Origin of the sequence: Sulfitobacter aestuariivivens, from assembly GCF_014763045.1 — a bacterium.
Classification (GTDB): Bacteria; Pseudomonadota; Alphaproteobacteria; order Rhodobacterales; family Rhodobacteraceae; genus Sulfitobacter; species Sulfitobacter aestuariivivens.
This window is the reverse complement of sequence record NZ_JACTAG010000003.1, coordinates 280589-333628: the sequence shown is the minus strand read 5'-3', so window position 1 is coordinate 333628 and position 53040 is coordinate 280589. Positions and strand designations below refer to the sequence as shown.

Below are 53040 nucleotides of genomic sequence, written 5' to 3'. Positions count from 1 at the left end.
CCTCGTCCACATCCAGCACACCTGCCGTGCCGCCGTCCCCGCTCAGTGTCGGGCCAGACGTCAGCGCAACGGTATTGCCCGTCTGCGTCAGAACATCGTCAAAGTCAGGGTTCGTCAGCGACGTGTTGCCCGTGTTCGTGACGGTGACCGTATAGGTCAGAAGCTGCGGGATCGTATCCGTCGCAGAGATCGCGTCGATATCAACCGTCTTGGCAATCGTGAAGCTGGGGCTGGACGTGACAGCAACAGTTTCCGTATCAGTATCATTAACAGTCGCCCCACCAGAAGTAGTGCCCTGCGCGACTACTGTATTGAAGATCGGATCACCCGCATCAATCTGGGTTTGAGTCACGACGACATCCTGCTCAAAGATCCAGGTTTCCCCTTGCTCCAGTATATTGTTGGTGTTTGTGTCACCACTCACCAGGGTCGGATTGAAGTCGTCGAGGTTGTTGCCCGGGCTTGCGTTGTCATCGGTCAGCACAATATTTGACAGCGGCACGGTGCCATCTGTCGTCGCGTTCGTCACAGTGTATTGGTAGGTGATCACTTCACCGGCAGCGTTGATCGTGCCGTCACCGACCGTATCAATTGCCGCTGCGGTTTTGATGACGTCAATGGCCGGAACTGGGAACGGAACTTCTACCGTACCGCTTTCGATCCGGCACTTTTCCTTTGACGCGTCCGTAATTTGATCATCGTCATCGAAAAATGTGTTGCCGTTGGGCGCGTACCCAACAAGCAAGGAAACGCTGCCGACAGGTACATCACAGGTAAACGTAAAAGAGGTAGACCCAGGGATCGGAACGCCGGGGTTAAGATCGTCACAATCCGCCTGACCGTCCAGAACTGTACCGGTATCGGCGCAGCTCGATGTCAGCACGGTGGTCGGTGTCGCAAGTCCAAACCGGACATCGTAGCGCTGAGAGGCGCCATTGTTGTTGAATTCGTAATCGAACCGTACCGTGTATGTATCGGTATTGTCATTGGTCAGACATCCGTCTGTCACCACGGCGTCCACAAGTGACAATGTCAGATCGGCGTCATTACTGCAGCTTGGCAGCGGGTAATTCGTGGCTTGCGAATGAACCGGTCCGGCGGCGAGCAACAGGAAGAACAGCGTCGACAAGGTGAGAAGAGAAAGTGCCGCCAGATCCCTCAGCCTCTGAGCCATCATCATCTCGCTCAGCGCATGGGCGATCGCCCATGCTGAAGGGTTGGTTTTCGAGCTGCCATAATCAAAATTCGCAAGCCGCATAATACACACCTCTAATCACGCTCCGAGACTCAAAAGATCTCAGCAAAAATCCGCTCAACGACACGCAGTCGCTGCACGAGAACTCAAACTAAAGGGGGATTCCAACTTCACCAAGGAAATGCTGCAATTTTGCCTAAATTACTCAAAGTGCGCCACAATTCTGCCATAATTGAGATTGGATTGGAGACATAAGAGCAAGATATGGTGCATTGATTACGATTTGGCACTAATCGACTTTTCAGGCTTTTGGGCTGAGTCCATCGAATCGCCGCAATTGATTAAGAATCACTTAACCAATCTGTGGTTGAATCCGCCGGATTGCATGAGGTGTCATTCCAAGCTCAGCGTTCGATGATTTTGTAAGCTCTTGCAGGGGCAACGAAAAAGATCTGTCGACACCATCACCCGGGAAAACCTGCTCAGAAAGTATGGGCGAATTGCGTGCCAGTTTTGGCCGCCAAAACCAGACGTTCACACCCGAGAATTCTACGTTTGAAAAGGCAATTCTGAGGGCTTGCACGGGCCGTCAACTGTGCGCTGACTACCTGTGTCTAGAATTCGAAATCGGTGCGATCCAAATCGCCAATCGCGACGTCGAACAGAGTAATCGAGTTGCCCGCGCCAGTGTCGATCACCACGTTGCCACCGACCTGGCTGAGGTGGTTGTGGAAAAGATCGTAGAGATTGACGATCGCGCTGACGCCGGAAAGATCGACGGTCTCATACTGATTGAGTTCTTCAAAATCGGTGATCACGTCATCGCCGTGACCATCCTGAAACGCGAAGGTATCGGCGTTAAAACCGCCCCTGATAATGTCATTGCCAGCGCCGCCGATCAGACGGTCGAAACCTGCGCCGCCGTCCAGCCGATCCTGCCCTTCGCTGCCATCCAGAACATCGTTCCCGACACCACCAAACAGGCGGTCCGCGCCACCCTCGCCGTTCAGACTGTCGTTACCCTCGCATCCAAAAAGCGCATCAGTGCCCGCGCCGCCGCGCGCAAAATCATTGCCTGTGCCACCAAACAGGCGGTCATTGCCGTCCCCGCCGCGCAGTGTATCGTTGCCGGTGCCACCGAAAAGATTGTCGGCCTGGGTGCCGCCGTCCAGCAGGTCATTGCCCGCACCGCCGTCCAGAAAGTCAAAGCCTGCGTTGCCAAAGAGCTGATCATTGCCAGCCTCTCCCCAGAGACCGTCAAAGGTCATCCCGACGTTTCCACCGCCATAGAGCACATCGTCATCATCGCCGCCGTAAAGCCGATCCGCCGCGTTTTCGCCATGCAAGGTATCTTCGCCCGCGTCACCATAAAGCGCGTCAAAGCCTTCGCCGCCAAGCGCCAGATCATTGCCGGCACCGCCGTGGATTTCATCGGCGTGGTTCTGCCCCATCAATGTATCGGCGCCGCTCCCGGCATAGATTGTGTCAAATCCGTCGCCCCCGACAATCAAATCCGAACCCGACGCCCCGCGCAGCATCTCGTTGCTGTTGGTTCCGGACAATTGGATTGATGTCGGCGCGGGTGCGGCAGTTGGACCACTTCCGTCAAGGTGTGCACCATTGACGAGGTCGGCAAAGCTGTATGCCGCATCGGAGAACTGAAAGGTTTCAACACCGGCAAAAACATCCGTCTGGCCGCCAAGCGTGATCGCAATGCCAACAGCTGTCTGCGTGACCTGTGCGTTGCTTGACTGGCCTGCAAGCACAGCCGTATCCGAACCTTGACCGCCGCGCACAGTATCGTTGCCAAAGCCACCGATAAGGGTGTCGTTTCCAGCCTCACCGATCAGCACGTCGTTGCCCGCGAGGCCCCAGATTGTATTGGCCCCACCGTTGCCGGTTAGGACGTTGTCAGTGTGATTGCCTGCAAGATTAAGACCATCAAGTCCCAGCAAAACGCCGTTTGCCACGCCTGAATGCAGCGCTAAACTGCCCGAGGACTGTACGGTATTGAAATCGACAAGATCCAGCTTCACGTTCTCGCCGCCGAAACGAACCTGAACAAGCATGGACACGCCCGCACCCGTAATTGACACGTTTTGCCAACCCATCCCATTGAATTCCATCGCATAGCCGCCCGCACTTGCGGTGGTCGCAAATTGCGCGCCGATGGCAAAACGTATCCCGCCAACACCTTCGCCGACGGAATAGAAGTCGTCGTTGTCGCCATCATTATACGCAACGCCAGTCAGGAACGTGCGGCTGGCAGTGGTTGCAAAATTCTGCGTGACCATCACGGTCGAATAGCCAAGGTAGTCCCCTGCCTGAAGGCCAAGCCCAATCTCTGCAAAATTGTCGTTAAGCATGTTGTTCCGGTGACCCGTGCTGTCGAACAGCCCGCGGTGCAGATTGTAGGTCGCACTTGTTGCGTCAATGGTGCCGCTGGACGCACGGTAGCCAATATTCTCGCCCCACGCGTATCCACCGGCAAAGACATATCCCGCGTCTGCGATCCGGTCGCCTGCCCGAGATCCTCCGGCACCTTCATGGCTGAATGTGTCCGTCTGCAGCATCCACCCACTGTGCGCTTCGGCAGCGGCCTGCAACTGCGAAATACCCGCGAGCGCCGCAGCTGATCCCGAGGGCAGTCCCATTTGTGCAATCTCCTGCTCAGAGAACCCCAGACGCTGGGCTTCACCCAGTGGGTCCAATCGGGCTCGATTAACGAGCTCGATCATCAACTGCTCTTCTTCTGAGATCGACATACTGCCTCCGGCACGGATTTCTTACTGTGCCGAGAAGACCCTTAATATCTGGCGAAAGTAGGTGTGTAATATGACCTTTGGCGGACCAATTATGTCGAAATTCAGCCCCTGAATGCCGCGCATTTTATGTGAATTTTTTGTACCTGCGCAGGACGGGTCTCGGCCTTGGCGCAGGAAATCGGCAGACCAGAACAAAACCTGCAAGCGCGCGTGCCGCCCCTGCGCCGCCCTTGATCGATCAAGATTGGTGATCCTATAAGTGTCAGATGATAAAAAGCCGCATCACACTCAAACAACTCGAAGCGCTTGTTCAGGTTGTCGACCAAGGCACGTTTCGCAAGGCAGCCCTCGCCCTTGGGACGACTCAACCCAACGTCTCGGCACGTATCGCCTCGCTGGAGACAGTGCTGGACGTTGTTCTCATGCACCGCGATGCAGGGTCGGTTCGGCTGACGGCGACGGGCGCTGAGCTCGTCACGGCAGCACGCGCCGTGATCCGGTCAGGTGAGGCGTTTCTTGAAGTGGCGGATCGACGGGATCTGATGGAAGACCGACTGCGCCTTGGGGTCACCGAATTGGTCGCCTGCACATGGCTCCATGATTTCCTGCGCCGGTTCCGCGCTGTGTATCCGTCCGTGAAGGTCGCGCTGCAGGTCGACCTCGCCCACGAGATCGACCGGCAAATGGCCGTCGGTGCCCTCGATCTGGTCCTGCAATCGGGCGCCAAGCCAGATCAATCTGCAGCCTGCACACCCATTGGCACGGCGCCCTATGCCTGGTTGGCGATCCCCAAGACGGCTGAAACAATCGGACGATCGCCCCGGATGGCAACAGTCTTTGACCAATCGATCCTGACCCATGCCCGGCACACGCAGGCCGTTCAGGAACTTGAGGCATTTGCGGATGCGGGCGGGTTCGACAAGGGTCAGATCGTTAACTCCAGCAGCTTGGCATCCTGTTTGCCAATGGCCATGGATGGCATGGGGGTAGCCCTCTTGCCGAAACCTCTGGTGCAGGACGCCGTCGCTGCTGGCACCCTTGTTGAACTTTCCTGCGACTGGACGCCCAGCGCGCTGGAAACCTATTCACGTTTCGATCCCGACCGCTCCGCGCGCTTCGTCGCCAAGGCCAGCGCCCTTGCCGCACAAGCAGCAGCACGTTTTGACGATCAACAAAACTGATCACCCCAAGAAATTATATCAATTTCTCTCTGCCACCCGAAGGCGCTATCGTGCCCCGACACCTTCGCCCCAGTCCCGGGGTTGGCACGATATGGAGAGCGTTAAGACATGGCATCATCACCAGTACGTCTGGGTGTCGACATCGGCGGAACCTTTACCGACGTCGTGCTCGAACGCGCCGGGCAAAGCTTTTCAACCAAGGTGCTGACGACCTACACCGCACCAGAAGACGCGATCATCGATGGGTTGCATCAGGTCTGCGCCAAAGCGGGCGCAACCCCTGGTGACATTGGCCAGATTATCCACGGCACGACATTGGCCACCAATGCGTTGATCGAACGTCGCGGCGCGAAAACCGCACTGATCACCACAGAGGGGTTTCGCGACGTCATCGAAATGCGCACCGAAAGCCGCTTTGAACAATACGACCTGAACCTGCAATTGCCCGACCCCCTGCTACCGCGACAGATGCGCTTTACCGTGCCGGGACGCGTGAATGCCAAGGGCGAGGTCATGATCCCGCTTGAACGTGCGGATATCGAAGCCGTGGTCGATCAGATCACCGCTGCGGGGTTTGAAAGCGTGGCTGTTGGCCTCATCCATTCCTACCTGAACCCCGCCCACGAAGAGATGGTGCGCGATGTGCTGGCAGAGCGCCTGCCAGAGGCTGCGGTGTCCATCTCTTCCGAGGTCAGCCCACAGATGCGCGAATACGAACGCTTCAACACGGTCGTGGCCAATGCCTATATCAAGCCGCTGATGGCGTCCTACCTCGGCCGCCTTGAGAACCGTCTCAAGGCCGAAGGTGTCACATGTCGCATATTTCTAATGCATTCCGGGGGCGGCATCATATCGCTGCAAAATGCCGCAGACTTTCCGGTGCGGCTGGTTGAATCCGGGCCAGCCGGGGGTGCGGTCTTTGCCGCCCATATCGCGGCACGCTACGGCATCGACAAGGCGCTCAGCTTTGACATGGGCGGCACGACCGCCAAGATCTGTCTGATCAAGGACCAAAGCCCCAAAACCGCCCGCGTCTTTGAGGTCGCGCGCACCTACCGTTTCAAGAAGGGATCGGGCATGCCGATCTCCATTCCCGTCATCGATATGGTCGAAATCGGCGCTGGCGGGGGATCACTCGCGCATGTGGACAACATGCGCCAAATCCGCGTCGGCCCAGAAAGCGCCGGATCGGAACCGGGGCCCGCCTGTTACGGCCGGGGCGGCGAAAGGCCCGGCGTGACGGATGCGGACCTGGTTCTGGGCAAACTTGATCCGGAAAATTTTGCTGGCGGCTCTATCCGCTTGCATCCCGATCAGGCGACCACAGCACTATCAGCCCATATCGGCGACACCCTCGACATGGATGCGGTCGAGGCCGCATTCGGCGTCGCGGAAGTGGTCGATGAAAATATGGCCAATGCCGCACGGGTTCACGCTGTCGAAAACGGCGAAGACCTCAGCGACTATACCATGATTGCTTTTGGCGGCGCGGCCCCCCTTCATGCTGGGCGCCTGTGCGAAAAACTGGGCGTAACCCGGCTGATCGTGCCGCCGGGTGCCGGTGTCGGCTCTGCCATCGGGTTCCTGCGCGCGCCTTACAGCTTCGAAGCCAACCGGTCTGTCTACATGAAACTCAGCGACTTTGACGCCAACAGTATCGCCAATCTGCTGACAGATCTGGAAGCGGAGGCGACGGGTTTCGTTCGCACCTGCGATGCGCAGGCGGAAATCCTGTCAGAGTTCAAGGTGTACATGCGCTACACCGGCCAGGGCTGGGAAATCCCCATCTCTCTGACGGAAAGGCAGGCGAAAAATCCCGATGCCGCGATCTTTCAAGCGCGCTTCGAAGAAGACTACATCAAGCTCTTCGGGCGCGCCGTCGCTGGAATGGACATTGAAATCACCGTCTGGTCCGTCAATGCCACAACCCCGCCGGAACACGTAGCGCCGATTGCGGCCGCCACCACGGGCGGCAACGCGACAGCATATGGCCAAAGAGACGTGTTTGATCCGGCCTCTGGCGCTTATCTGTCGGCGCAGACCATTTCGCGTGACGCAATGCAAACCGGTGAGGTGGCTCAGGGCCCTGCCGCCGTGACAGAGGCAGAAACAACCATCATTATCCCTGCCAGCATGCAGGCCATCCGCCAGCCTGACGGATGCATCGATATCAGCGGAACACCTCACCGCACCGGCGCAAAAGGATAACGACATGGCAAAAGAACACTCCACCGTCGCCTATCAGGTCATGTGGAACCGCCTCATCTCGGTCGTTGAAGAACAGGCGCAAGCGCTGGTACGCACCGCTTTCTCCACCTCTGTCCGCGAGGCGGGCGATCTCTCTGCCGGGGTCTATGATCCTCAGGGCCGCATGCTGGCGCAGGCGATCACCGGCACGCCGGGCCACGTCAACGCCATGGCGGACGCGGTTGCGCACTTCATTCGCCGCATCGGGCGACAGAACATCCTGCAGGGTGACATCTATATCACCAATGACCCATGGGAAGGCACAGGCCACTTGCATGACATCACCATGGTCACACCGTCCTTCCACAAGGACGTGCTGGTGGGCTTTTTTGCCTGCACGGCACATATCGTCGATATCGGCGGGCGCGGCTTTGGCGCGGACGCCCACAGCGTCTACGAGGAAGGGCTTTATATTCCCATCATGAAGTTCGCGGATCAGGGGGAAGTCGATGCCACCCTGACACGGATCATTCGCGGAAACGTCCGTGAACCCGACCAGCTGATCGGCGACATCTATGCGTTGGCGACCTGCAATGAGATTGGTCATCGCCGCCTGACAGAGATGATGCACGAATTTGATCTCGACCATCTGGACGACATTGCCGCCTTTATCCTCGACAACTCCCGCCGCGCGACCCTCAAGGCCATCGCGGCCCTGCCCCGCAAAGAAGCACGCGGAGAGATGACCGTAGACGGATTTGACGTTCCCATCACGCTGAAGGTCAGCGTATCGGTGCACGAGGACCGGATCGTCACCGATTTCACCGGCACCTCAAGGCTCGACAAGAAAGGGATCAACTGCCCGCTGGTTTATACCAAGGCCTATGCCTGCTACGCGCTTAAGGTCGCGATTGCGCCTGACATCCCGAACAACGCCGCCTCGCTTGCCCCGTTCGAGGTCACGGCCCCGGAAAACACCATCGTCAACGCCCTGCATCCCGCGCCAGTCGCCCTGCGCCACATTGTCGGGCACTTCGTGCCGGATGCGGTCTTTGATGCCTTCGACAAAATCGTGCCGGGCCTCGTGCCGGCAGAGGGCGCAGGCTGCCTGTGCAACTTTCAGGTCTCGCTGCGTCCCCGCACCGATGCCCCGGCCCCCGCCGATGCGCGCCGGTCCGAGGTGCTCACCTTCAACTCCGGCGGATCTGGTGCGCGACCTGCGCATGACGGGCTCAACGCGACGGCCTTCCCATCGGGCGTGATGACCATGCCCATCGAGGCAACCGAACACGCAGGCCCCGTGATCATCTGGCGTAAGGAACTGCGTCCTGACAGCGGCGGCGCGGGCAAGACCCGCGGCGGGCTTGGGCAATACATGGAAGTCGGCGCGATGGAGGGGCACGAGTTTGACATTCAGGCCATGTTTGACCGGGGCGACCACCCTGCTCGGGGCAGACGCGGCGGCGGTATGGGCGCCCCCACAACCATTGCTCAGGATGACGGGACCCCGATGCGCGTCAAAGGCAAGCAATTCGTCCCGCACGGACGGCGCGTGGTGATGGCCTTCCCGGGTGGCGCGGGCTATGGCGACCCTGCAGAACGGGTCACAGCCCTGATCAAACGCGATCTGGCCCGGGGCTATATATCCGCACAGGCCGCCGCGCAGATCTACGGGCTGAGCGAACCAGAGATCAAAGAAGTACAATCCGCCGTTGCACGCGGAGAACCTGTCTGAGCCAAAAAGCAGAAAGCGCGGGCTCCAAAGGGCACCGTGCTAGCGCGCCGTGTTCTGGCTCAGATATTCATCCAGCGCCGCGATGCCTTCGTCCAGACCTTTGCGTCCGAATCCCAGCCGGAACCGATCCTTGGGCGTCTCGCCCAGATCGGAACGGTAGATCGTACTTGGCAAGAACAACACGCCGCTTTCCTCGACCAATGCCGCACAAAATGCCTCGACCCCATCCGCACCCTTGTAGCGCGGGAAGGCCATGCAGGACCCGTCGGGACGCTGCCACTCAAAAAGCTCAGCGTGTCGGGCAAAGAAAGCGTCCCATTTCGGCAAATTTTCATCCACAATCGCGCAATTGCGGGCAAGGATCGCGCCCCGCGCACGCAACGCGATCAGCGACAACTGTTCGCTCGGTGCCGCATTGCAAATCGACAGATAGTGTTTCAACCGCTCCATCCGTGACAGCAGTTCGGTGTCCTGGCAGGCAATCCACCCGATACGCAAACCCGGTAAACCGTAGGCTTTGGACATCACATTCAGGGACAGGCCGCGCTCGTATTCATCCGCCACGAACGGAAGATAGCTGGTGCCGCTGGGGCCGAGGCCACAGAAAATCTCGTCATGCAGAATATAGATGCCATGCTTGCGACACAGTGCAATCAACGCCTGATAGCGCTCCAATGGCAGGATGGCACCAGTGGGATTGTGCGGAAAGTTGATCGTGACAAGCCGCGTGTTGGGCCGGATCGCGTCTGCAACGCGGTCAATATCCAGCGACCAATTGTCATTTGCGTCCAGCGGCACGCCCGTTGCCTCGCAGATCGAAACCGGCAATGTCTCGTGCGATTGATAGTTCGGCGTGACAACGATGGCATGACTGTCACGATCCAACAGCACATGGTTCGCTGCAAAAATGCCTTCGCTGGCACCCGCGAAACATAACACGTTGCGCGCGTCCTGTCGCACGTAGGTGCGGGCAATCTCATCCCTCAGCTCAGGCGCGCCATAGGTCTCGGTGTATCCCAGCCACAAATCATCAAAGGCGGCGCGATCTTCCGGGCGCGCCAAGTCCAGCAATTCCCGCAGGGACAGCGACTGCGCGTCTGACGCGGTCATATGATATCGCGCCTTGAACTCCCATTTGGCGAAATGGGTTTCCAGTCGGAAGTCCGGGAAAGATGTCATGGGTCAGCCGCTCGCACACCTAATTGCCGTCATGAATAGCGTCATCCAAACCGAAACCGAAGGGCGAAACAGCGCACAGCCAGTGATCTGGCCTCAGTTGCGCACCCGGCCAAAGGTAGAAAGCCGGTTGATCTCGTCCATGCGGTCAAGGTTGACGACCGTCGAGAGCATCAATCGATCATGGCTCCAGTCACCGGGACTTTGGATTGCGACGGTCATCAGGACAATCGCCGACAACAGCGGTATCGCCAGCATCGCAAAGATCAGGCGCTGATGCGACGGGCGGCGCGCTTCAAGAATCGACTGAATGCGCTGTGCCAGAAACCCCCCGTTGCGCCCAAACAAAGAAGTCCGATCCGCCGTCACCAGCGTCACCTTAGGCACGGCAAGCACCATCGCACGATCCCGCCGCAAGGTGCGCTGGCACACAGACAGCAGGCTGTCACAATACGCACGGATCTGGATACGCCCCAAAGACAGCACCGCACTATCGCAATTCAGTTCGCGCAGATGTTCAACCCGCCGTTTCCAGCCACGGTACGCGGGGTTAAAGAAAAAGAAGGGCTTGAGCGCTTCCATCAGCACTTCCCATTCCAGATCTCCCTGGCGGATGTGCTGAAATTCATGCGCCAGTGCAACCTGCAGTTCTTCGTACCGCCCCAGTGACTGCGACGGAAGCACCACGTAATAATTGCGCCAGCCGCGCGTGGAAAACGGCACCAGCGTTCTGTCGGACACGCGAATCCGAATGCGTCCGATGCGCCGCCAGCTATAGCCGCTGGATACGATGCGCCAAAGGCAAAATACGGAATAGGCCAGCCTCAGAACGCCGACGCAAAAACCGACGAGGAACAGTGCAATAAAGGTCTGCGCCACGGCGCCCTGCCCGTTCAGCAAGTCCAGCAGAAAAGTATCACGCGCCAGCACCAGCCCCTCGAATTGAGATGAATTCATCTCAAATCCGCCGTTCAGATAGTACGACACCACCATATCCGAAAGATTGACGTTGACGCCTCTTGTCATCCCGGTGCCTTGCAACACCGCGAATGCCAGCGCCACGAATGGCGCGCAAAGGATCGCAACAAAGACCGCATTGAGAAGTTTCAATTGCGTGCCATAGGCATGCCCAAGGCCAAGACCGGTCATTGCGGCACGGACACCAAACCACAGTGCGTAGCCCAGCAAGAACAAGATATTGGCATTTATGAACGCGTCGAGCAGTGCTTCACCCGCTATCATTTTTCAACCTCCGATCAACCAATGCCCGGATTTGCCCCAATGCGTCTTCTGTGAGCGCGTCATCATCTACCAGCCGTGCCACCAGCGAGGCCGGTGTGCCGTCAAAGAGTTTCGCGGAAAGATCCTTGAGAGATCGGATCTGATAGGCATCCTTTGCCAGCGCCGGTACATAGACATGGCTCTTGCCCGCCTTTCGACTGGTGACAAAGCCCTTTTGCTCCAGAATACGCAGGATGGTCGCCCCCGACGTGTAGGCCAGATTGCGGTCTTCCGGCAGGCGCGCAAGCACGTCGCGCACGGTGCCCTCGCCCAGACCCCAGAGCTCGCTCATGAACTCCAGCTCCACTTCGGTCAGCAGTTCGCTTTTCTTTTTCTTCATTCCTGTCCTATCCCGGACTGTCTCGCAGACATGCCGCGCGGTGAGTAAAGCGCATGGGTTTCATATTCCAAAGCGGATTCTCACACTTTGCGGAAACAAAAGACGCCCCACACTATACTCAGCCCCAATGGCCACCACAGCGGCTGGCCCACAATACCGAGCCAGGCAAGGAAGATGTAGGTCGTGCCAAGCAGCGTGATAAACAGTCGATCTCCCAGCGTGGTCGTCAGCCCTAGGATGCCTTTGCGTTCGATCCCGTCGCGATATTTGAACCCCTCCAGCAAACCGATGACCGCAATGGCACCAAAGATGCCACAGAAAAGCGCAAAGGTCGCCGGGGTCCAGGCCATCCAGAATGCGGGCCAAAGCGGATCGGTCCAGCTGAATCCGGTCTCTTCTTCTTTCTTGGCGACATTGCTCCACTGTGCCACTGCAGGGCTCGCCAGCAGGACGGAAAGAATTGTCAGCAGTCTCAGCATCACACCCTCCCCAGAGCAAAGCCCTTGGCGATGTAGTTTCGGACGAAATAGATCACGATGGCACCAGGGATGATGGTGAGCGTCCCGGCTGCTGCCAACAGGCCAAGTTCATAGCCCGCTGACGATGCGGTCTTGGTCATTGTGGCCGCAATCGGCTTTGCTTCAACTGCCGTCAGCGTCTTGGCCAGCAACAATTCGACCCATGAGAACATGAAGCAGAAAAACGCCGCCACCCCGACGCCTGCCTTGATCGTGGGCAGGAAGATGGTGAGAAAAAAGCGCGGGAACGAATAGCCGTCGACATAGGCCGTTTCGTCCAGCTCTTTGGGCACTCCGCCCATGAACCCTTCAAGGATCCAGACCGCCAGCGGGATGTTAAAAAGACAGTGCGCCAACGCGACAGCAAGATGGGTATCAAACAGACCGACCGAGGAATAAAGCTGAAAGAATGGCAGCGCAAAAACCGCTGCCGGGGCCATGCGGTTCGTGAGCAGCCAGAAAAACAGCTGCTTGTCGCCCAGAAAGCGGTAGCGCGAAAAGGCATAGGCCGCTGGCAGCGCCACCGCCACAGAGATCACCGTATTGAGCGACACATAGATAATCGAGTTGATGTAGCCCCAGTACCACGTGGGATCGGTGAAGATGACGCGGTAATTCTCCAGCGTGAAGGTCTGGGGAAACAGGCTAAAGCCGCCCAGGATCTCCTGAGTTGTCTTGAACGACATCGCCACCAGCCAGTAGATCGGCAGCAGCAGAAAGGCGATGTAGAGGATCGGGATGAGGGAGCGTTTCTTCATTGCGCGTCATCCTTGGTCATCAGGGTATAGAAAAGCCAGCTCACCAGCAAAGTGATGGCAAAGTAGATCAGGCTCATCGCGGCTGCCGGGCCAAGGTCAAATTGTCCCAGCGCGATTTTCACCAGGTCAATCGACAATAGCGTGGTCGAGTTTCCGGGCCCTCCCCCCGTCAGCACGAAGGGTTCGGTGTAGATATTGAAGCTGTCCATGAACCGCAGCAGGACCGCGATGGTCAGCACCGTCTTCATCTTGGGCAGCTGGATGTAGCGGAACACTTTCCACGGGGACGCGCCGTCAATTTTGGCCGCCTGATAATAGGCATCGGGGATCGACACGAGGCCGGCGTAGCTGAGCAGGACAACCAGCGACGTCCAGTGCCAGACGTCCATCACAACGATCGTGATCCAGGCCGAAATCGGCTGCTGGGTCATATCGTAGTTCACCCCCAGCACATCGTTCATGAAGTATCCCAACAAGCCGATATTGGGCAGGGTAAAGATGTTCCACATCGACCCCACGACGTTCCACGGGATCAGCATCGGCAAGGCCATGGTGACAAGGCATACCGGCACCCACATGCCCTTGCGCGGCATGGCGAGCGCCACGATTATGCCAAGCGGGATCTCGATGATCAGGATCAGAAACGTGAACAGAAACTGGCGGCCAAGGGCTGCATGGAACCGGTCAGAGCGCAGGATTTGCTCGAACCAGTCTAGCCCCTGCCAGAAAAACACGTTATTTCCGAATGTTTCCTGCACAGAATAGTTGACCACTGTCATGATCGGCACCAGCGCATTGAATGCAACCAGCAGCAGGACGGGCAGCACGAAAAACCACGCGCGTTGGTTTTCTGTCTTCATGGGATGCTCCTTGCCGGGGTGGTCGAGGGGGCGCTGCCCCCGCCGCGCGGTGCGCGGCCCCCCGGGATATTTCTGGCCAGAAAATGCAGGGCGGATGGCTTCATGATGATACCTCTGAGCTGATCCAGCCATCACGGTAAAGACGCGTCTGGTCGGGGCGGAAGGCCAGATGCACTTCGGCGCCCTGTTCGACGTCTGCATCGTCGACAACGGCCCTGACCGGGGTGTCGCCCACGACCGTTTCAATCACCGCATGGCGGCCCACATCAGATACCTTGCGCACCCGTGCGGGTATGCCTGCCTCTGCCAAGGTGACGAATTCGGGCCGCACGCCCAGTTCTGTCTTGCCGCCCTCGCCCGTGACCGCGCCTTCGATCGCAACCGCTTCACCGTGAAAGCGAATGATCCCCTGATCTTGTTCCGCGGGCAGGATATTCATGCCCGGTGATCCGATGAAATGACCCACGAAGGTATGCTGTGGCCGCTCGAAGAGTTCGACCGGGGTGCCAATCTGCACAATCTCGCCGTCCTGCATGACCACGACCTGATCCGCAAAGGTCAACGCCTCGGTCTGGTCATGCGTGACATAGATCATCGTGGCGCGCACCCGCTGGTGCAGTTCCTTCAGCTTGGAGCGCAATTTCCATTTCAGATGCGGGTCAATCACCGTGAGTGGTTCGTCAAACATCACAACATTGACGTCGTCGCGTACCAGACCACGGCCCATGGATATCTTTTGCTTGTTGTCCGGCGTCAGGTGAGACGCGCGAATATCCAGCATCTCTTCGACTTCCAGCATGGTGGCGATCTCGGAGACACGCTCATTGATCCGGGTTTCGGCGACACCGCGATTGCGCAGTGGAAAAGCGAGATTATCGCGTACCGTCATCGTGTCGTAAATCACCGGAAACTGAAATACCTGCGCAATATTGCGCTGGTCTGGCGGCAGATCGGTGACGTCTTTGCCATCAAAAAGAATGCGGCCCTCGGACGGCTGCAAGAGCCCCGAAATGATATTGAGCAAAGTGGATTTGCCGCAACCCGATGGCCCCAGCAGGGCATAGGCCCCGCCGTCCTCCCAATCGAGGTCGATCTCCTTAAGCGCATAGTCTTCCGGGCCCGACGGGTTCGGCAGATAGGAATGGCGCAGATCTGAGAGGGTGATTTTCGCCATTACGCCACGAGCCTCCCGTCGGCATCGAAATAGAAAGCCTTTGAGGCGTCCATATAGAACGTGTGGTTCTGGCCGATTTCATAGGGGTGCACCCCGTGGGCCAGCGAAACCCAGCTGTCGGCACCCATCTGAAAATGCGCGCTGGATTCAGAACCGGACAGCTCTGTTACCTGTACCGTGCCTTCCATGGCAACGGTTTGCGGCGACACAGAAACCGGCGTGACGTGGTGCGGGCGGACGGCAACGGTGTAATCCCCGTCCGGCAAGGCCGCGGCGGCCCCTTCCAGGGCCCAGCGCACACCGGTCTTCATGCGCGCTTGAGTTCCGGCCTTGGTGATGGCGGCGGCATTGATGGGCGGGTCCGAGAAAACGCGCGCGGCAGCAAGTGTCGCAGGTTTGCGATAGATCTGGGCCGTCGGGCCAAACTGCGTCACATGCCCGTCGTGCATCAGGGCCGTCTCGCCCCCCAAAAGCAACGCCTCTTCCGGCTCGGAGGTGGCATAGACAACCACTGCCCCGCGCCCGGCAAAAAGTTCTGGCAACTGCTCGCGCAACTCCTCGCGCAGTTTGTAATCGAGGTTGGCCAGCGGTTCGTCCAGAAACACCGCGCGGCTTTCCTTGGCGATGGCGCGGGCGAGCGCGCAGCGCTGCTGCTGGCCGCCCGAAAGCTCTTGCGGACGACGGTTGAGCATCGGGCCAAGCTGCAGGATATCCGCAGCTTCCTGCACGCGCCCGTCGATTTCGGATTTGGCCATGCCTGCAACCCGCAACGGGGAGGCGATGTTGTCATAGACCGTCATATGCGGGTAGTTCACAAAGAACTGATGCACGAGCGAAATATTGCGCTTTTGCGTGGACAGGCGCGACACGTCCTCGCCATCAAACAGGATCGCCCCGGACGCCAGCGGATCCAGCCCAGCCATGAGCTTGATCAGGGATGTCTTGCCCGATCCGGTTTGCCCCAGCAGCACATTGAAGTGCCCCGGTCGCATCTTAAGCGATGTGGGCTTGATGTGCGTGATCCCGCGGACTTGCTTGCAGGCGTCGATCAATTCGATGGTCATGTATCTATCCTGTAGGCCAGGGTTCACCCCGGCTTTACCGCAGGTGCCGGGGTGAACCCCGGCCTACGGCAGATGGCCCCCGCGCGAACTGCGGGGGCCGTCCTTTGCTTACTGGTTCCAGCGCGCGACCAGATCGTCATAGTTGACGGTCTCGCCTTGCGGCTTTTCGTTGTCCAGCGGTGGCTTGGCGCCGCCATTGGCGAACCAATACTCGGCGTCGCGCTCTTCATTCAGGCGTGGGCCGCAACCGCCATATACGTTGGCGCTTTCGTCCGCTGCCTGCATGCGGGCCATGGTGATATCCATCTCCTCGGCCAACCGGTCCATCGCTTCCTGCGGAGTAAACGCACCGGAGTTCACGTCACCGATCTGCTGCCACCAGATCTGGGCCAGCTTGGGATAGTCCGGGACGTTGATCCCGGTAGGCGACCACGCGACGCGGTCAGGTGAGCGGTAGAATTCAACCAGCCCCCCCAGCTTGGGCGCGCGCTCGGTAAAGCTCTCGTGATTCACAGAGCTGTCGCGGGCAAATGTCAGACCCACGTGGGATTTCTTCACATCCACGGTCTTGGACGTCACGAACTGTGCATAAAGCCATGCAGCCTGCGCGCGATCAGACGGTGTGGATTTGAGGAACGTCCAGCTTCCCACATCCTGATAGCCAACCTTCTGGCCTTCTTCCCAGTAGGGGCCGTGCGGGCTGGGCGCCATCCGCCACAGCGGGTTGCCGTCGGCATCCACTGTGTTGTTGCCCGCGGACTGCGGGGCGACCATGTCAGCGGTAAAGGCAGTGTACCAGAAGATCTGCTGGGCCACGTTGCCTTGCGCCAAAGCGGGCAGCGACTGGTAGAAGTCATAGCTCGCCGCGCCCGGAGGCGCGTATTTGCGCAGCCATTCGTCCCATTTGCGGATCGCATAGACCGCTGCCGGGCCGTTTGCCGCGCCACCACGGGATACGGATGCGCCCACTGGGTTGCACGAGCCCGCTTCCATGCGGATGCCCCATTCGTCGATCGGAACGCCGTTTGGCTCACCCTTCGATCCGGCACCGGCCATCGACAGCCAGGCATCGGTCATGCGCCAGCCCAGATCGGGCGCGCGCTTGCCGTAGTCCATGTGGCCGTAGATATCGACGCCGTCGATCTGTTTGACGTCCTCGGAGAAAAACTCGGCAATATCTTCGTACGCCGACCAGTTAACCGGCACGCCCAGATCGTAGCCGTACTTGGCCTTGAACTGTTCCTGCAGGTCCGCGCGGTCGAACCAGTCCTTGCGGAACCAGTAGAGGTTCGCAAACTGCTGGTCAGGCAACTGGTAGAGGTTGCCATCGGGGCCAGTGGTAAACTGGATGCCCATGAAGTCGTCCAGATCCAGCGTCGGTGAGGTCGTCGCCGACCATTCACCCGCCATCTGTTCGGTCAGGTTATAGGCCTGCTGCAGCCGCGAGTGCGTACCAATGAGGTCCGAGTCGTTGACATAGCCATCATAGAGGTTCCGGTTAGTCTGCATCTGTGTCTGCACAGCCTGCACCACTTCGCCCTCACCCAGGATCTGATGGTTCACCTTGATTCCGGTGATTTCCTCAAACGCTTTTGTCAGCACTTCGGATTCGTAGCCGTGCGTCGGGATGCCTTCAGAAAGCACGTTGATTTCCATACCGGAATAGGGCTCGGCCGCCTGAATGAACCACTGCATCTCTGACAGTTGTTCGTCCTTGCTCAGTGTGGACGGCTGAAACTCCTGATCGATCCATTTCTGAGCTGCTGCCTCATCGGCAAAAGCAGACCCAGACCCCGCGATGACAGCCATAGCCGCAGTCGCGGAGAGCAGATACTTGCGCATCTTGTCTCCTCCCAAATTTTCAATTGAGCTGGTCCTCCCCAGCTGCGCCAACGCTAGTCTTGTGAGGGTCAACGTGTCAAACTAATTTTTTAGTAGACGCCGTTGACTACCCGCTTTCAAACATCAAGATTTTGAAATTACACGATTTTAATCCAAGAACTTCAACCATCCACCGCTCACCCGTTATGCAGCGTCGCGTGGTGGCGATCCACCATGCGCTGGACCATGGGGGCAAAGTGCCAGAAATCAGGCGTTCGCATACCCGCGACTTTGCCGGCATCATCCAGATAGCGCACCGCCACGATCTGTTCGAGATTGGGGTTGCGCTCAAATGCGGCGATTTCTTCAGAACCCATCGGCCCGCCTTGCAACTGCAGAGAATGAACCGACGCCTCAGACAGTGCCTCCAGATACTCAGGCCGCACCGCGCAAAGATAGCGTTTGGCCGCAACGTGATACCGCACACAATCCGTGATAATCGCAGGAAAGAACCGTTCCAGTACCGCAGCCCCGGCGTCTTCATGATAGCGGTCGTGGGTATCATCCATCGTGAACATGCCGAACTCCGAAGTGAAATGCCCCACGTCATGCAACAGCGCACCAACGATGATCTCTTCGGGATGCCCCTCGGCCTCGGCAAAGGTCGCCCCCTGCAGCATATGCTCCCCCATGGTGACAGGCTCGCCCAGATATTCCTCGCTACCACGCCGCTCAAAGATATCACCCAGAAAGGCAACGATGGTTTTTGCGCTCAGGTCCTCAATGGCGACTGTCATTGTGTGGCCTCCGCCAGACTGTCCCGGGTGGATCGCAACCCGTCCATGTCGGCGTAACACCCTTGCAACCACCGGGACCCCGCCCCTGAATACCCCTTGCGCGCGTGCAGAACCCGCGTGTTATCAACAACAAACGCCTCGCCGGGCTCAAGGCGAAAGGCCACTTCCATCGCCGGGTCATCGACAATCTCGCCAAAGCGCCGCAGGGCCGCGTACCAATCCGCCATATCCGCGAAGGGCACATCACGCGGCGGTGCCATTGACCTGTTGTTGAACCGAACGCCCCGCAAGGCCCCGTCCGGCGCAAGCTCGATCACCGGACGTTTTGACCGCAGGCAAACACCGGCCTCTCCCGCGTATTCAAATCGCGCACAATGACGGCTCAGCAAATCGAAGTACCGTGCGTTTTCCCCCCGCAGCCTTTGTGCCACGGCAAATCCATCAACCACCATGTTCTCGCCCCCCGCAGCAGAGCTTTCGAGACAATAAAGCACCTGAACAGTCGGGACCGGATCACGGTAGGGATTGTCGGTATGCGCCTGCAGTCCCAAGCCGGTGTAGGCCAGGTTTGTGGGATTGACCTGCGTGCGCACCTCAAAAAGACGCCCGTAGTTGGTTTCTCGGACAAACCCGAAAAGGGCGACCAGATCGAACAGCGCGCCTTGTTTCACCGGCATGCCGTCCACCTTGGCAAAGCCAAAGCAACACAGCGCATCCAGCCACCGCAAGCGTGCGGCGTCATCGGCACGCAGCCGATCATAATCCCCCACAGGAATATCGGCCACCAGGCCGTTGTCCCAGGTTTCAATATCGCCCGGAACCCACCCCGCGTTCTCGGTCTGCCCGGCTTGGTCATAGGCATTGTCGCGCATCCAGTCGGGATCGAACCGCACCGTCTTATTTTCGGGCGCAAAGGTCACCTCAACGGATCCGTTGACCATGCGCGCGTCAGCAATCGACGTGTCAGGTGGAATATCTCGCAACGCGATCAGCTTTTGGCCATTGCCCGGGGCGCGGGTCAGATCGTCCTGCGCATTGTCGCGCAGCCAGATCGCGTGAAATCTCAGGGTCCCGGATTGGTCCTGTAAAGTCACATAGTCACCGTCAGCAGAGCGGTCGATTTTTGGCATAGCGCGCACCTTCGCGAGTATTGTCCCGCATACCACCATGCGCATTTTCCAATGCGATTCAAATTGAGAATAAGGCCGGCAGCTATACCAGCAGCGGCAGGAATTTGTCCGGCTCCGGAATACCCGCAGACCGCAACCCAGCAAAGCGCGGCTTGTCTGTCCACAAGCCCGGTACAATCGCCCGAACGACGGGCACATCAAAGGCCACCCGTGTCAGATCAACAAAAGCAGTCGTCAGCCCCTGCCGGGCCAGACGCAAGGTCAGTTCAGACAGATCGCCCGGTATCGCGGTCGGGGTTGCGGCCCGCACTTGCGCAAGGGGCACCTTTGACACAGTGGCCGTCTCAACCCAGATCCGATGCAATGGGTCGCCCTGTCCTGCGCGCTGCTGCAGACCGATCTCGGTCTGGAACAGCTCAGTAATGGCCGAACGGGCGGCATCGGACGGGTTCGGATGGCACCCGAACCCCAGCCCCAGATCGCGCCCGTCCGCTGCATGAGACAACGCCGCGATGACCGGTACGCCGATATGGGTGGTCAGGTCCAGCAACAGCGTCTGGCGTGCCCGACCGGACAGATAGGCGCTCACATCCCCGGGGACAGCAAACTCCGCAACCGGCACCTCGGGGCGTGGCACCCGCCCGTACCACCAACGCCCGACCGCGTCCCGCTCGATCAATTCCAGCAAAGCTGCCCGCTTCGCCTCTTCGAGCGTCGCCGCCGATGCGCAGCCGGACGTGGTTGCGATGGCAATAGCGCCTGCGTCACCCTTCTCCCGTCGCCCGACAAGCACGTAATCCGCCGGCACATGGCATCGGGTCCCGTCGCAGGTTATTGCAACCATCCAGTCTATCGGTGCGGCGGTGTCGACGGCCCGGGACCGCCAATCCAGCGCACCATACGGACCTGCATTCCAGACATCTCTCGTGGCGATCTGTCCGTCCGAAAAGCCGTTCAGCGTAACAGGCGATACCGCACTGGCCCCCAACGCGTCCGGCGATGCCGTCACCAGCGGTTCATCGCCCCACACGCAGGCGCTGGCCAGCTCAACCGCCTCCCCCAACGCACTGGCCCGGCATTGCTCCGCCGTCAGCCCCCGGCCCGACGCCGCGCGTCCACTCTCAGGGCGCGCGGGAACCGGATAGTCTGGCCACCGTGCATAGGCATTGGCGTTCGGCACGCAAAACGCGAAACGTCCGGGACCCTCGGCAGGTGTGACGGACAGCAGGTCGAAACAGCGTGTCAATTCGGCGTAGTTCACCAATACCTTCCATGCTAAGGTTAATCTATCATGCATCAGGATACATAATTGCAATGGCAGGCACGCTAAAAGAACGCGGGCCGCGCGATGTAAGCGCCCCAGGTCACCCTCAGGCGATCCTGTTTGCCGATCTGGTATCCTACAGCCACCACATGGCCGAAGACGAAGCCGCGACACTGCGATTCATGCAAGACTGCTTTGCTCTTTTCGACATGCTCAGCGCCTCGCATCACGGGCGGGTGGTCAAGACGACCGGGGACGGCATCCTTGCTCTGTTTGATCGCAGTGAAAATGCCGTGGCTTTTGCGCTGGATGTCCAGCAACGCATTGACGAAGCCCATGATCAGTACGCGTTCCGCATCGGCATCAACACAGGCCGGGTAGAGCTGGCCCAGTCGGATGCCTTTGGCCATGCAGTCAATGTCGCGGCGCGCCTGCAGACGCTGGCACAGCCGGGCGGCGTCTGCATTTCGCGCGAGGTCATTCAAAAGCTCGACACACCCACCCGCGAAAAGTTTTCTCCGCTGGGCCCACAGCGCCTCTACAATCTTCCCGGTACATACGAGCCGTTTCAGTACGACGGCGGCACGACCCTTCCGGGCAAGGGGGCCGGTCGGCATGTCCTCTATCTGTCGGTTATCGGGGGGCTGGAAATTCACTCAGGCGGCGCGCGCAAGTCGATGCCACAGACCCAGGACGCGCGGGTTCTATTGGCGTACCTCGCGCTGGCACCCAGCCACTCCGAAGCAATTGGTCGCCTCAGCGCCCTGTTGCGACCCGAGGCAACGCCGGCTGCGGCGCGCAAAACGACCAAGGCAGCCCTTGAAGAGCTCAAGGAGTTTGTCGGCGAAGGCATGATCCTGCAGGATGATGTTGCCATCCTGAACCCGGATTTTGTCAAAACCGATGTCGGGCAGATTGTCCGCAATGCAGCCCAGGGCGCGCTTGATGATGTTCTGCTGTCGGGTGGCGACTGGGTGCAGCGCATCCTGTCGGGACTAGGCGAAGTAAACTCTGCCGTAACCTCCTGGCTGGCGCTGATGCGTAGTGATGTAACCGAACAACTGGTGTCGGTCCTGGAAACCGAGATGCAGCGCATCACCGATGAGGCCGATCCTGCCATGCGCGGCATCACCCGCGCGATCCTGAACATCGAACCCTGCCACGAGGGGGCGGCACGCCGGCTGATGATCGGCCTGCGCCATGCCGGCAACGTGGCCGAGGCCATGCGCGTCTACACGCGGCTCAAGGACAACCTGTCATCGCGGTTCGGCCTGCAACCCCTGCCCGAAACCACAGCGGCCGCGCGCGGCGAAGCGCGCCCGGCCCCCAGTGTACGTGACCCGCTGGCCCCCCTTCGCATTCAGGTCCGCGACTTTGAGGGCCAATCGGACGGGGCACAGGCCCGCCTTGGCTCTTTCCGCTCAGAGATTATCTCGGGCCTGTCGCGGTTTCGCAGCTGGTCTGTGGTGGAGGGCGATCAGGGCGACCTGTCGGATGCAACATCCGACTACCTGCTCAGCGCCAGCCAAACGTCTGAAACGGCCCCCGCGACGCTGACCCTCAGCGCCGCAGACACGGGCCGCATCGTATGGAGCGAAGACCTCGATATCGGTGCCGAGCAGATGCCCAGTTCACGCGCACAGGCCGTCAGCCGCATCGCCGCGATGTTCGAGATGTACATCTCGACCGACCGCGCAGGGGCGGACACGCGCGGCACCGATCACGCGATTGTCGATGACTGGCTCAAGGGCGAACGCTTGCTGACCCAATGGACCAAACGCGCCTTCGACATCGCGATTGCCAAGTTCGAAGACATCATCGGCCGTGCCCCGGAATTTGCCCCGGCCCACGCCAGCCTCGCAAGCGCGCTGAACGTCCTGCACGTTGTGCGCCCCGGCCTGCAACGCAACCGCGCCTCAGCCAAACGCGCGCTTGATGCAAGCGACATCGCGGTTGAGCTTGACCCGCTGGACGCGCGCAACCGACTGGCCCTCGCGTGGTCATCCGCACTCAAGGGCAATTTCGACCGCGCCGCACTCAATATGGACATGGCAGAACGCCTCAACCCACATAGCCCGCGCACCCTGGCATCCTGCGCAATGGGCTTCAGTTTTCTCGGCGAACATGAACGCGCCGCACACGTGCTGCAGCATTGCCTCGATTGCGCGCCCGTACTTCTGGATTATCAATGGTGCTACGCCGCCTCTGTCCTTTTTCTGGGCGGTGATGACGAAGGGGCCTTGCGCGCCGCCGCCCGATCAGACGACCGGATCATCGACAATCCCGGCTGGACAGCAGCCGCCCTGGCGCGCCTGGGCCGCACCAATGAGGCCCGCGCGTCCTTCGACCAACTGGTTGAAGACGTAAGCGCCGTCTGGGACGGAGACACTGCCCCCACCCCAGAAATGGTGCGCGACTGGTTCGTCAGCGCTTATCCGATCCGCTACAAGGCAGAGCGCACAGCGCTGGAGAAAGCGCTGAACGCCGCCATGTCCTGACCAGCGCCGGTCAGAGACACCGCCGGAACGTCAGGGACGACAGCAGATAGGGCACATCGTCCGCAACTGTCAGGTTATCGATATCACCCGTCATGTCCTGTAGATACTGATCCTTGAAGGTGGCAAAATCGCTGGGGATCACGACATTCATCTTCTTGTTCGCAGTATTGCCTGGGGGCGAATCGTCTTGTATCCGCAGTGTCAGCTTGCCACCCCCGCCGATGGCAACCACAGGGTCACCGACATTCCCCGGCGCAACCTCGTAATAGGTCAACTTGACAAATCCGGCCATGAACTGTGACAGAGCACGCTCTTCTTCGGTCAAATCGTCGTCTTCGAACTTATCGATAATGGCGATGCTATCCGGCTTATCGCCATCATATCGCAGCCAGATAGAGCAACCAGCGTCCCAGATGCCCTGAAGCGTCTGTTCTACGATCTGTTTCTCATTGGTGCCATTGACCTGAAAGTTGGCCAACATCAGCTTGCCTGCCTCGACCTGACCAGCCTGCCGTCTGCTTGCGTTGTCCCAGTCCCCAACCCTGGGAACCCCGTCATCTTTCGTAACCAATAGTGATGGCATTTCGCACTCCTTCTATGTTTGCGGAATCCAGTTCGCCTGCACGGCAGCGTGCAGGTCCCAAAGGCCGAAATTCCCCTCCGCATCGGGAAAGGCCGGCTCAAAGTCTGTGTTGAGGATACTGTAAGGGTCACTGCGGATGGCCCGGTGGATGGTTTCCATCGTCAGGCGGCTTGCCAGTGGTCCAAAGTGCTGGCCCGACGCATGCACATCCGCCTCGCGCAGCAAATAGAACCAAAGCGGGGTGTGGTCCCTGAGCGGCGCGGCGGCGTCGGACAACAGAAACTCACTCAACTCGGGCGACCGGGTCTGCGCCAGCCGGCTGGCCGGCAACCGCCGCGGCAATACAGCCTCGCCTGTGCCCTGCAATCGCTCAGCCGCAAGCTGCAACAGCGCCTGGCCACTATCCAGCCGCAGTCGGTTTCCACGCAACAAAGTGTGCTCTGCGATGCTGAAACTGTCGCCCGCCGCGTCCGGCGCCGACCGCACGCAGTCACCGATCGTGCCAGGCAGCGAAAACATGTCATGGGCCAGATTTTCATCAATTGCGCCGGCCAGACTGACCCGCATTCCATCAGAGGGCGCCAGCAGAAAATGCCAGCCAGCGCTCCAGTCCTCCGGCAGGGTTCTTGCACCATCTACCGCCACCAAGCGCGATGGCTCACTGTGGTGCGTGAATTGCAACAGGTCTTTCAACCCGGCCCCGCCACCGCCCTGCCGCCAATACGGATAGCGCTGCCCGACCATCGCGTGACCCAGCCGAAAGGCCGCCGCCGCAAATTCGATCGGCACAAGGCCCGTGTCCCGCCCCAGCACCGGATACGCGCCCGATCGCATGACGTCCCGGTAGACCGCCGGGCACATGACCCTTGGCAGGAAATCATGCAGCGTGACCCACTGAAGGTGCTGGCAAAGCTGTCGCTGCGCTTGTGCAGCATCGTTAAACCGCGCTGCCAGAACCTCGTGAAATTTGGTGATCAGCACCACCATCTGGGACAAGGTCAGGTTCTGATCGTTCCGCTTGTCGCCGCCCCTTGGCGTCCCGCAGGTGGACCGGCACAAGTCCCCTGCCCTGCCCGTACTTGTCGGTCCAAGCCGCAAACCTTCTGATCCGTCGCTGCTGTCTGCCGCAAAGAGTGACGCAAAATCCAGCCGCGCCGACCCGCAGGTTTCCCCGATCGTGTCAGACGCCTCCCACGTCAGATCATGCGCAATCAACTGGCCAAAGTAGGTGTGGCCCGCAGGGATGCCCTGCGCCCCAAATCGGTATCTGCCCCACCGTGCGGGCCAGACCGACATCTGCCGCGCAAGTTCGCGCAACAAATCTTCGTCGTGCAGCGGGGCGTTGGTCTCTTCCCCCACCCTGTCATAGGCCGAAAAGGACGACGGAACATAATGTGACGGGCTGCGCGCCTCAAACCGGAGCCTCTCTCCGGATCTCGTCGCGGTGTAGCTCGCACAGGGCCCATTGTGCGCCGATCCGTCAAAAAGCTCATAGACACGCGTCGTCTTCTCAGACGCATCTATGCGCCTGGCTTCGACAAGCCTTATGCCGCTGTTGTGCAGTATCTGAACTGTCCTCAGATAACAAATTTATAAGAATCAAATTATTAAGTAAGTGACCGCATCCTATCACGAAATCACAAGTTTTGATACCTGACAGATCAGCCGTGAAAGGCGGCCACCGTCTTGAGCGTGGTAAAACCATAAAGGGCTTCGAACCCTTTCTCGCGCCCATGCCCCGACAGGCCCGTGCCGCCAAAGGGCAACTCCACCCCGCCCCCGGCACCATAATTGTTCAGAAAAACCTGTCCGGCCCGCAGCCGCTTTGCCATGCGCAATTGCCGTGATCCGTCGCGGGTCCAGCAGGCCGCGACAAGGCCAAAGTCGGTGCCATTGGCGATCTCTACTGCATGGCCCTCGTCCCTGAAGGGGATGATCACCTGCACCGGGCCAAAGACCTCGTCCTGCGCAAGGGTATGCGCCGGATCGCTGCAGGCAAAAAGCGTCGGGGCAACATAAGCGCCGCCTTCCGGGGCGCCCGGATCGATCTGCCCCTGGGCCAGCATCTCCAGATCAGCGCCCTTTGACAGAAAACCCGTGACGATCTCTTTTTGTCGCGCTGAAACGAGCGGTCCCACATCAAGATCGTCCATCGCCGGACCTGCCCTCAGCGCGCGATACTTTTCGGCCATTTGGTCCACAACCTGCGAGTATAGCCCCTCATGAACCAAAATCCGCGATGACGCAGAGCAGGTCTGTCCTGCATTCTGAATGCCCGCATTCACCAGAAACGGCAGAGCCGCCTCAAGATCCGCGTCGTCAAACACCACCTGCGGAGATTTTCCCCCAAGCTCCAGCGTTACGGGCACAACATTGCGCGCCGCACTTGCCTGAATCAAACGCCCCGTCGCGACAGACCCCGTGAACGACACGTGCTGCACCCCCGGATGCGCGGACAATGCCGCACCCGCCTCAGCCCCGCGTCCCGGCACTACGTTCAACGCCCCGGCAGGCACCCCGGCCCGGCGCGCGAGTTCAGCAAAGGCCAGCGCGGTCAGACACGCCTCTTCTGCCGGCTTCAGCACGCAGGCATTGCCGGTACACAGCGCCGCCCCAACCGACCGCCCGATGATCTGCATCGGATAGTTCCACGGGATGATATGCCCCGTCACCCCATGCGGCTCGCGCAAGGTATAAACAGTGTAGCCGTCCAGATAGGGGATCGTCTCACCGTGCAGCTTGTCCGCCGCACCGGCGTAGAACTCCATATAGCGTGCAAGGGCGGTCACATCGGCGCGCGCCTGTTTTAATGGCTTGCCCACGTCACGCGCTTCGAGTTCTGCCATCTCGTCGGCATGGGCCGTGACAAGCTGCCCGATCCGCGCCAGAACGCGCCCCCGCTCAGCCGCAGTGCTGCGGCCCCAATCGCCCTGGATCGCGGCCTGTGCTGCTGCAACGGCGGCATCAATGTCATCGGCATCCCCTGCCGCAATGTTGCACAATGTCGTGCCATCGGACGGGTTGATCAGCGGTAAAGAATGACCGGCAGCGGGCGCTTGCCAATGCGCCCCGATCAAACAGGTTTCAGGATCAAGGCCAAGTGGTCGGATGGGCATCGGGGTTTTCTCTTCTCTCAAGCGGCTGTGCAATCGTGGACCAACCGGCACCCAAACGCCATGCCGAACCTCATGCGCGCACCGTCGCGCTGACAGTACCGTCCGCCACCCAGCCGTCAAAGATTGCAAGCACCGTGTCGGCAAAGGCCTGATCGTTGATGTGGCAGTCGATCTCGCTAAAGCGAAGCGGCGCGGTCATAACCTGCCGCATCTCGTCGCAAAAGGCATCGAACGCCTCCGGGTCATGGGCCGGACCGCCGGGCTTGTCCCACTCCTCGATCCCCTTGTTGGGCAGAATGACATGCGCGGGGGTGTCTGACTGCTTGAGCCGACTGGCGATCTCGCGCGCGGTCTCGCGACGCTCGTCGGCATTTAGGCCTGACGACTTGATCAGCCGGTTGTGCGGATGAAAAGGCCGGTCCTTGTAGCGCGCGGGAATGTCCTGCCAACCTGCAAAGTCGATCAAATCCAGACACCCGGGCGCCACGATCTGTGGAATGCCGGCGCGGCCTGCGTTCAGCATCCGGTCCGCCCCCCCATTGACGACCGATCCGGCCAGCAGATTGCCCAGTTCGGGCAAGGCAAGATCCATCACGCAGGCAAACCCACCCTCGCGGGCGATGCTTTCATACGCCATGCCGCCCATCCCGGTGGCATGAAAGATCGCCACGTCAAACCCGCGCTCTTCCAGCGCAGGTTTCAAAAGCTTCATGTAGGTCAGACAGCTTGAACCCAGCGATGTCATCCCCACCATCGGGCGGTCCCCTGTTGGGGGCTCCACCGCCCGCGCTGCCCCCAAAACTGCACCCGCGGCCTGCGACAGCGACGCCTTGCAGATCGAATTCAATCCGTAAAGGCCACCGGCCCACAGGATCATCTGGATATCCGCCGACAGCCGGTCAGGCGGAATGATGGGTGAAAATGACACCGTGGACACCACGTATTTGGGCACCCCCAGCGGCAGGGCCTGACAGATATCCAGCGCCGCATCCGTGCCCATCGACCCGCCCAGGATCACCACACCGTCAAATGCCCCCGCGCTGAACATCCGGGCGGCCAGTGTGCTGGCACCGTCCGCCATGATCTGCATGGCGACACTTTCCTCGCCCTGATCAATGGCCGCCCGAATGCTGCTGCCGCCCGCCTCTGCCACCTGATGCTTGGAGACATCGGTGGGTTCGTCGGGGTCACCCAGTACCGAGATATCCATTGTCAGCACCCCGCCGCCCTGCGCCCTGATGCGTTCAGCCATATAAGCCAATTCGTCATTCTTGGTGTCAAAGGTCCCCACAATGAGAATGGTCTTGTCGGTCATCTGTTTGTCTCCGCTCATTGCAGGCCCCACATCGGCGCGCTGATCTGCCAAAGCTGGCAGAGGACGTGACGACGTTCAATATTCTTCCGCCAATGCGGCACTCTCAGGGGGCTGCCCCCTGCGTGGCACGCTCCAACCGGGCAACAGCTTCTTTCAGCTTCGGGATCAACGCCACGCGCCGCGACGTTGTGAAATCGTTGCTCACCAGAGCAATGGAAATCGCGCCGCGCGGATCGCCGGCCCCAGAACCAAAGGGCATCGCCAGACTGGACACGCCCTCCTCAAAGGTGCCGACCGTGGCCGCGTACCCCTGTTGCCTGATCTCTGCCATCCGTTTTTGGATCGCGCTGAGGTCTGTTTGTGTGTGCGGCGTGACCTGACCGCGCGGGTTGGAAAGGATGCGCTTTTGCGTCGACGGTGTGGCATGGGCCAGGAACACCATCCCCGACGCCGTCGCATGATAATAAAGCATCTCGGTCGCGCGCATGTTGACCACATGTCCCCGGCTCGGCAACCGGTAGGCAAGCGGCGTCATGCCTTCCGCACCCGGCACGCTGACATGCACCGTCTCGCCAACCTCGGCGCATAGCCAATTCGCCACCTCAGCCGCCGCGGCCTGCAAAGGGACCGTCGCCTCGCGGATGCGGGCAAAGCGCAGAAACCCATGGCCAAGACGGTACTTGCGGGTGTCTTCGTTCTGCTCGACAAACCCATGTTCGCCCAAGGCCACCAGCAACCGCCGCGTGGCTGCCTTATCAAGCTGCGCCATCCGGGCCAGTTCGCTCAGCCCGATCTCTTGCTTTTCCACCGAAAACTGGCCCAGCACCCTGAACGCCTTATCGACCGTTTTCATGACGACACCCCCCAGACACGATGCCGCCTACTGTATCTTTCAAACCATCGGTAACAATAGTGAACCGATCCGCCCTCAGAGGGTCGCAACCGCATCGCCGGGCGCAATCCTGCCCCCCTTAATCACCTCGGCGTAAACCCCCATATCCGAATGACCATACTGATCGCGCAGCAATCGCGGCACATCCAGATCACGCAGGCCGGTTTCAAGGTTCACCTGCGTTGCCGGACACCTTTTGGTGCGCATGACCACCCTCAGCGTGGCCTCACCCAGGCTGATCTCTCGTCCCACCAGATCAAGCTCCCGCATCGGCGCGATGCCTGAAAACAACAGATTCGCCCGAAACCGCAACGGGTTGACATCCTGCCCGATCGCTTCTGAAAATGCCCTGACGCTGTCGATATTGATCAGTGATATCGCATTCATCATCTGCGGCGACACCACAGAGACATCCGTGAACCGGTGCGGCGCTGAGGCCTGCAAGGTCGGCTGATGCCCCGGCTCATACCCAAGAAACGCCGCCAGAAACGCTGCCGCCGCAGGCCCGCCGCTGTCCTCTTTGAGATCAAAGGTCCGATCCTGGCCTTGCCCCGTGATCCGAAGGGTCCCCTCCTGAGGATCATAATCGGTCGCCAGCCGCGCCAGGGCTGCATCACGCGCCAGCACGACGAACTGCGATTTCGGCACTGGTTTCGGGGCATCGGGATCAAAACTGCTGTCGTGCCGCGCAAACCCGAATACGCGATCCTCCGGAAATCCCGCACCGGGATGCAGCATGACCGTGCCCAGGCGCTGACCGCTCAGTCCTTTGACCGGGTAGTGATACAAAGCCTCAATCTGACCGGCCATTTTGCTCAATCTCCTGTCAACGTTTGCGAAAAGCACGATTTTCTCATGCTAGCGGCCTCTGTCTCAGATCAAAATGGGGCGTCTGGGCGCCCCTCCTGTCGCCTCTTTTGGCTGCAAACTTTTATTCGTTAGATATCAGCAGGATAATGGCATTTTCAGCAATTTTGAGGTACGCCCCTCAATTATTATGTAGACTTGAGGAGCGTACCTCAAATAGCGTCTCATTGTCTGAATGACGATTCGACCCAACCCGAAAGAGGTCGAATCCATACTGGGAGGAATACTTATGAAGACCTTTAAACTGGCATCCGTCAGTGCCCTCGGCCTTGCCGCTGCAACCAGCATGGCTGGCACCGCACAGGCCGAAGACCTGACCCTGTGCTGGGCGGCATGGGACCCTGCAAACGCCCTTGTGGAACTCAGCAAGGAATTCGAAGCCCAATCCGGCCACACCATGAATTTCGAATTTATCCCATGGCCCAACTTCGCCGACCGCATGCTCAACGAGCTGAACTCAGGCGGCAATCTTTGCGACCTGCTGATCGGCGACAGCCAGTGGATCGGCGGCGGCGCGGAAAACGGTCACTACGTCAAGCTGAATGACTTCTTTGACGCAGAAGGCATCTCAATGGACGATTTCGCACCCGCGACCGTCTACGCCTATTCCACCTGGCCCAAGGGCACACCAAATTACTACGCCCTGCCTGCGATGGGTGATGCCAATGGCTGGTTCTACCGCAAGGACTGGTTCACCGACCCCGACATCATGGCCGCCTTCAAAGAGGCGACAGGCCGCGATCTGGCAGAACCCAAGACCCAGAAGGAACTTCTGGAAACCGCACAGTTTTTCCAGGAACGCGAGATCGACGGCAAGACCGTCTATGGCGCATCGATCTTCACCGAGCGGGGCTCGGAAGGGATCACAATGGGCGTGACATCCGCGCTCTACCCTTGGGGCTTCAAGTACGAGAACACGCCGGGCAGCTATGACATGGAAGGGGCCGTAAACTCCCCCGAAGCCGTCGAAGCACTTGAATTCTACAAAGAGTTCTACCAGACAGCGACCCCGCCGGGCTACACCAACTCTTACATGGGTGAATCGCTTGATGCATTCAAATCCGGTCAGGTGGCCATGGCGATGAACTGGTTCGCCTTCTTCCCCGGCCTCTACGCGGACCCGGCCACGGGTGGTGACAAGATCGACTTCTTCGTGAACCCGCCCCAAAATCAGGCAGGCTCGACACTGGGCGGTCAGGGGATCTCGGTTGTGTCCTATTCCGACAAACAGGATGCGGCGCTGGAATACATCAAGTGGTTCGCCAATCCCGACGTGCAGGCCAAATGGTGGGAACTGGGCGGCTATTCGGCGCATAACTCCGTGCTGAATGACCCGGGCTTCAAAGACAGCGCACCGTTTGCCGGTGACTTCCTCGAAGCGATGGGCGCAGTGCAGGACTTTTGGCAGGAACCGGCCTATGCCGAACTGCTGCTGGCGATGCAGAAACGAGTGCACGACTATGTGGTTGCCGATCAAGGCACTGCACAGGAAGCACTGGACAAGCTGATCGAGGACTGGACCGAAGTCTTTGAGGACGAAGGCAAGCTCTAAGACAGCGTAAGGCGGGGTGAACCCCGCCCTACGATCCCCTTCAAGGTAGGGCGGGGTTCACCCCGCCTTGCCCCAGGAAAGTTGCGTCCGATGACAGACACCCCCGCAGCGCGCGCCGCTCAGGCCACCCCTCCGAATGTGGCCCGCAAGATCAAAGGTCTCAGCGACCGCGCCATCGCGTGGATTTTCGTCGGCCCCACGATCTTCCTGCTGCTGGCCATCAACATCTTTCCGCTGATCTGGACCATCCGCCTCAGCTTCACCAACTTCAAAGCCAACCGCATCAACCGCGAACCGGAATGGGTGGGCCTGCGCAACTACGAACGCATCCTGACAGACAGCGACATCTGGCTGAACATGCAGGCCACGGCGCATTTCCTGTTCTGGACGATCTTCTTTCAGGTCCTGATCGGCTTCACGCTGGCCTATCTGATCAACAAGAAATTCAAGGGCAACGATCTGTGGACCACCATCATCGTGCTGCCGATGATGCTGTCCCCGGCGGTGGTCGGCAACTTCTGGAAATTCCTCTACCAGCCACAAATCGGCCTCTTTAACTACATCGTCGCCTTCTTTACGGGCAAAGACCCCTCCAGCTTTGAAATGCTGGGCAGCGTCGATCTTGCCCCCTGGTCCATCGTCATCGTGGACACCTGGATGTGGACGCCCTTTGTGATGCTGATCTGCCTCGCCGGCCTGAGGTCGATCCCCGATTACATTTACGAGGCCGCCGAGGTCGATCGCGCCAGCAAGCTACGCCAGTTCTTCACCATCACGATCCCCATGGTCCTGCCCTTCCTGATGCTGGCGGTGCTCTTCCGCGGCATTGAGAACTTCAAGATGTTCGATCTGGTGGTGCAACTGACCGGCGGCGGCCCCGGCTCCACGACGGAACTCACCTCCATCAACCTCAAACGGGAAGCTTTTGAGAAATGGCGCACCGGCTACGCCTCGGCCTACGCCATCATCCTCTTCGTGACGGTCTTCGGCCTCGCCTCGATCTACGTCAAAGCGCTCAACAAGGTGAAGGAACGGTAATGACGCGCCCCTCTTCATCTTTCGAAAAAAACTCTCGGGGGCGCGCGCCCCGCGCGCGGGGGGCAGACAGCCCCCCTCACCGCCCGCCGCAGGCGAAAGGCCCGGTCTCATGAGCAGCTTCTCCGTCACCGAACCCTCCAACCGATCCAAATGGTTCGCGGGCACCCTTGTGATCCTTTACGCGCTGATCACCATGATCCCGCTGGCGTGGATCATGCTCACCGGCTTCAAATCCCCGTCCGACGCCATCTCCTACCCGCCAAAGGTGGTGTTCGAGCCAACCCTCGAAGGCTACGTCAATCTCTTCACCACCCGCACCCGGCAAACACAGGAATACCTCGACGCAAACCCGCCGGAAACCTGGTACGAAGAGATCGTCCGCGAATATGACATGGTCATCGCAGGCCCCTCCAAATTCGGCGAACGCTTTCTCAACTCGGTGATCATCGGATTTGGCTCCACCTTCCTCAGCATCTTTCTCGGCACGCTGGCCGCCTACGCCTTCAGTAGGTTCAAAATCCCGCTGGCGGACGACCTCCTCTTCTTCATCCTCAGTACAAGGATGATGCCCCCCATCGCGGTCGCGATCCCCATCTTCCTGATGTACCGCCAACTGGGCCTGTCAGACACACATCTGGGCATGATCCTGCTCTATACAGCCGTGAACATTTCCCTCGCCGTCTGGCTGCTGAAAGGCTTCATTGACGAAATCCCCCGTGAATACGAAGAGGCCGCGCTGATCGACGGCTACACAAGGTTTCAGGCCTTCTACAAAGTTGTCCTGCCGCAGGCCGCCACCGGCATCGCCTCCACCGCGATCTTCTGTCTGATCTTTGCCTGGAACGAATACGCCTTTGCGGTCCTGCTGACCTCCGGCACCGCGCAAACGGCCCCGCCCTTCATCCCGACCATCATCGGCGTGGGCGGCCTCGACTGGCCCGCCGTGGCGGCAGGCGCGACGATCTTCCTGCTGCCGGTGATGATCTTCACCATCCTGCTGCGCAAGCATCTGCTGCGCGGGATCACCTTCGGGGCAGTGCGCAAATGAGTTTTCTGCACCGACACGATACCGACGCAATACCGACGTTATACCGACGTTCCCCGGAGGCCTCAAAATGAGCAATTTTCTGACCGGCCTGATGCGCCTCAAACGCGGCCCCTGGGAGATGCTGGCAACCATCCTGATCGGCCTTGGCGTCTTCATGCTGATGCAGCCCTTCGCGATCTGGCTCTACACCTATTCCTTCATCACCACACTGGTGGGCACGGTGATGTTCATCATCGTCTCCCACTTCAAGGACTGACACCCGTGCTCACCTCAACCAATGCCATCCTGCCGACAAATGATCCTGACCGCACCGTGGCGTTCTACCAGTCCCTCGGATTTGTTCTGCATGCCCGCCATGACAGCGACTATCTTGTTTTCGCCCAGAACGGGGTAGAACTGCACTTTGCACACGACCCCGAGCATGTCGCGGAAACCTCTGATCATGCTGTATATTTTCATTCCGACGACGTGGATACGCTCAGTGGTGCCATGGCAAAACTGAATTGGGTCGCGCAAGGCTATCCTCGCTTTGCTCCAGCGCAGGACCGTCCTTGGGGCATGCGCGAGTTGCACGTGCTGGACCCGGACGGCCATCTGATCCGGATCGGGCAGGAGGTAACCTGATGGCACAAATCCGCATCAACAACATCCGCAAGGACTTCGGCGATTTCACCGCCGTGAAGGAGTCGAGCTTCACCATCGAGGACGGCGAATTCTTCATGCTGCTCGGCCCCTCCGGCTGTGGTAAAACCACCACGCTGCGGATGATCGCCGGACTGGAATTGCCCACCTCCGGGGAGATCTATCTCGACGGCGAAGAGATCAGCCAAAAGCCCCCCTCCCAGCGCGATATTGCCTTTGTTTTCCAGATGTTCGCCCTCTACCCGCATATGAACGTGCGCAAGAACCTGAGCTATCCTCTGGTCTCCCAAGGCATGGCGCGGCGCGATGTCAAAGCCAAGGTCGAAGAAGTCGCGGGCATCCTCGGCATCACCGACATCCTGAACCGCCCCGTGGGCGGCCTCTCGGGTGGCGACCGCCAGCGCGTGGCCCTTGGCCGCGCCATCGTGCGCGACCCCAAGGCCTTCATGATGGACGAACCCCTGGGCGCGCTGGACGCCGAATTCCGCGAACACATGGCCGAGGAACTCCGCGCCCTGCACGACCGCATGGGCGCCACCACCGTCTATGTCACCCATGACCAGCTTGAGGCGATGCAGATGGGCGACAAGATCGTGGTGATGAACAACGCCGTGGTCGAACAATTCGGCACCCCCCAAGAGATCTACGACAAGCCCGCGACCATGTTCGTGGCCGACTTCATCGGTTCCCCGTCGATGAACTTCCTGAGTTTCGAAGGTACCGTCGCCGAAGGCGCCACATCGGTCGACATGCACGGCCAAGCCATTGGTGTGCCACGGCAAATGCAGGGCGACAGCGGCAAACTGGTCTTCGGCGTGCGCCCCGAACATGTGATCCTGTCCGATGCCGGTGACTACCGGGGCGAGGTCAAGGCGACGGAGTATCTGGGCACCACACAGATCATCACGCTCGACACGCCCAACGGCGAACTGAAGGCCCGTACCGGCAGTGATCGCATCGTTAAGACGGGCGAAAGACTGGGCATCGGCTTTGAAGCCCCGAAAGTGACGCTTTTTAATGAAGGGTCAGGCCAGGCCTTGCGCTCTGAGCTGAACAACAAGGTGCTCTCCCATGGCTGAGGTGATCCTGAAAAACCTGACCAAGCGCTTTGGCGATGACGTGGGCATCGACGACATTTCCATGACCATCCCCGATGGTGCCTTCGTGGTCCTGTTGGGACCGACAGGTGCGGGCAAGACGACGACGCTGCGCCTCATTTCCGGACTTGAAAAAGAGGACAAAGGCGAGGTCTGGATTGGCGGCCGCAACGTCAAGGGCGAAACCCCCGCCCAGCGCGATGTGGCGATGGTGTTCCAGCAGTACTCGCTCTATCCGCACCTGACCGTTAAGGACAATCTGGCTTTCCCGCTGAAGTCCCCAATCCTGAAAACCCCCACGGATGAGATTGAGCGCAAGGTCGCGGAGGTGGCCAATGTTCTCCAGATCAGCCACAAGCTGGGAAACAAGGCGACAGAGCTTTCAGGCGGCGAGATGCAGCGCGTATCTATCGGTCGCGCACTGGTGCGTGAACCGGCAATTTACCTGATGGATGAACCACTTAGTTCTCTGGACGCAAAGCTGCGCACAGACCTGCGGCTCGAACTCAAGCGCATCCAGGCCAGCCTCGGCGCAACGCTGCTCTACGTGACGCACGATCAGATCGAAGCCATGACCATGGCCACCCATGTGGGGGTGCTGGACAATGGTCACCTTGTGCAATTCGGCACGCCTCGCGAGATTTACGAAAACCCCAATTCGCTTTACGTCGCCTCCCGCCTCGGCCTGCCACGCATCAATGTGCTGCCAGCAGACGTATTTGGCAGCGTGCCTGCAGGCACGACCCAGATCGGCATGCGCCCCGAACATATCCAGCAAGGCGAAGGGCAAGAAGCCGAGGTGCAACGGGTCGAACATCTGGGCGACCTGGCGCGTCTGCATCTGACGCTGAAGGGTCATGCCATCACCACCATCGCTGATCCATCCGTCGACTACGAACCCGGCACGCACCTGAAAATCGCACCGCGCAATCCGCTGTGTTTCGACGCCGATGGCAACCGCATTCGTTAAAGGAGACCGCCATGAGCCATTTCATCAACGCCAAGGAAACATTTGTCACCGATGCCATCGACGGGCTGCTGGCAGCCTCCGGCGGGGCTTTGTCTCGGCTGGATGGCTATCCGCATATCAAGGTTGTGTTCCGTACTGATTGGGACAAGTCGCGGGTCGCCCTGATCTCTGGCGGGGGCGCGGGTCATGAACCGGCCCATGCGGGTTTCGTCGGAAAGGGCATGCTGACCGCCGCCGTCTGTGGGGAAGTCTTTGCCTCCCCGTCGGTCGATGCGGTGCTGGCCGGCATTCTTGCCGTAACCGGTGACGCGGGCTGCCTGCTGATTGTCAAGAACTATACCGGCGACCGGCTGAATTTCGGCCTTGCCGCTGAACGCGCACGGGCCTTCGGGTTGAAGGTATCAATGGTGATCGTGGGCGACGATATTGCGTTGCCCGACCTGCCCCAACCCCGCGGCGTGGCGGGGACATTGTTTGTCCACAAGATCTGCGGGGCCATGGCCGAAGATGGCGCTGACCTTGACGCTGTGACCAAGGCGGCGGAAGACACCATATCACGCGTGGCCTCTATCGGCATGTCACTGGATACCTGCACCGTGCCCGGATCCCAACGCGAGGACCGCATCAAGGAAGGCATGGCGGAGCTTGGCCTCGGCATTCATGGCGAGGCCGGCGTGGAACAGGTGCCACTCACCAGCGCATCGCAGGCGATGGACATGGTGCTCGACAAACTTGCGCCGAAAATCGGCGATGGGCCACACGTGGCTATCCTGAACAATCTCGGTGGCACCACCCCGCTCGAGATGTCGGTGTTGGCCCACGAACTGGCGAACTCTGACAGGGTGCAGAACATCGAACACATCATCTTGGGTCGGCTTATGACCGCACTGGACATGCACGGCTTTTCCGTCTCGGTCTTGCCGGTGACAGAGGCGAACGCGGCCCACCTGGCTGCAGACGCACCGATGGCCGCATGGCCCGGAATGCGCGCGCTTGCGCCGGTACCGGTGCAGCCGTTGCCTGATGGTCTAAGCCCGATTGAACCGATCCCCTCCCAAAACACCAAGACCCGCGCCATCATCGAGGAATGCTGCGACCTGCTGATCGCCGCAGAGGCCGATCTAAACGCGCTGGATGCCAAATCAGGCGATGGCGACTGCGGCTCTACGCTTGCGGGTGCGGGACGTGCGCTGAAAGGCGCGATGGACCGGATGCCTCTGGCAGACCACACACAGCTTTTCCGCGCGCTGTCCAATGAGCTGAGCCAGACCATGGGCGGTTCATCTGGCGTGATCCTCGCCATCTTCTTTGGCGCAACGGGCGACGCCTGTGCCAATGGTAAACCGACCCCCGCTGCCCTGAAAATCGGGCTGGATCGCATCAGCGAAGTGGGCGGCGCGCAGGTCGGCGACCGTACTATGGTCGACGCGCTGGCCCCGGCCCTCGCAACCCTCTCCGATGGCTTGGCTGCCGCCGCAGCCGCTGCGCGCGAAGGCGCGGACAAGACCGCGCAGATCGGTCAGGCAAAAGCGGGCCGCGCGTCCTATGTGCCCGAAGAAAACCTGATCGGTCACAATGACCCGGGCGCTGAGGCCGTGGCGCGGATTTTTGAAGGGATGGCAAAAGCATAAGGATCAGATGACCGATAAGGAAACCACCCTCCTGAATCCCACGATCAACGACATTGCGCGCGTTGCTCAGGTCAGCCTTGCGACGGTTGACCGGGTTCTGAATGCACGCCCCGGCGTACGCGAGGTGACGGTGCGCAAGGTCAATCAGGCGATTGCCGATCTGGGATACGTACGCGACACCGCCGCGGCCAATCTGGCCCGTGGGCGGATTTATCGCTTCACATTCATCCTGCCATTGGCAGAGAACGAATTCATCTCGATGCTTGAGCATCAGATCGAACAGCTTGCCCCGAATTTGCGGCGCGACCGCACGCAAGTCAGCTTTGTGCGCGTGGCCGCCTTTGATCCTGTCGCCCTGTCACGTGCCATCGACGCGCTGGACCCCACGCAGGTGGACGGTGTGGCGATTTTTGGGCCGGAAACGCCATCGGTGCGCGATTCCATTGCGTATCTCAAACGTCATGGCGTGACTGTGGTCTCCTTGGTTGCGGACATCCCCAGCTCTGAGCGGGACAATTACATCGGCGTGGATAACGTCGCGGCAGGTCGTACCGCCGCTGCGCTGATGGGCCGGTTCCTGGGGGATCACGAAGGCAAGGTGCTTGTCGTCACCGGCTCCATGCTGGCACGCGACCACCTGGAGCGACGTCTTGGCTTTGACGAGGTCATGTCACGGGACTTTCCGCATCTTGAAGTGCTCGCATCGCTGGAAGGCCGCGATGACCCCGATCAGATCGAACGTCTGTTGCCCCATGCACTGGCAGACAACGCTGACGTCATCGGCATTTATTCGTCGGCTGCCGGCAATGAGGGTCTGCTACGTCATTTCGACCAATATCCCGATCAGCCAAAGCCCGTCGTCGTGGCGCATGAGCTGACACCATTGTCACGCGACGCCCTTACGAACGGTCAGTTCGACGCCGTCATCAGCCAGGATTCGGGCCATCTGGTGCGCTCTGCAGTGCGCATCATGCGCGCCAATTCCGACAGGGCCGCGATCAATCTTGCGCAGGAACGCATCCGGATCGACGTTTATCTCAAAGAGAATATTCCACCGCAGGGAGGGGAAATCAGATGAAGACCATCAAGGGACCAGCGCTGTTTCTGGCGCAATTCGCAGGGGACGATGCGCCATTCAATTCATGGGACGCCATCACCAAATGGGCCGCCGATTGTGGCTACAAAGGCGTGCAGGTGCCCAGCTGGGATGGACGTTTGTTCGATCTGGCAAAGGCTGCGGAAAGCAAGGATTATTGTGACACCTTCAAAGGTCAGGCGGCCGAGAACGGTGTTGAGGTGACAGAGCTTTCGACGCATTTGCAAGGCCAGCTGGTTGCCGTGCATCCGGCCTATGACGCCGCATTTGATGGCTTTGCCGACCCTTCGGTGCATGGCAATCCGGCGGCGCGTCAGGAATGGGCTGTGGATCAGGTGATGAAGGCGATCTCAGCCTCTGCCAATATGGGCATCAAGAACCACGTCAGCTTTTCCGGCGCTCTCGCGTGGCCCTATGTCTACCCTTGGCCGCAACGCCCTGCGGGGCTGATCGAGACCGCATTCGATGAGTTGGCCGCGCGGTGGCGGCCTATTCTGGATCATGCAGAGGAAAACGACGTCAACATCTGTTACGAAATCCATCCGGGAGAGGACCTGCACGACGGCGTGACCTTCGAGATGTTTTTGGAACGCGTGGACAACCACACCCGCTGCAACATGCTCTATGATCCCAGCCATTATGTGCTGCAGTGCCTTGATTACATTGACAACCTCGACATCTACGCCGACCGGATCAAGATGTTCCACGTCAAGGACGCAGAGTTTAATCCAACGGGGCGGCAGGGGGTCTATTCCGGCTATCAGCCGTGGGTCGATCGTGCGGGCCGCTTCCGGTCACTGGGCGACGGACAGGTCGATTTCAACGCGATCTTCTCCAAGCTTTCGGCGATGGATTTTGACGGCTGGGCCGTGGTGGAATGGGAATGCTGCCTCAAACACCCCGAAGACGGCGCACGCGAGGGCGCACAGTTCGTCAAGGATCACATCATCCGCGTGACAGAACGGGCGTTTGACGACTTCGCCGATGGGGGCACGGATGAGGCCGCCAACCGGAAGATGCTGGGCATCGACTGAAGCGATGGCTTTGTGGGGCAAAACAGCCCACCCGGGGGGAGTTTTTTAGAAAGATGAAGTGGGGGACTACAGGATGAAGCGGATCAGGCTGGGAATGGTGGGTGGCGGCAATGATGCCTTCATTGGGGGCGTGCATCGGATCGCGTCTCGCATCGATGACAGGTATGAGCTGGTGGCAGGTGCCCTGTCTTCAACACCTGACAAGGCGCGCGAAAGCGGAGAGGCCCTTGGGCTGCCCCGCATCTATGACGACTTCAAACAGATGGCGATCCGCGAGGCGCGGCTGAAAACCGGGATTGAGGCAGTCAGCATCGTGACGCCCAATCATGTGCACTATGCCGCCGCACGGGAGTTTCTCAAACGCGGCATTCATGTGATCTGTGACAAGCCGCTGACCTCAACCCTTGCGGACGCCAGAAAGCTGGCGAAGGCTGCCGAAAAATCAGATGCGCTGTTTATCCTGACCCATAATTACACCGGCTATCCCATGGTGCGGCAGGCGCGCGAAATGGTGGCAGGCGGCGAGATCGGCAAAATCCGCGTTGTGCAGGTGGAATACCCGCAGGACTGGCTGACACAGGAAGAAACATTCAAGCAAGCCGAATGGCGCACCGATCCGGCGCGTTCCGGCGCGGGCGGCTCAACCGGGGACATCGGCACTCATGCGCATAACCTTGCGCGGTTCATCACCGGATTGGAGGTTGAAAGCCTTGCTGCTGATCTGGACGCCTTCGTGCCGGGGCGGCAAGTGGATGACAACGGGCACGTCATGCTGCGCTTTGAGGGCGGAGCTAAAGGGATGCTGTGGTGTTCTCAGGTGGCGCCGGGCAATGAGAATGCCCTGCGAATCCGCGTCTACGGCGAGAAAGGCGGCCTTGAATGGGCGCAGGAAGATCCAAATTACCTGTGGCACACACCGTTTGGGGAACCCAAGCGCCTGATCACCCGCAACGGGTCCGGCGCGGGCGACGCTGCAGCGCGCCTCAGCCGCGTGCCCCCCGGCCATCCTGAAGGATATCTTGAAGGCTTTGCGAACATTTACAGCGAAGCCGCTGACGCCATCGAGGCCCATCGCGCAGGCACCACGCCAGACGCTGCGGTGCATTACCCGACAATTGAGGACGGCCTGCGCGGTGTCGAATTCATCGATGCCTGTGTCCGGTCGTCCGCCGGGAACGCCCGCTGGGTCAAACTGCGCGGCTGAAGACCTGTGTGCATCAGCGCAACATGCCGTCCCCCGGTTGAGGGTGATTCATAGCGCACCTTGAAAATGTTAGCGCTATCATTTAGCGGTCTGGCACCATACCTTCCTCGATCCGACCGCCTGTCCTGCGGTTGGTCAGACCGTGTTGCGTGACATGTGCGGCGCGTTGATCTAGGAACCGACTAACCCCGCGCCTTAGACGCGCTCCGCCCTGTCACGGCCGTTCGGCCCGCTATTCTCGCGAAGGCTTCATGCTGCAAATCAATCCCGAAACCGTCACCCCCGACTCCCTGCGCACCGATATCGAGAAACATTTGAAATTCTCGTTAGGCAAGGATGCGGCACATGCCAGTCTTTATGACTGGCGCATCGCATTGTCACTGACCCTGCGCGACCGGGTGGTCGAGCCCTGGTTCGCCTCGACACGCCAAACGTATGAAGGCAAGCACAAGCGCGTCTATTACCTGTCGATGGAATTCCTGATCGGGCGGCTGATCGAAGACGTGATCATCAACCTCGATCTGGAAGAGAACGCGCGCGTGGCAATGAACGCGCTGGGTCAGGATTACCACGCGGTAGTTGCGGATGAACCCGATGCAGCTCTAGGAAACGGCGGTCTGGGACGACTGGCCGCCTGTTTCATGGACAGCCTGTCAACGCTTGCCATCCCGGCCTATGGCTATGGCATCCGGTACGAACACGGTCTCTTCGAACAGCACTTTGAAAATGGCCAGCAGATGGAAAGCGCAGAAGCGTGGCTAGAGCAGCGCCATGTCTGGGAATTCGAGCGACCCGAGGTGGCCTACCCCATCCATTTTGGCGGTCACGTGCGCACCGAAAACGGCCAAGCATCCTGGGAGCCGGGCGAAACCGTTGTTGCCTCTGCACACGACACGCCGACTGTCGGCTGGCAGGGCAAATGGGCCAACACTCTCCGTCTTTGGGCGGCGAAGCCAGCGGCCCTTTTTGATCTCGAAAGCTTTAACCGCGGGGATTACATCGGTGCCAGCGTGGCCGAGAGCCTCGCACGGACCATCAGCCGCGTGCTTTATCCCGATGACACGACCGAGGTCGGAAAGGAATTGCGGCTCAAGCAAGAGTATTTCTTCACCGCTGCGTCGCTTCAGGATATCTTGCGGCGCTTTTTATCCGAGGGGCATGCACTGGCAACCCTGCCCGACCACGTTGCGATCCAGCTTAACGACACCCATCCCGCAATTGCCGGGCCTGAACTGGTGCGGTTGCTGGTAGACGTGCACAGCCTTGAGATGGAGCCCGCCATCGAACTAGCGCGGGCCACGCTGAATTATACCAACCACACCCTGCTGCCAGAAGCGCTGGAACGCTGGTCAGAGGGGCTATTCTCGCGCATTCTGCCGCGCCACTATCAAATCATTCAGCATATTGAGGCTGCCCATTTCGAGCGCGTGGGAACTCAGGTGCGCATCATAGAAGACGGCAACGTCAAGATGGGCGAACTGGCCTTTATCATGGCGTCTCACGTCAATGGGGTCTCGGCACTGCACTCCGATCTGGTAAAAGAAACCGTCTTTGCCGATCTCAATGCGCTCTATCCGGGGCGCATCCTGAACCAGACCAACGGCGTCACGCCGCGCCGCTGGCTGCATGCCTGCAACCCCGCCCTGCGTCGCGTGATCACCGATACCATCGGTACCGGCTGGCAGGATGATCTGGAACGGTTGTCGGAACTGGAGCCGAATCTGGACGATACCGGTTTTCTCGATGCCTACGACACCGCAAAGCGCAGCAACAAGCAGCGGCTGGCCCAATGGCTCAAGGCTGAGCACGGCATGTCACTAAACACGGACGCCATGTTCGACGTTCAGATCAAGCGCATCCACGAATACAAGCGCCAGCATCTGAACATCCTCGAAACCATCGCCCTGTGGAACGATATTCGCGCCAATCCCGATGGCGATTGGACACCACGCGTCAAGATCTTTGGCGGCAAGGCGGCACCGGGGTACGTGCTGGCCAAGTCTATCATTCGCCTGATCAATGACGTGGCCAAAACACTCAACCAAGACCCGGTCACCCGCGATCTTTTGCAGGTAGTCTACCCTGAAAACTACAATGTCTCGATGGCCGAACTGCTGATCCCGGCCTCTGATCTGTCAGAGCAGATTTCGACCGCGGGCAAAGAGGCGTCGGGCACCGGCAATATGAAGCTTTCGCTGAACGGCAGCCCCACAATCGGCACGCTGGATGGCGCGAATGTGGAAATCCGCGATCATGTGGGGGAAGAAAATTTCTTTCTCTTCGGCCTGACCGCCAGCGAGGTAGAGGCGCGCCGCGCCGAACACGCCTACGCCCGCAACGCAATAAAATACAGCCCGCGCCTCTCCATGGCGCTTGAGCAGATCGCGGCCGGCGAATTCTCGGGGGGTGACAAAACCCGCTATCAGGATGTGCTGACCAATCTCTACGATCACGACTATTTCCTCGTGACCTGTGACTTTGACAGCTATTTTGACGCGCAGCGCAGAGTGGACGCAGCGTACCGCGATCAGCGGGGCTGGACCCGGAAAGCGGCCACAAATACCGCCCGCATGGGCTGGTTTTCATCCGACAGGACGATCCGTGGCTATGCGGAGGAGATTTGGAATGCACCCTCTGTGCGCTAGGTTGATGTGGAAACGCCTGCACGCGGCGAAAGGAAGAACGGCTTGATCACACCCGATGACGCCCACCAGATTACGACCGGCACCCATGCCGATCCTTTCTCAGTGCTGGGCCTGCATCAGGAGAACGGTGCGATCACCGTTCGGGCCTTTCATCCCGAAGCCGATGCTGCCTCTGTACTGGAAGCAGAAAGTGGACGCACGCTGGCCACGCTCGAAAACCTGGGTGAAGGATTGTTTGCGGGCGAGATACCGCGCCGCAAGAAGCGATTTCCTTACAGGCTGCAGTTTACCAGCGGCCATCATCAATGGGATACAGACGACCCCTATCGGTTTGGCCCTGTCATGGGGGACCTTGATGAACATCTGATCAACGAAGGTGCCCATCTGGATCTGTGGCAGGTGCTGGGCGCGCATGTCATGACGCACGAAGGTGTTTCGGGGACCCACTTTGCGGTCTGGGCGCCGAATGCGCGCCGTGTATCCGTGGTGGGCGACTTCAACGGCTGGGATGGGCGCCGCGCGCCAATGCGACGGCGCGGGCAGACCGGTGTCTGGGAGGTTTTTCTGCCAGATGTCGGCGATGGTGCGGCATACAAATACGAATTGCTCGACTCCTCCGGCACGCTGTTGCCACAAAAAGCTGATCCATTCGGCTTTGGGGCGGAACACCCCCCCAAAACCGCCTCTGTCGTGCGTCGGCTGAACGGCTATGACTGGAAGGATGCCCCTTGGATGCAAGGCCGTGCGGCACACCAACGCATCGACCAGCCGATTTCGATCTACGAGGTTCACCTTGGTTCATGGCGGCGTGTGCCCGAAGACGGCAATCGACCCCTGTCCTATATTGAATATGCTGAACAGCTTGTCAGCTATGTGAAAGACCTCGGTTTCACCCATATCGAGCTGATGCCGATTTCGGAATTCCCCTTCGATGGCTCCTGGGGCTATCAACCCGTCGGTCTTTACGCCCCAACCATCCGACACGGCACGCTCGAAGAATTCCGTGCCTTTGTTGAGGCATGTCATGCCGCAGAGATCGGGCTGATCCTTGACTGGGTACCGGGGCATTTCCCCGAAGACTCGCATGGCTTAGGCAAGTTCGATGGCACGCCACTTTACGAGCACGCCGACCCGCGCGAAGGGTTTCATCCCGACTGGAACACGCTGGTTTTCAATTACGGGCGGCGCGAGGTGTCCAATTATTTGGTGGCTAACGCGCTCTACTGGTTGCGCGAACACCACATCGACGGATTGCGCGTCGATGCCGTCGCCTCCATGCTTTACCGCGACTACTCGCGAAAAGACGGCGAATGGGTGCCAAACAAGGACGGGGGTCGCGAAAATCTTGAGGCAATCGCGTTTTTGCAACGCACCAATACCGTGACATATGGCGAGGTGCCGGGGATCATGACAGTGGCAGAGGAATCCACCGCCTTTCCAAGCGTCAGCGGTCCGGCAGATCAGGGCGGACTGGGGTTCGGATTCAAATGGAATATGGGGTGGATGAACGACACGCTGTCCTACATTGCCGAAGATCCGATCCACCGCAAACACCATCATCAAAAGATGACATTCGGACTGCACTACGCCTTTTCAGAAAACTTTGTCCTGCCGATCAGCCATGACGAGGTCGTGCACGGCAAAGGATCGATGATTGAAAAGATGCCCGGTGACGGTGCCGACGCATTTGCCAACCTGCGGGCCTATTATGGCTTCATGTGGGGGCATCCGGGCAAAAAGCTGCTGTTCATGGGTTGCGAGTTCGCCCAAAGACGCGAATGGAACCACGACGACAGTCTTGACTGGCACTTGCTGGGTGAACCTCGGCATGCGGGAATGCAGACCCTGATCCGCGATCTCAACACGCTCTATCGTGGGGCGCCCGCACTCCACGCACAAGACTGCAAGCCAGACGGCTTCGAATGGATCGAAGAAGACGCGGCAGAGGACTCCGTTTTCGCGTGGCTGCGCAAGGGCCCGAAAGACGCGGCCCCCGTGCTGGTTGTCAGCAACTTCACCCCCGTTGAACGCACTGCGCGCCGCATCGGGGTGCCGTATCCGGGGCGCTGGATTGAGCGCTTGAACACCGACGCCAGCCGCTATGGCGGGGCGGACCGCGGAAACATGGGGCATGCCGACAGTGAAGAGATCGCCGCATCAGGACGCCCGCATTCGCTGTCACTGACCCTACCACCACTTTCGACGCTCTTTTTTGAGTTGCAACAAGACGAGGCAGCGCAGACCTGAAAATCTGGGGGGAACGACCTATGGACCGACAATCAACACGACTTGCACAACAGACAATGGCCTTTGTGCTGGCCGGAGGACGGGGCAGTCGCCTCTATGAGCTGACCGACAGACGCGCCAAACCTGCAATGTATTTCGGCGGCAAGAGCCGGATCATCGACTTTGCCCTCTCCAACGCCGTCAACTCAGGCATCCGCCGCATTGGCGTGGCAACCCAGTACAAGGCCCATTCCCTGATCCGTCACCTGCAGCGCGGTTGGAGCTTTTTCCGCGCCGAGCGGAACGAAAGCCTCGATATCCTGCCCGCCTCGCAGCAGCTTGATAACGAGAACTGGTACAAGGGCACGGCAGATGCTGTCACCCAGAACATCGACATCATCCGCGGGTATGCGCCAAAATACATCATCATTCTGGCCGGCGATCACATCTACAAGCAGGACTATTCGCTGATGATCAAACATCACGTCCTCAGCGGCGCGGATGTGACTGTGGGCTGCATCGAAGTGCCGCGCGAAGATGCCAAGGGCTTTGGTGTCATGAAGGTCGACAGCGCGGATCAGATCCTTGATTTCGTTGAAAAACCTGCTGACCCCCCGCCGATGCCCGACAATCCCGACATGGCCCTGGCCAGCATGGGGATCTACGTGTTCGAGACCGAGTACCTGTGCCGCCTTCTGGACGAATGCAGCAAGGAAGACGGCTATGGTCATGATTTCGGGGGCGATATCATCCCCAAAATCGTGCGCGAGGGCAGCGCCAATGCCCACCCTTTCAGCCGCTCGTGTGTGCGCACCGGGCTTGAGGAAAAGCCCTATTGGCGTGACGTCGGCACCATCGACGCCTTCTGGCAGGCGAATGTCGATCTGACCGATTTCGAGCCCGAGCTTGATCTTTACGACAACGAGTGGCCGATCTGGACCTATTCGGAACTGACCCCGCCGGCCAAGTTCATTCATAACGAAGAGGGACGGCGCGGGCATGCGGTGTCGTCGATGGTGTCAGGTGGCTGCATCATCTCAGGATCACGGCTGGATCAATGCCTGCTGTTCACCGGGGTCAAGACCCACTCCTTTGCCGAACTCGAAGGGGTCGTGGCGATGCCTTACGTGGTGATCAATCGCAAGGCACGCCTCAGGAACGTGGTGATCGACCGCGGTGTCGAAATCCCCGAAGGACTGGTGGTCGGCGAAAACCCCGAACTTGACGCCAAACGGTTCAGGCGTTCTGAAAACGGCATTTGCATGATCACCCAACCGATGATCGATCGGCTGGAGAGTTGACATGAACGTCCTTTTCGTGGCCTCGGAATGCGCGCCCTTCGTCAAGACGGGCGGTCTGGCCGACGTGATCGGTGCCGTGCCAAAGGCGCTCAAGGCCCATGACGTCTCTGTTCGGGTGCTGATACCGGCCTATACGGCCCTCAAGCCACACCTGAAGGCCGGCAAAAAGATGCTGGCCTTTGACGCGCTCTTTGGTGGCCCGGCACAGGTGATCGCGGTTCAGGCAGAGGGGCTTGATCTGCTGCTTCTTGATGCACCGCATCTCTATGACCGGCCCGGCTCGCCCTACCTCGGCACCGACGGTCAGGATTGGCCCGACAACGACCTGCGGTTTGCAGCACTCGCCTTCGCAGGTGCCCAAGTAGGTCGCAATGGCGTCAAAGGCTGGCAACCTGACGTGATCAACGTGCATGACTGGCAAGCTGGTCTGGTTCCAGCCTACCTTCAGCAATCCGACGCGGCGGCTCCACCGGTCATCACCACCATCCACAATATCGCTTTTCAGGGCGTCTATGACGCCAGCCACCTTGAGACGCTGCACCTCAAGAAGACGCAATTCACATCCGAGGGCATCGAATACTGGGGTCACATCAGCTTTCTCAAAGCGGGTTTGGCACTGGCGGACAAGATCACCACGGTCAGCCCGACCTATGCCGCTGAACTGCTGACACCGGACTTCGGCATGGGCATGGACGGCCTGCTGCGGGCGCGACAGGGCGATCTCTCAGGGATCCTCAACGGAATCGACCTTGACGCCTGGAACCCGGCCACCGACACGCGATTGCCCGCCGTCTACTCAGCGCGCAGTCTCAAAGGCAAAGCCACCAACAAGGCAGCAGTCGAAAAACGCTTTGGGCTAAAGACCGGCCCCGGTCCCCTCTTTTGTGTCATCAGCAGGCTGACGGAGCAAAAGGGGCTTGATCTGCTGCTGGAGTGTCTGCCGCACCTGACGGGCGCGGGCGGACGGCTTGCGGTCCTGGGCACCGGGGACCCATCGCTAGAGCGCGCCTTCATGAAGGCCGGCAGCGATTTCAGCGGCGCGGTGGGGACGATCATCGGCTACGACGAAGACCTGTCACACCTGCTGCAGGGCGGCAGTGATGCGATTCTGATCCCCTCCCGGTTCGAGCCCTGCGGCCTGACGCAGCTTTACGGGCTGCGATACGGCACCCTGCCCGTGGTGGCACGTACGGGTGGGCTGGCCGACACGGTGATTGACGCCAACGAAGCCGCGCTGACCGCCGGCAATTGCGCCACGGGATTCCAACATCCGCCGGGCGACGCCACCATGCTGGGCCATGCCATCGGGCGGGCCTGCACCCTGTTTCGACAGCATCCGAAAACATGGGCCGGGATGATGCGCCGTGCGATGGCGCACCCGGTAGGCTGGGACACATCGGCAGCAGCCTATCTGGGCGTTTACCGCGCCGCCCTGACAGGGTAGTCCGCGCACAATGGACATGGCACGACTTTCCGCAGGCACGCCGCACCGGCTTGGCGCGCACTACGATGGCGACGGCGTCAACTTCGCCGTGTTTTCCGCCAATGCCACAGCCATGGATCTGTGCCTCTACAGTCCTGATGGGCAGACCGAAACCGCACGCTTTGCGTTGCCAGAACGCAGCGGCGACATCTGGCACGTACACGTGGCCGGGCTGCAACCCGGCACGCTTTACGGCTACCGCGCCCATGGCCCCTACGCGCCGCAGGACGGACACCGCTTTAACGCCCACAAGCTGCTGATGGACCCGTACACGCGTGAGGTTGCGGGGCGTTGGGCCAACGACCCCGCTCTGCTGGGCTACATCGCAACGGCACGCGACGAAGATCTGTCTTTCAGCACCATCGACAGCGCGCCATTTGTCCCGAAATCCGTTGTGTCAGACCCCGGTCTGTTGTCGTCCCCGCGCGATTCCCCGCCAAACTCCGACCGCGACCTGATCTACGAGGCGCACCCCAAAGGCCTGACACGCCTGCATCCGGGCATACCGGATCCCTTGCGCGGCACCTACGAAGGACTGGCCAGCGACACGATGCTGGACCATCTGACCAAGCTGGGTGTGGGCAGTGTCGAGTTGCTGCCCGTGCACCACTTTCTGGATGATAAGTTTCTGCTGGACCGGGGCCTGAAAAACTACTGGGGCTATAACAGCATCGGCTTTTTCGCCGCAGAACCGCGCTACTTCGGCTCTTCAGGCCTGCAGGGGTTTCGCCAGATGGTGGACCGCTTTCACAGCGCGGGCATCGCGGTCATTCTGGACGTGGTCTACAACCACACCGCGGAAGGCGACCAGAGGGGGCCAACCATTGCCTTCCGCGGACTGGACAACGACTCATACTACCGGTTGCAGTCAGATCAGCCGCGCTATTTTGTCAACGACACCGGCTGCGGCAATACACTGAATGTAGCTCACCCGCAGGTCACGCGCATGGTGCTCGACAGCCTCCGGTTCTGGGTGACAGAAATGGGCGTCGATGGCTTCCGCTTTGATCTGGCCACGACGCTCGCGCGGGAAGATCAGGGCTTTGATCAGAACGGTGGCTTTCTGGACGCACTTGGCCAGGATCCTGTGCTGTCGCGCGCCCGCCTGATCGCGGAGCCGTGGGACATCGGACCCGGCGGGTACCGTCTGGGGGGGTTCCCGCCCCCCTTTGCCGAATGGAACGACCATTATCGCGATTCCCTGCGACAGTTCTGGCGCGGGGATGCCCACAGCGCACAAGCCATGGGCGCCCGCCTGCTGGGGTCGGCCGACATTTTTGACCGCGCGGGCCGGCGCGCAGACACCTCCGTGAACTTTATCGCCAGCCATGACGGTTTCACGCTTGCCGATATCACCCGCTATGGGCACCGCAACAACGCCGCCAACAAAGAAGGCAACCGCGACGGTCACGGCGCCAACTACAGTGATAACAACGGCGTCGAAGGGGACACGACCGACCCCGCGACCCAGGCCCGCCGCGCACGACGTCAACGCAATATGCTCGCCATGCTGTTCTTGTCGCAAGGCACGCCGATGGTGCTGGCAGGCGACGAATTCGGGAATTCGCAGCTGGGCAACAACAATGCCTATTGTCAGGATAATCCAATTGGCTGGCTGAACTGGGATCAGGCCGATGAAGGCCTCATGGCGTTCACCGCGCACCTTTCGACCTTTCGTCGCAGCCACCCCGCCCTACGCCAAAACCGGTTTCTGCACGGGTCCATTCGGGCCGAGGATCACCAGCCCGATGTCAGTTGGACCGATTTCACCGGCGCCCCCCTTGAGTGGAGCGATCCGGCACTTGCCCGTTTTTGCCTGACCCTGCGCGGCGCCGCTGAGGCATCCCCCTACGATGCTACCGACGACGTCGTATTTGCCGTCTTTAACCGGAGCAACGACGCAGGGGCAGCGTCTCTTCCCCCCGCGCCCGATGGTCTCTCATGGGCCCGCGGCATCGACACGGCATGGCCCCATCCCATCGACCCGGTGCCAGAGCGCCGCGATACCGCCAGCATCCACTCGCAAAGCGTCTCCGCCTTTGTTTTGGTGCCAAAGGGGCCGGACGCATGAGCACCGACAAGGCCCTGTCAGAACTGGCCGATCACTACGGTATTCTGCCCCGCTTCCGGGATCTGGACAGAGTGGAGCGTCCGACGGCCCCGGACACGCAAAAAGCGCTGCTGGCGGCGAACGACGTCGATGTCTCAACGGACGCGGCTATCCGCGACAGTCTGAAACTTGCGCGGCGCGACAGGTCAACGCGCACACTCCCGCGCGAAGTGATCGTTCAGAGCGGGCGCACGACAGCACTGACATTTCCCGCAATCGCACCATGGAGCCTGCGCACGGATGATACAGCCGAACCGCTTGCCTGTGGCAAACCGACCGAACACCTGACCCTTCCCCCCCTGCCGCCGGACATCTACGTGCTGCGCATCGGCAGTCAGGAAATCACCATTTTGGCCGCGCCCGACACCTTGCCACAGGTTCCGCGCCAATGGGGGATGACCTGCGCACTTTACGGGCTGGCCTCAGACCGCAACGCCGGTCTTGGCGATTACGAGGATCTGGCCCGGACCGCCGAAGCACTTGGCGCACATGGGGCCGGTTTTCTTGGCATCAACCCGGTGCACAACATGGGCTATGCCGATCACGACACGATCAGCCCCTATTCGCCCTCGCACAGAGGGTACCTGAACACGGCCCATATCGCGCTGGACAAGGTGCCGGGGGCGGCAAGAGTGTTGGATGAGCCAACGCGTGCCAAACTGCGCAACGCGCGAACGATCCCCTACCGCGCCCACAAATCCGCGCACCATGCCGCCTTGGAGACGCTTCATAGGACATTCCGCCAAGGCCCAAAGGACGCCGAATTTCAACGCTTCAAAAGTGGCGGCGGCGACGATCTGCTCACCTTCGCGCGCTTTGAGGCGTTAAGTGAACTTGGCGGACCGGACTGGCGGGATTGGTCCGGTATTGCTCCCGAACCGGCCAATTTGCAGGTGGACTATCACGTCTGGTTGCAGTGGCACGCAGCACAGCAACTTGCCGCAGCGCAATCCCGTGCACTGACAGGAGGAATGGGGTTGGGCCTCTATCTTGATCTGGCCGTGGGCCCGCGACGCGGTGGGGCCGAAACGTGGTGCGCGCAAGGGTCTGTTGCACAGGGCGTCTCCATCGGTGCCCCGCCTGATCATCTGAGCCCCGGCGGTCAGAACTGGATGCTGGCGGCCTATGCCCCACGCAAGCTGAGGGACCAACGCTATCGCCCGTGGCGACGTGTGTTGGCGCAGACAATGGCACATGCGGGCATTATTCGTATCGACCACGTACTTGGGCTTTATCGCAGCTTTTGGATCCCTGACGATGGCAGCCCCGGCGGCTACATCCGCCAACCTCTCGACGCGTTGACAGCTGTCATCAAGATCGAAGCCGCCCGTCATGGCTGCGCCGTGATCGGAGAGGACCTTGGTCTGGTGCCCAAGGGTTTTCGCGACACCATGCGCGGCCATGGGTTTTACGGCTACGCGGTGATGCAATATGAAAAGGACGCCA

41 protein-coding genes (1 of these 41 running past the window's edge) are annotated in these 53040 nt (G+C 59.9%); 21 read left to right on the top strand and 20 right to left on the bottom strand.

Going from position 1 to position 53040, the window contains the following annotated elements:
* Positions 1-1258 (bottom strand): DUF7507 domain-containing protein (locus H9Q16_RS19465; protein WP_216859507.1); only part of this gene is annotated, 1258 nt, incomplete at its 3' end.
* A gap of 551 nt (positions 1259-1809) precedes the next feature.
* The gene (locus tag H9Q16_RS19460) at positions 1810-3960 is read right to left on the bottom strand and encodes a CAP domain-containing protein (RefSeq protein ID WP_191077136.1); all 2151 of its coding nucleotides are present in this window, start codon (positions 3958-3960) and stop codon (positions 1810-1812) included.
* A gap of 266 nt (positions 3961-4226) precedes the next feature.
* Between H9Q16_RS19460 and H9Q16_RS19455 the strand changes: the two genes are divergently transcribed.
* The 3 genes from H9Q16_RS19455 (at position 4227) to H9Q16_RS19445 (ending at position 9063) form a co-directional block, all read left to right on the top strand.
* A complete protein-coding gene (locus H9Q16_RS19455; RefSeq protein WP_191077135.1) occupies positions 4227-5141 on the top strand; it encodes a LysR family transcriptional regulator in 915 nt (304 codons plus the stop codon).
* A gap of 108 nt (positions 5142-5249) precedes the next feature.
* On the top strand, positions 5250-7349 hold the full coding sequence (locus tag H9Q16_RS19450; protein WP_191077134.1) for a hydantoinase/oxoprolinase family protein: 2100 nt from the start codon (positions 5250-5252) through the stop codon (positions 7347-7349).
* Between the two features lie 4 nt (positions 7350-7353).
* Positions 7354-9063 (top strand): hydantoinase B/oxoprolinase family protein, encoded by a 1710-nt coding sequence (locus H9Q16_RS19445; RefSeq protein ID WP_191077133.1) that lies wholly within the window; start codon positions 7354-7356, stop codon positions 9061-9063.
* Positions 9064-9102: 39 nt separating this feature from the next.
* Here H9Q16_RS19445 and H9Q16_RS19440 read toward each other — a convergent pair whose 3' ends face one another.
* The 12 genes from H9Q16_RS19440 to H9Q16_RS19385 form a co-directional block, all read right to left on the bottom strand.
* The gene (locus tag H9Q16_RS19440) at positions 9103-10242 is read right to left on the bottom strand and encodes an aminotransferase class I/II-fold pyridoxal phosphate-dependent enzyme (protein ID WP_191077132.1); all 1140 of its coding nucleotides are present in this window, start codon (positions 10240-10242) and stop codon (positions 9103-9105) included.
* Between the two features lie 93 nt (positions 10243-10335).
* Positions 10336-11481 (bottom strand): M56 family metallopeptidase, encoded by a 1146-nt coding sequence (locus H9Q16_RS19435; protein WP_191077131.1) that lies wholly within the window; start codon positions 11479-11481, stop codon positions 10336-10338.
* On the bottom strand, positions 11468-11860 hold the full coding sequence (locus tag H9Q16_RS19430) for a BlaI/MecI/CopY family transcriptional regulator (RefSeq protein ID WP_191077130.1): 393 nt from the start codon (positions 11858-11860) through the stop codon (positions 11468-11470). Before H9Q16_RS19430 ends, H9Q16_RS19435 begins: the two co-directional genes overlap by 14 nt.
* Positions 11861-11940: 80 nt before the next feature.
* Positions 11941-12339 carry a DUF2160 domain-containing protein gene (locus tag H9Q16_RS19425; protein WP_191077129.1) on the bottom strand — a complete coding sequence of 133 codons (399 nt, stop codon included), beginning with the start codon at positions 12337-12339 and terminating at the stop codon, positions 11941-11943.
* Positions 12339-13136 carry a carbohydrate ABC transporter permease gene (locus H9Q16_RS19420; RefSeq protein WP_191077128.1) on the bottom strand — a complete coding sequence of 266 codons (798 nt, stop codon included), beginning with the start codon at positions 13134-13136 and terminating at the stop codon, positions 12339-12341. Before H9Q16_RS19420 ends, H9Q16_RS19425 begins: the two co-directional genes overlap by 1 nt.
* Entirely contained in the window at positions 13133-13996 is an 864-nt protein-coding gene (locus tag H9Q16_RS19415) for a carbohydrate ABC transporter permease (RefSeq protein WP_191077127.1), read from the bottom strand. Before H9Q16_RS19415 ends, H9Q16_RS19420 begins: the two co-directional genes overlap by 4 nt.
* A gap of 100 nt (positions 13997-14096) precedes the next feature.
* Positions 14097-15170 (bottom strand): ABC transporter ATP-binding protein, encoded by a 1074-nt coding sequence (locus H9Q16_RS19410; protein ID WP_191077126.1) that lies wholly within the window; start codon positions 15168-15170, stop codon positions 14097-14099.
* Positions 15170-16234: an ABC transporter ATP-binding protein gene (locus H9Q16_RS19405; RefSeq protein ID WP_191077125.1), complete on the bottom strand. Its 1065-nt coding sequence runs from the start codon at positions 16232-16234 to the stop codon at positions 15170-15172. The genes H9Q16_RS19410 and H9Q16_RS19405 overlap by 1 nt, the downstream gene beginning before the upstream one ends.
* Positions 16235-16342: 108 nt before the next feature.
* Positions 16343-18076: an ABC transporter substrate-binding protein gene (locus H9Q16_RS19400; protein ID WP_191077124.1), complete on the bottom strand. Its 1734-nt coding sequence runs from the start codon at positions 18074-18076 to the stop codon at positions 16343-16345.
* Positions 18077-18252: 176 nt separating this feature from the next.
* Positions 18253-18852 carry a (R)-1-hydroxy-2-trimethylaminoethylphosphonate oxygenase gene (gene tmpB, locus H9Q16_RS19395; RefSeq protein ID WP_191077123.1) on the bottom strand — a complete coding sequence of 200 codons (600 nt, stop codon included), beginning with the start codon at positions 18850-18852 and terminating at the stop codon, positions 18253-18255.
* Positions 18849-19982, bottom strand: coding sequence for a 2-trimethylaminoethylphosphonate dioxygenase (tmpA, locus tag H9Q16_RS19390; protein WP_191077122.1), 1134 nt, complete (start codon positions 19980-19982; stop codon positions 18849-18851). The genes tmpB and tmpA overlap by 4 nt, the downstream gene beginning before the upstream one ends.
* An 82-nt stretch (positions 19983-20064) precedes the next feature.
* A complete protein-coding gene (locus H9Q16_RS19385) occupies positions 20065-21279 on the bottom strand; it encodes a YcaO-like family protein (protein WP_191077121.1) in 1215 nt (404 codons plus the stop codon).
* Positions 21280-21296: 17 nt separating this feature from the next.
* Between H9Q16_RS19385 and H9Q16_RS19380 the strand changes: the two genes are divergently transcribed.
* A complete protein-coding gene (locus H9Q16_RS19380) occupies positions 21297-23744 on the top strand; it encodes an adenylate/guanylate cyclase domain-containing protein (protein WP_191077120.1) in 2448 nt (815 codons plus the stop codon).
* A gap of 10 nt (positions 23745-23754) precedes the next feature.
* Here the strand turns inward: H9Q16_RS19380 and H9Q16_RS19375 are convergent, their stop codons facing one another.
* From H9Q16_RS19375 to H9Q16_RS19350, 6 genes are all read right to left on the bottom strand, one after another.
* A complete protein-coding gene (locus tag H9Q16_RS19375; protein WP_191077119.1) occupies positions 23755-24327 on the bottom strand; it encodes a hypothetical protein in 573 nt (190 codons plus the stop codon).
* 12 nt (positions 24328-24339) lie between these two features.
* Entirely contained in the window at positions 24340-25686 is a 1347-nt protein-coding gene (locus tag H9Q16_RS19370) for a peroxidase family protein (protein ID WP_191077118.1), read from the bottom strand.
* A 302-nt stretch (positions 25687-25988) separates the two neighbouring features.
* On the bottom strand, positions 25989-27443 hold the full coding sequence (locus tag H9Q16_RS19365) for an aldehyde dehydrogenase family protein (RefSeq protein WP_191077117.1): 1455 nt from the start codon (positions 27441-27443) through the stop codon (positions 25989-25991).
* A 70-nt stretch (positions 27444-27513) separates the two neighbouring features.
* On the bottom strand, positions 27514-28758 hold the full coding sequence (locus tag H9Q16_RS19360) for a Tm-1-like ATP-binding domain-containing protein (protein ID WP_191077157.1): 1245 nt from the start codon (positions 28756-28758) through the stop codon (positions 27514-27516).
* A gap of 103 nt (positions 28759-28861) precedes the next feature.
* The gene (locus H9Q16_RS19355) at positions 28862-29611 is read right to left on the bottom strand and encodes an IclR family transcriptional regulator (protein WP_191077116.1); all 750 of its coding nucleotides are present in this window, start codon (positions 29609-29611) and stop codon (positions 28862-28864) included.
* A gap of 75 nt (positions 29612-29686) precedes the next feature.
* The gene (locus tag H9Q16_RS19350; protein ID WP_191077115.1) at positions 29687-30460 is read right to left on the bottom strand and encodes an MOSC domain-containing protein; all 774 of its coding nucleotides are present in this window, start codon (positions 30458-30460) and stop codon (positions 29687-29689) included.
* A gap of 286 nt (positions 30461-30746) precedes the next feature.
* Here H9Q16_RS19350 and H9Q16_RS19345 point away from each other — a divergent pair, with 286 nt between their 5' ends.
* The 17 genes from H9Q16_RS19345 to malQ all read left to right on the top strand — a co-directional run.
* A complete protein-coding gene (locus H9Q16_RS19345) occupies positions 30747-32069 on the top strand; it encodes an ABC transporter substrate-binding protein (protein ID WP_191077114.1) in 1323 nt (440 codons plus the stop codon).
* Positions 32070-32159: 90 nt separating this feature from the next.
* Positions 32160-33107 (top strand): carbohydrate ABC transporter permease, encoded by a 948-nt coding sequence (locus tag H9Q16_RS19340; protein ID WP_191077113.1) that lies wholly within the window; start codon positions 32160-32162, stop codon positions 33105-33107.
* Positions 33108-33216: 109 nt separating this feature from the next.
* On the top strand, positions 33217-34155 hold the full coding sequence (locus H9Q16_RS19335; RefSeq protein WP_191077112.1) for a carbohydrate ABC transporter permease: 939 nt from the start codon (positions 33217-33219) through the stop codon (positions 34153-34155).
* Positions 34156-34222: 67 nt separating this feature from the next.
* The gene (locus tag H9Q16_RS19330) at positions 34223-34411 is read left to right on the top strand and encodes a hypothetical protein (protein ID WP_191077111.1); all 189 of its coding nucleotides are present in this window, start codon (positions 34223-34225) and stop codon (positions 34409-34411) included.
* 5 nt (positions 34412-34416) lie between these two features.
* A complete protein-coding gene (locus H9Q16_RS19325) occupies positions 34417-34779 on the top strand; it encodes a VOC family protein (RefSeq protein WP_191077110.1) in 363 nt (120 codons plus the stop codon).
* Positions 34779-35876 (top strand): ABC transporter ATP-binding protein, encoded by a 1098-nt coding sequence (locus tag H9Q16_RS19320; RefSeq protein WP_191077109.1) that lies wholly within the window; start codon positions 34779-34781, stop codon positions 35874-35876. Before H9Q16_RS19325 ends, H9Q16_RS19320 begins: the two co-directional genes overlap by 1 nt.
* Positions 35869-36864, top strand: a complete 996-nt coding sequence (locus tag H9Q16_RS19315) for an ABC transporter ATP-binding protein (protein ID WP_191077108.1) — start codon at positions 35869-35871, stop codon at positions 36862-36864. Before H9Q16_RS19320 ends, H9Q16_RS19315 begins: the two co-directional genes overlap by 8 nt.
* 11 nt (positions 36865-36875) lie before the next feature.
* Positions 36876-38495, top strand: a complete 1620-nt coding sequence (locus H9Q16_RS19310) for a dihydroxyacetone kinase subunit DhaK (protein WP_191077107.1) — start codon at positions 36876-36878, stop codon at positions 38493-38495.
* Positions 38496-38502: 7 nt separating this feature from the next.
* The gene (locus H9Q16_RS19305) at positions 38503-39573 is read left to right on the top strand and encodes a LacI family DNA-binding transcriptional regulator (RefSeq protein ID WP_191077106.1); all 1071 of its coding nucleotides are present in this window, start codon (positions 38503-38505) and stop codon (positions 39571-39573) included.
* Positions 39570-40625: a sugar phosphate isomerase/epimerase family protein gene (locus H9Q16_RS19300; RefSeq protein WP_191077105.1), complete on the top strand. Its 1056-nt coding sequence runs from the start codon at positions 39570-39572 to the stop codon at positions 40623-40625. Before H9Q16_RS19305 ends, H9Q16_RS19300 begins: the two co-directional genes overlap by 4 nt.
* A gap of 73 nt (positions 40626-40698) precedes the next feature.
* A complete protein-coding gene (locus H9Q16_RS19295) occupies positions 40699-41829 on the top strand; it encodes a Gfo/Idh/MocA family protein (protein WP_191077104.1) in 1131 nt (376 codons plus the stop codon).
* Between the two features lie 251 nt (positions 41830-42080).
* The gene (locus H9Q16_RS19290; RefSeq protein ID WP_191077103.1) at positions 42081-44474 is read left to right on the top strand and encodes a glycogen/starch/alpha-glucan phosphorylase; all 2394 of its coding nucleotides are present in this window, start codon (positions 42081-42083) and stop codon (positions 44472-44474) included.
* Between the two features lie 42 nt (positions 44475-44516).
* A complete protein-coding gene (gene glgB / locus H9Q16_RS19285; protein WP_191077102.1) occupies positions 44517-46721 on the top strand; it encodes a 1,4-alpha-glucan branching protein GlgB in 2205 nt (734 codons plus the stop codon).
* Between the two features lie 20 nt (positions 46722-46741).
* Positions 46742-48001, top strand: coding sequence for a glucose-1-phosphate adenylyltransferase (gene glgC, locus H9Q16_RS19280; protein ID WP_191077101.1), 1260 nt, complete (start codon positions 46742-46744; stop codon positions 47999-48001).
* 1 nt (position 48002) lies between these two features.
* Entirely contained in the window at positions 48003-49445 is a 1443-nt protein-coding gene (gene glgA / locus H9Q16_RS19275) for a glycogen synthase GlgA (RefSeq protein WP_191077100.1), read from the top strand.
* Between the two features lie 10 nt (positions 49446-49455).
* Complete coding sequence (glgX, locus tag H9Q16_RS19270) at positions 49456-51555, top strand: glycogen debranching protein GlgX (protein ID WP_191077099.1); 2100 nt, start codon at positions 49456-49458, stop codon at positions 51553-51555.
* A protein-coding gene (gene malQ, locus H9Q16_RS19265; RefSeq protein WP_191077098.1) for a 4-alpha-glucanotransferase crosses the window boundary here: on the top strand, positions 51552-53040 show its 5' portion. The gene runs 452 nt beyond the window's last position; 1489 of the gene's 1941 nt are visible here — the first part of the coding sequence; it begins with the start codon at positions 51552-51554; the stop codon falls past the right edge of the window. Before glgX ends, malQ begins: the two co-directional genes overlap by 4 nt.

What these genes read in the sequence shown, in the direction of transcription:
- H9Q16_RS19290 (WP_191077103.1), top strand. Translation starts at nt 42,081, where the DNA reads ATGCTGCAAATCAATCCCGAAACCGTCACCCCCGACTCCCTGCGCACC.
- H9Q16_RS19365 (WP_191077117.1), bottom strand. Translation starts at nt 27,443, where the DNA reads ATGCCCATCCGACCACTTGGCCTTGATCCTGAAACCTGTTTGATCGGG.
- tmpB (WP_191077123.1), bottom strand. Translation starts at nt 18,852, where the DNA reads ATGACAGTCGCCATTGAGGACCTGAGCGCAAAAACCATCGTTGCCTTT.
- H9Q16_RS19410 (WP_191077126.1), bottom strand. Translation starts at nt 15,170, where the DNA reads ATGGCGAAAATCACCCTCTCAGATCTGCGCCATTCCTATCTGCCGAAC.
- H9Q16_RS19335 (WP_191077112.1), top strand. Translation starts at nt 33,217, where the DNA reads ATGAGCAGCTTCTCCGTCACCGAACCCTCCAACCGATCCAAATGGTTC.
- glgC (WP_191077101.1), top strand. Translation starts at nt 46,742, where the DNA reads ATGGACCGACAATCAACACGACTTGCACAACAGACAATGGCCTTTGTG.
- H9Q16_RS19300 (WP_191077105.1), top strand. Translation starts at nt 39,570, where the DNA reads ATGAAGACCATCAAGGGACCAGCGCTGTTTCTGGCGCAATTCGCAGGG.
- H9Q16_RS19375 (WP_191077119.1), bottom strand. Translation starts at nt 24,327, where the DNA reads ATGCCATCACTATTGGTTACGAAAGATGACGGGGTTCCCAGGGTTGGG.
- H9Q16_RS19405 (WP_191077125.1), bottom strand. Translation starts at nt 16,234, where the DNA reads ATGACCATCGAATTGATCGACGCCTGCAAGCAAGTCCGCGGGATCACG.
- H9Q16_RS19425 (WP_191077129.1), bottom strand. Translation starts at nt 12,339, where the DNA reads ATGCTGAGACTGCTGACAATTCTTTCCGTCCTGCTGGCGAGCCCTGCA.
- H9Q16_RS19315 (WP_191077108.1), top strand. Translation starts at nt 35,869, where the DNA reads ATGGCTGAGGTGATCCTGAAAAACCTGACCAAGCGCTTTGGCGATGAC.
- glgA (WP_191077100.1), top strand. Translation starts at nt 48,003, where the DNA reads ATGAACGTCCTTTTCGTGGCCTCGGAATGCGCGCCCTTCGTCAAGACG.
- H9Q16_RS19460 (WP_191077136.1), bottom strand. Translation starts at nt 3,960, where the DNA reads ATGTCGATCTCAGAAGAAGAGCAGTTGATGATCGAGCTCGTTAATCGA.
- H9Q16_RS19345 (WP_191077114.1), top strand. Translation starts at nt 30,747, where the DNA reads ATGAAGACCTTTAAACTGGCATCCGTCAGTGCCCTCGGCCTTGCCGCT.
- H9Q16_RS19360 (WP_191077157.1), bottom strand. Translation starts at nt 28,758, where the DNA reads ATGACCGACAAGACCATTCTCATTGTGGGGACCTTTGACACCAAGAAT.
- H9Q16_RS19450 (WP_191077134.1), top strand. Translation starts at nt 5,250, where the DNA reads ATGGCATCATCACCAGTACGTCTGGGTGTCGACATCGGCGGAACCTTT.
- H9Q16_RS19330 (WP_191077111.1), top strand. Translation starts at nt 34,223, where the DNA reads ATGAGCAATTTTCTGACCGGCCTGATGCGCCTCAAACGCGGCCCCTGG.
- H9Q16_RS19385 (WP_191077121.1), bottom strand. Translation starts at nt 21,279, where the DNA reads ATGCATGATAGATTAACCTTAGCATGGAAGGTATTGGTGAACTACGCC.
- H9Q16_RS19440 (WP_191077132.1), bottom strand. Translation starts at nt 10,242, where the DNA reads ATGACATCTTTCCCGGACTTCCGACTGGAAACCCATTTCGCCAAATGG.
- tmpA (WP_191077122.1), bottom strand. Translation starts at nt 19,982, where the DNA reads ATGCCAAAAATCGACCGCTCTGCTGACGGTGACTATGTGACTTTACAG.
- H9Q16_RS19430 (WP_191077130.1), bottom strand. Translation starts at nt 11,860, where the DNA reads ATGAAGAAAAAGAAAAGCGAACTGCTGACCGAAGTGGAGCTGGAGTTC.
- glgX (WP_191077099.1), top strand. Translation starts at nt 49,456, where the DNA reads ATGGACATGGCACGACTTTCCGCAGGCACGCCGCACCGGCTTGGCGCG.
- H9Q16_RS19380 (WP_191077120.1), top strand. Translation starts at nt 21,297, where the DNA reads ATGGCAGGCACGCTAAAAGAACGCGGGCCGCGCGATGTAAGCGCCCCA.
- H9Q16_RS19445 (WP_191077133.1), top strand. Translation starts at nt 7,354, where the DNA reads ATGGCAAAAGAACACTCCACCGTCGCCTATCAGGTCATGTGGAACCGC.
- H9Q16_RS19340 (WP_191077113.1), top strand. Translation starts at nt 32,160, where the DNA reads ATGACAGACACCCCCGCAGCGCGCGCCGCTCAGGCCACCCCTCCGAAT.
- H9Q16_RS19295 (WP_191077104.1), top strand. Translation starts at nt 40,699, where the DNA reads ATGAAGCGGATCAGGCTGGGAATGGTGGGTGGCGGCAATGATGCCTTC.
- H9Q16_RS19355 (WP_191077116.1), bottom strand. Translation starts at nt 29,611, where the DNA reads ATGAAAACGGTCGATAAGGCGTTCAGGGTGCTGGGCCAGTTTTCGGTG.
- H9Q16_RS19320 (WP_191077109.1), top strand. Translation starts at nt 34,779, where the DNA reads ATGGCACAAATCCGCATCAACAACATCCGCAAGGACTTCGGCGATTTC.
- H9Q16_RS19305 (WP_191077106.1), top strand. Translation starts at nt 38,503, where the DNA reads ATGACCGATAAGGAAACCACCCTCCTGAATCCCACGATCAACGACATT.
- H9Q16_RS19455 (WP_191077135.1), top strand. Translation starts at nt 4,227, where the DNA reads ATGATAAAAAGCCGCATCACACTCAAACAACTCGAAGCGCTTGTTCAG.
- H9Q16_RS19400 (WP_191077124.1), bottom strand. Translation starts at nt 18,076, where the DNA reads ATGCGCAAGTATCTGCTCTCCGCGACTGCGGCTATGGCTGTCATCGCG.
- H9Q16_RS19310 (WP_191077107.1), top strand. Translation starts at nt 36,876, where the DNA reads ATGAGCCATTTCATCAACGCCAAGGAAACATTTGTCACCGATGCCATC.
- H9Q16_RS19420 (WP_191077128.1), bottom strand. Translation starts at nt 13,136, where the DNA reads ATGAAGAAACGCTCCCTCATCCCGATCCTCTACATCGCCTTTCTGCTG.
- H9Q16_RS19350 (WP_191077115.1), bottom strand. Translation starts at nt 30,460, where the DNA reads ATGGCCGGTCAGATTGAGGCTTTGTATCACTACCCGGTCAAAGGACTG.
- H9Q16_RS19435 (WP_191077131.1), bottom strand. Translation starts at nt 11,481, where the DNA reads ATGATAGCGGGTGAAGCACTGCTCGACGCGTTCATAAATGCCAATATC.
- H9Q16_RS19415 (WP_191077127.1), bottom strand. Translation starts at nt 13,996, where the DNA reads ATGAAGACAGAAAACCAACGCGCGTGGTTTTTCGTGCTGCCCGTCCTG.